Here is a 56,331-nt window from a genome sequence, read left to right on the forward strand (position 1 = left end):
TTGGTGGTGTTGATGTCGTGGGGCCTGATGTGTGGTTCAAGTGATGGGGTGACGCAGTGAGGTAGCCACGCCACTTATTGGATTGGTGGTGTAAGCGTGCAGATCGTGTGGTAGGCAAATCCGCCACACATTTGGTTGAGACGTGATGCGTAGACCCAATGGGGTTGATGGTGGTGATCCTGTACTGTCGAGAAAAGCCTCTAGCGATGTGTGTGTATGGCCCGTACCCTAAACCGACACAGGTAGTCAGGTTGAAAATACTAAGGCGTTCGGGTGAACTGTGGTTAAGGAATTCGGCAAAATGCCCCCGTAACTTCGGGAGAAGGGGGGCCTTACGACGTGAAGGTCTTTGCGGCTGGAAGCGTTGTGGGGTCGCAGAGAATAGAGGGAAGCGACTGTTTATCAAAAACACAGGTCCATGCGAAGACGTTAAGTTGATGTATATGGACTGACGCCTGCCCGGTGCTGGAAGGTTAAGAGGACCGGTTAGTCAACTTTGTTGGCGAAGCTGAGAATTTAAGCCCCAGTAAACGGCGGTGGTAACTATAACCATCCTAAGGTAGCGAAATTCCTTGTCGGGTAAGTTCCGACCTGCACGAATGGCGTAACGACTTCTCTGCTGTCTCAACCACAGGCCCGGTGAAATTGCACTACGAGTAAAGATGCTCGTTACGCGCGGCAGGACGAAAAGACCCCGGGACCTTCACTATAGCTTGGTATTGGTGTTTGGTTCGGTTTGTGTAGGATAGGTGGGAGACAAAGAAGCTATCACGCTAGTGGTGGTGGAGTCGTTGTTGAAATACCACTCTGATCGGATTGAGCATCTAACCTTGGCCCATGATCTGGGTTGGGGACAGTGCCTGGTGGGTAGTTTAACTGGGGCGGTTGCCTCCCAAAATGTAACGGAGGCGCCCAAAGGTTCCCTCAGCCTGGTTGGCAATCAGGTGGTGAGTGTAAGTGCACAAGGGAGCTTGACTGTGAGACAGACATGTCGAGCAGGGACGAAAGTCGGGACTAGTGATCCGGCACCTACTTGTGGATGTGGTGTCGCTCAACGGATAAAAGGTACCCCGGGGATAACAGGCTGATCTTCCCCAAGAGTCCATATCGACGGGATGGTTTGGCACCTCGATGTCGGCTCGTCGCATCCTGGGGCTGGAGTAGGTCCCAAGGGTTGGGCTGTTCGCCCATTAAAGCGGCACGCGAGCTGGGTTCAGAACGTCGTGAGACAGTTCGGTCTCTATCCGCCGCGCGCGTTGAAACTTGAAGAAAGCTGTCCCTAGTACGAGAGGACCGGGACGGACGTACCTCTAGTGTGCCAGTTATCCCGCCAGGGGTATCGCTGGTTGGCTACGTACGGAAGGGATAACCGCTGAAAGCATCTAAGCGGGAAGCCTGTTTTAAGATGAGGTTTCGTTAAGGTCCCCTAAAGACGATAGGGTAGATAGGCCAGACCTGGAAGCACTGTAAGGTGTGAAGGCTACTGGTACTAATTGACCACAACAAACACCAACACACTCCGTGTATAGGCAAAACAACAAGATGAAGAAACAGTCACTGTCGTGACCGCGTCCACTATGCAGTATCTGACACAACACCCACACAAAGTGGGCACTAAGAAGGGTTTGTACTAATGCTTCGTATGTTTGTCGGTGGTCAATAGCTGCAGGGAAACGCCCGGTCCCATTCCGAACCCGGAAGCTAAGCCTGCACACGCTGATGGTACTGCAACCGGGAGGTTGTGGGAGAGTAAGTCACCGCCGACACCAAACAACAAAAACAACAAAATACACCAACACTAAGAAGGAGACGGCAAACCACCGTCTCCTTCTTTTTATGTTTTGCTATTCTCCTCACCATGGACCAAAAGCAAATTTCTTATGTGGCGGACCAGGTCGAGCAAGGAATTCTTGGCCTCGAAGGCGTCGATAAGCTGCTGGCTTACTTGGACAGCCTGCATCCGGATGATTTGGCCGGCGTGGATTTCCTGGTTGACCGCATGTTTGAGGAGGAGCGTAACCAAATATGGGAGCTCACGGAAACGCTGAAGGAGTTTCTCGCGGATCTAAAGGAATGCCAGAAGTAGTGCAGACGCTTGACGAAGCAACCAACACCCTTGTAAACCCCTCCGGTTTGAATCTGACTGACCCCGACGATTCACGGGCGTACGCCGACCAGGTGTGGCAGGCGGGTGTGCTTTTGAATGTGGCAATTGATGAGCCTCAACACCTGACCATCCAAGGCGTCAAGTCAATAGAGCCTTACGATATCTTCCCGGTTGCACAACGGGCGCTAGAAGAGGTTCTGCTACAGTTGCCGCTGGTTAATGATCCAGTTAGGTCCGTGATCTGGTGCGCGGGGCGCTTGGCCCAGGAACTACCTCAGGCCGCCCAATTGGCCCAGGTTGACGGTCTGCGCTTGGCCGAGTGGCTTTTGGGCGTTCTCGAGTCGCCGTATGCGGAGCAGGTTTATATCGACCCCGTACAGTACGCGCAGGCTTTAGGGTCTGAAGGCTTCAAAGAGCTGCGCGAGCGTGCGCAGGGTGAGTATGTCGGTCGTCGGTTAGCGGTGCTTTCCGGTTCTGTCGAGGAGGTATTTCGTACCCACACGGACGGATATGAGCAGCTCATTAGCGGGCTTTCGGATATCGGCCGGTTCGACCTTGCTTACACGTACTCGGAAGAAGCGATGCGAATCCTTCCCGCTAAGGAAACGTTCAACATTGCTGGTGGTTGGGCCGCGATTACCGACGTCCATTTTCCTCACCGCAGCCCTTACGTCAATGAGCGAGTTTTCGACGCGTTTGCACGGCTTTCGACAGCGAAAGGTCTTTTTGCGGCGGTGGGGGATAGCGCAGTGGAGCACATCGAGGCTCGGCTGCGCGATAAGCCCTGGGATCTTGCAATGTTTCAGTATCAGTGCCTACGCGATCCGCAACGAGCATGGGCGACAGCCTCGGACGCCGGGCTCCAACGCAATGTGGCAGAACTACTTCTTCCGCACCTGCCGGACCAGACCGTTCCCGTTCTCATGCACCTCATTGAGGACAAGCTGGAAACACAAGATGCCTATGGTCGCGACCAAGCGTATGGGTTGCTCGGGAAAGTTCAGAAGGCAGCTGACCCGGCTTCATTTGAGGACCTCTTAGGTCGCCTACAGCGAAAGTTTGCTGACTGCCCTGAAATTCGCAACCAGCTTGCCGACGCCGCCCAACCCTAAACCTTTGCTTTTACCCCCGTTGCTGGTCGTGGCGCGACTCTGGGGTTCCCTGCGGATTTAGGACACCTTATTCGAACATAAACACCCCCACAAAAGGCACATGTCCACCAGTCGGGATACTATAAAGGCACTCGTTAGAAAATACATACGAACCCTGTTCTTCTCTGCTGGAGTGTCCTGCTTATGACTGCCACACTTGCCCCGCCCGAACCAGATACCACCCTCGACTACCCAGACACCCTCCTCATCGGCGACCACCCCGACACCGATCCCCTAGACGATGGTGATGTACCGGAAGCGTTCTACACCACCAACGCACCCGGCAACCACATCGGCAAAGCCGGCACCTACACACGCAAAACCACCTGGTTCCTCTACCGCGCCATCCTCCCCCAACTAGACGACGACGTCGACCAGAGCCTCACCAGCCTCGCCAAAGACCTCGGCATCTCCTACCACAAACTCCTAGGCTTCCTGCGCGCCCACTTCCGCATGCGCCAACTACCCCTCGTCACCGAAGTCCAAGGACAGCACTGGATACTCGACCTGACCAAACTGCGCATCATCGACCGCGAACTCACCCGCCTAGACAAAAACCCAGACCACCTCGAAGCCATCGACGCCGCACTCGCAGACTTCCTCACCCCCACCACACCCAACCAAACCGTCCCCACCGACGCGGACCTACGCCGCTTCATCCGCACCTTCATCGACACCCACCTGCGCCCCGAAGACAAAGAACAACAACCCGAACCACGCCTGCGCATCAACTACAACCCCGATAACACCACCACACTAACGCTAACCTGCGATAGCGCCACCGCCACCATCATCGCCCGCCACATCGACGCCTACACCAACCAGGCCACCACCACCGCCGCACAAGCACTCATCGACCTCATACTCGAAGACACCCACACCAGCGTTGCCATCAACACGTTTACCACCAACCCCGAGACCAACCTGGTCTTCCACCCCGGAGCCGGATGGATAAACCTCAACCACGCCCCCACAGACAACACCTTCATCCGCCGACTCAACGCCGACGAGACAGACTCTTATACCCCTACCACCGACATCCGCGCCTACACCCAAGGCAGAGACGCTACCTGCCGCTGGCCCGGCTGCACCGTCCCCGCCACCCGGTGCCAACTTGACCACCGCATCGAATACCACCTTGGCGGGCCAACCAGCCCAGATAATTTAGTAAACCTCTGCCAACACCACCACAACATCAAAACCGACCGCAGAGTCCATTACATCCTCGACCCCATTACCGGAACCATCGCCTGGCTCCACCGCGATGGCACCTACCAACTAGACCACCCCACGGGACCATTAGCCACACACCACACCCACTGGAACCACACCTGGGCCCAATACCTCACACACCAACAACAACGAACAAAAAGTAATGAAGGGAAAAGATAGAACCCCAAGCTCCGCGGTTTGATCGCCCAGGCATGGCTGCATGTTCAGTGCTTTACTCGGTTCCTTTTCGAGGGCTACCGAGCTGCAAAGCATGCCCTAAACCGAGTATCCGAGTGCATTGCGCGTTCGCGCTGTCCTTGGCAGGAGATGGGGTATTCGATTCGGGCTGATGAGCACGTGGTAGTGAACCAAATAGCCTTATGGTGCTTTAGAGTACGAGGAGGTCGAACTTCGTGGCCTTCACGTCCGAAAGGCGCTTGCGGGCGCGCTCGAGGCGCTGCCATTCTTCCTGGGGGATGGACTTTCGGGCGATGGTGACGGTTTCGGCGTCGGGGGTGCCCCAAGCAATGGGCATAGGGGTGATTTGCTGCCAGTGGTTGTTGTCCGCGCGGCCGGACACAGCGGCGACGGGAACCTTGGTGCCTACGGTGCGCTGGGTGCCGGGAATAGCGGTCACGGTGCGCAGGCAAGCGGCCCAGCGGGGAGGCAGGGAAGGATCCACGTTGGTGTTGACCAGGGCGAGCAGGACCATGTCGCGCTCGTTAACCTCAGCGATGACAGCCGGAGCGAGGGGATAGGAGTCATAGAGTTGCTGGGCGGTGCCGACTTTACGGGCGGCGGCGAAGCCGACGATGGCCACCATGATTCCGAAAAGGATCATGCCGAGGCCGATGGTAATGCCCCAGGAAAATCCCCACCAGATGGCCGCGCCGCCGATGATGAGCAGGATGCCCAGCACGAGGCCGGAGATACGAAGGCGGTTGGAATCGCGCAAGAGCTCGTTATTGGCCTTGGCAAAGGACTCGTCTACGTCGAACTTGAAGATTTTCATTGTTCCAAGTCTAGTGCGTCGATAAGCCGGTAGGCATATCCCTGCTCGGCGAGGAAACGCTGGCGGTGCACGGCGTAGTCCGCATCGAGGCTATCGCGGGTGACCAGCGAATAGAAGAGGGCTTCTTCTTCCTTGGGGCGCAGCAGCCGACCGAGGCGTTGGGCCTCTTCTTGGCGGGAGCCAAAGGTACCGGAGACCTGGATAGCTAGGGCCGCCTCGGGAAGGTCGATGGAGAAATTGGCCACCTTGGACACCACGAGAACAGGAAGTGTGCCGTCGCGGAATTGTTGGAAGAGGCGCTCGCGCTTGGCGGTGGAGGTGGAGCCGTCGATAACGGGGGCGTCGAGATGCGCGCCGAGCTCTTTGAGCTGGTCGACATAACCGCCGATGATGAGCGCCTGCTGTGGGTGCCGGGCCAGGATCTTGTCCACCGCACGGAGTTTGGCGGCGGCTTGGGCGGCGATGCGGTAGCGGTCGCGAGGTTGGGCGGTGGCGTACAGCATGCGTTCCTCGGCGTCCATATCCACGCGGACCTCGATGCATTCGGCGGTGGCGATATAGCCGGCCATCTCGAGCTCTTTCCACGGGGCGTCGTAGCGCTTGGGGCCGATGAGGGAGAAGACGTCGCCCTCGCGGCCGTCCTCGCGCACGAGGGTAGCGGTAAGCCCTAGCCGACGTCGCGATTGAAGGTCCGACGTCATCCGGAATACCGGGGCGGGAAGGAGGTGCACCTCGTCGTAGATAATGAGGCCCCAGTCGCGGGAATCGAAGAGCTCGAGGGCGCGGTATTCGCCCTTAGTTTTGCGCGTGACCACCTGGTAGGTGGCGATGGTGATGGGTTTGATTTCCTTCTTTTCGCCGGAGTATTCGCCGATTTCGTTTTCGGTCAGGGTGGTGCGGCGCAGGAGCTCGTCGCGCCATTGGCGGCCGGCGACGGTATTGGTAACCAGGATGAGTGTGGTGGATTCCGCCTTGGCCATCGCAGCCGCGCCGACGATCGTTTTGCCAGCGCCGCACGGCAGCACGACGACGCCGGAGCCGCCGGACCAGAAGGCTTCGGTGGCGTACTGCTGGTAGTCACGCAGCTGCCAGCCGTCGTGATTGAGGGCGATGGGATGGGATTCACCATCGACGTAGCCGGCGAGATCCTCGGCCGGCCAGCCTGCCTTGAGAAGGGCCTGCTTGAGGCGGCCGCGCTCGGAGGGCGGGACGGCGATGGAGTTCTCGTCGATGCGCGCGCCGAGGAGTTTTCCGGTAGCGCCGCGGGTAATTTCTTCCAGGATGGGCGGCTCATCGGACTCGAGGATGAGGCCGTGGGCCGGGTGGGCGTGGAGGCGGACGCGGCCGTAGCGGGACATGGTTTCGGCGACGTCGACAAGCAGGGCTTGGGGGACTGGAAAGCGGGAGTAGTTTTCCAGGACGTCGACGACCTGCTCGGCGTCGTGCCCGGCCGCGCGGGCATTCCACAACGCGAGCGGGGTGATGCGGTAGGTGTGCACGTGCTCGGGGGCTCGCTCGAGCTCCGCAAAGGGAGCGAGCGCGGCGCGGGCCTCGGCGGCCTGGGCGTGATCCACCTCGAGCAGGACGGTCTTATCCGACTGCACAATCAATGGTCCATTCATGGCTCCAGCGTAACGGAGGTGATCCGGTGCAAGGGAAACCGGATGGTAGAGCCATCGGCCGCGCGAGCGTCGATCTGCCCGCCCGCCACGGTCAGCGGGGTGACGGTGCGTTTCTTTTCGTTGCCGTTCTTATCCGCATAGCCGATGGTGATTGGCCGGGCAGTGCGCGCGGCGGCGTGGACTACATCGAGGCTGGGCGTGGAAGGCGCGGCGTCGTCGCGCAGGGTGCGCATGGCCTTCGCGATGTCCGGGGAAGCGGTGGCTCGGCGGGCGGTGGGCGTCGGCAGGGTGGCCGGTTCGGGCGCGACTGTAAGGCTGGCGCCGCTTTCGTCCTCTGCGGCAGGGGAAAGTCCGTGATCGCGCAGGCGCTCTAGCAAGTCGTGCACCGGCAATTGGGACACCGCGACGGTGGGCGCGAGCAGGCGCAGGGGCGCCGCCTTGAGCGCAATCTGGAGGAGAGCCGGGTCCTCGCTGCGCAGGTAGGACAGTGCCGGGCCGGAGCGCAGGGTGCCATGGCGCTTGGCGACGTCCCCGATGTGGAACTCCAGCGTCTGCGGCACCTCCCCGTGGGCGGCGAAGAATGCCTGGATTTCCTCCCCAGTCATGCCGCGATCCAGGCCGCGGCGCAGGGAAGCGTCCGAGATGCGGTAGACGCTGGCCAGGCCGGGGGACTCGAGGTCGGCGACTGCTTCGAGCCGCTGGTGGGTCTCCGGATCGAGCGGGCCGGGAACCAGTACCGTCATATCCGCTTGGATGAGGAAGTAATCGACCGTGTCGGGGGTGAGGCGGGCGGCGGCGTCGGGGGCGTCGATAAGCACGCTGGTGGGGCGCTCAAGGGCGATGGCGCCGATCCACTCGGCTTCCGCGCGGAGTTCAGCGATGGTCTCGTCCGAGGTGTGCGTGGCAAAGAGCGGAAAGTGGAAGCGTAGGGATTCTTCGAAGGTGGGCTTCGCGCCGCGCAGGTAGACCTGCAGGACCTTTTGCCTAAATTCCGGCAGCCGGTCATTAGTGTGCGCTAGCGTGCGGCCTTCCTTGGTCCATGGGGAGGCAGTCCAGGCCTCGAGCAGAAGCTGCCATTTTTCCGCGAGGCCCGCATCGAGCCAGTCCTGAGAAAGCTCCGTTGGCGCGAGGAAGTTGCCCTCGAAGTTTTTCGGTTCGCCGCGGCTGAGCAGACGGGCGCTCATGCCGAGCTCAATGAGGCGACGCAGCTCTCCTTCATCGATGGTGAGGGCTTTGCTCAGGTTGGTGAGCTGGCGAACGCCGACGGTCTTGTCCTTGAGCAGTTCTATCGGCCGTGCGCCTAGGGCGTCAATGACGCGCTGCATGCCACGCACGGCGGATAGTCCGGCCGCGGTACCGGCATCATCGGCCTTGGAATTCGGGGCAGGGGATTCGGTGATTCCCTCCACCGGAATCGGTGCGGTGGTTTTGCCGTTGAGCGCAAGGTGCACGGCGCGCGGCAGGCGGACGGTGGTGGCGTCCACGCGCTGGAGCAGCTGCTTGGCGATGAGCCGCGGAATCGGCCGGGCCGGATCCGCATCGATGGCTGCATCTCGCGTTGTGCCCAGGCCATTGGAACGCGACAGGGTCAGGAGAACCTTCCGTTCTTCGTCCGGCAGCTCGGCGATGTCCTCCGGGCTGACCTGGACCTGGTCGAGGAGGGACCAGCCTGTGGGAAGGGCGGGCATGACCTCGGGAGGGATCAGGACGTTGCCATAGGCCAGGCCGCGCTCCTTGAGCTGGCGGGTGATATCCGGATTAAGGTCTTCTACCTCCTCGAGCTCTCCGCCGCGGCGCGCGATGTCTTCGATCTCCGCAAGCTGCCGTGCAGTGCAGTTCATGAGCGCCCGCGCGATAGAAGTGCGCAGTAGCAGGCGGGTAGCCAACGCTGCGATGCTCGGGGGTAGCGGATTGAGCACATCCGACCGGTTGCGGAGGATGGTGGCGAGCTTTTCTTCCTCAAGGGAGGCGAGCCACGTGCGGAAATGCGGAAGGTGGGAAGACTGAGTCATGATGTCACCCCAGTTTAGTTATCGTTTGAGTTACGTTTTTGCGCAAGGTTTGAAATAATAAGGGCTATGTCGAATCAGAAGAAGGGTCACGTTTCCCCGGCTTGGCCGAAGAACGAAAATCGCGAGCACGCAATCACGGAAATCTCTGCGCCTTTTGCTGGTGCGTCCAGCCCCTACGGCGATGATCTGATCTTGCCGATGTCGGCAGAGAAGCTGAACTACGTTCACCCTTATACTCGCATCAATCGCTAGAGTATGTCCCCGCCTTGGTGCGGGGATTTTTCTTTCATACAAAAAGGGCCCATTGCTATTGCAATGGGCCCTTTATCGCTATGTCTTAGCGAGTGATGTTCTCAATCATCTGCGCAATCGGGTCGATGACGTTGCGGTTGGCAGAGTAGAAGTTGTTGAAGTCGTGGCGGTTAGCCTTGTACAGCTCGGTGAACTGCGCAGGCAGTGCCAGGCCGTAGGAGTTAGCGGCGTTCTTGATGGTGTTGTACAGAGCATCAACAGCCAGCTCATCGGACTTCTGAGCGGCAGCCTTCTTGACCGGTGCCGGTGCCTGGGCCGGAGCCTTAGGGGCAGCGGACGGAGCGGTGCGCTGGGTCGGAGCGGAGTTCAGGCCAAGGGAAGCGGAGCAAGCCGGCCATGCGCCCCAGCCCTGGGAAGCAAGCACGCGCTCAGCGACGACAATCTGCTGCTCGCGGGTAGCCTGGTCAGCGGTAGCAGCGAACTGGCCGCCACCATTGGCCTGCCAGGTCTGCGGGTTGAACTGCAGTCCGCCGTGGTAGCCGTTGCCGGTGTTGATGTGCCAGTTGCCGCCGGCCTCGCACTGTGCCAGACGGTCCCAGTCGGAATCTGGGGCAGCGGAAGCGGTCGGTGCCATGATGGCAGCGGCGGCGCCGAAGGCGACGGTGCCGGCGGTGAACTTAGCGGCCATACGGTTCTTAGCGGAGTGGCGTCCCATGTAGTTAGTCCTCTCTGTGTGCCCGCATTAAGTGCAAAAATATGTACCAAAAAGAAAGGGCGGGCGAGGGCAACTTTCTTAACGGCTCTTAAGTGTCTGGGGGACAGCGTAGCGGTTTATAACGAAAGTGTCACGTTATGGGCACTAAATGGGAAAGAAATGAGACAAATGTGGTGGGTGAAAGCCCATTTCCGCAGGTGGGCGGTAATATGTGATCTGTGTCATGTAACGCGGGTGTGTCGCGGCAGAGTGCGCGACTTCTGTTGTTTTGACCAGGCGGCTAAAATAAAGATTTTCCCCTAGAGAAGAGGTGGGTACCTATGCCTATTGGCAAAGTGAAGTGGTATGACGCCGAGAAAGGTTTCGGTTTCGTCAGCAACCCGGGCGATGAAGACGTCTATGTTGGCCGCAACGTGCTGCCCAAGGGAGTAGAGGAACTGTTCCCCGGCCAGCGCATCGACTTCGATTTCGCGGCCGGGCGCCGCGGTCCGCAGGCGCTGCGGGTCAAGGTATTGGATAAGCCGCGTCGCCGCACGCCGGCCCGCAAGCCGGAAGAGCTCGGCAGCATGGTCTCTGACGTGATGACCTTGCTGGAGTCGCAGATTCAGCCGGTGCTCAATTCCGGCCGCTACCCAGAGCGCAAGACTGGGCGCCAGGTAGCAGAAATCCTCCGCGCAATCGCGAAGGATTTGGATAGCTAATTAGAAGCCTTCGTGGATTCCTCCGCGGAGGCTTCTCGTTCTTTATCGGTCATCGTGGTCAGCGACCACACGGTGGCCAAGGGGGTTTCGTCGCCGTTGTCATCGGTGCCGATCATCATGGAGGAAATCTCCACCACCTTGAGGCGGGGGCGCTTGCCGGTAGAGGCCTTGATGGGGTCTACCGAGCCGGGGATCGATACCTCGGTGGTCTCGTTTGCGCCGTGCGCGGTTTCATCGTTGGCGGCGGGGTCATCGTAGATGGAAAGAATCTTCCACTCGTGATCGGAGATTTCTTCGGGGATATCCAGCTTGAGAGTGTCATCATCGCCCACGGTGAGGTTCGGGACCTCGCCTTCCGGGCACTCGCTGCCGGGCTCGCATGCAATGTACGGGGCGACGTCGATGGACTTATCGCCCACGGAGGCGGTGACCTTGATGTCGCGGGGATCGGGACCCGGGCGCTGGTTCCACCAGTTTTGGAAGATCACTACGGCGGCGACGATGACCGCCACGACCACGATGAGGGCCAAGATCTGCAGCAGCGACTTTTTCCTTGCTTCCTTACGGGTTGCCATGGGCCTTTACCTTACTCGAACGTGGAAGAGTTCTTCCCACCGCTTGCCGGTAAGCCAGAACTCATCGTCTTTAATGTGTGCGATGCCGTTGAGGACATCATCGGGGTCGGTATAGCGGGACTTATCAATCGCGTCGGTAGCGATGACGGCGGTTACTCGGCCGGTGGAGGGATCGATGCGGTAGATGTTGTTGTCCATCCAGACATTGGCGTAGACGGCATCGCCCACGCACTCGAGTTCATTGATGTCTTCGAGGGGCTTTCCCTCCAGGGTGACGTCGGTAGTGGATCGCTCCGCGAAGGTCTCTGGGTCCATGTGCCGCAGGGTCGCGGAGCCATCGGACATGAGGAGATCCTCGCCGGTATTGCACAGGCCCCAACCCTCGCCCGAGTAGGTGGCCGTATCTACCTGGCGCAGGTCGTGGTCGTATTTCAGGGCTTGGCCGGACTTCCAAGTCAGCTGCCAGATGGAATCGCCGGCTTGGGTGATGCCCTCGCCAAAGTAGCGCTTATCCAAGCGCGTTTCGGCCAAGGTTTCGCCGGATTCGGGGGAGAAGCGCTCTATGCGGGATTCACCCCACTGGCCGGTGCCCAGGAGCAGGTTGCCGTCCGGATCGGTTTCGAGGCCCTGCGTAAAGGAATTGGGCGGCAGGGAAGCGGTGCCGAGAACCTCGACGGAGAGGTGTTCTACTTCGGGTTCTGCTGGGGTAGAGGAACAAGCGACGAGCGTGCAGGGGAGAAGAATGCAGGCGGCGCGGGAAAGAAACGACATGCACCATATGTACCACCGGGTGCGCTCCATAATGAATAATGAGGGGCGTGAGTAAGCGAAAAGCAAATCCGTTGATCGATTCCCGCGCCGTGCGCATTGCGCGCGAGGCGTTGGATGAGGTGGGGGAAGGGGGCGTCGGCAAGCATATCGGCGTCGCCGGGATGGGCCGAAACGTTGCTACCCACCGATTTGAAGCAGAAATGCCTGGCTACCCTGGCTGGGAATGGCAGGCGGTGCTCGCCTGCGCGGAGGGATCGCGCTACGTCACCGTCAATGAGGTGGCGCTGGTGCCGGGAGGGGAGGCCCTGCAGCCGCCGGAATGGGTGCCCTATGAGGATCGCGTGCGCCCCGGTGACCTCGGCCCCGGAGACCTGATGCCACCGGCCGTGGATGATTCCCGCCTGGATGGGGAAACTTTGTCTAAATCCGGCCTAGAAGACGCCAAGAAGCGCTGGCGCACCGAATTCGGGCCCAATACGGATATGGCGGCCAAGGCGCGCCTGCAATGCCGCACCTGTGCGTTTTATGTGCAGCTGTTGGACAACTATGGCGTCTGCGCCAATGAGTACTCGGCGGACGGCCGGGTGGTGCACTCGCGCTATGGCTGCGGTGCGCATTCGCAGACGCGCGTGCGGGAAGAAAAGAACCCGGAAGTGGCCTTCGATGATGAAAAGCCCATCTTCCAGGATTTTGAAATCGAGGATTAAGGCAGCACACTTATGGCGTAAGACTCGCTGTACGTGAAAGGCGCAGGCGTTGAAAGCCACTCTCGATCGCTACTTCCATATCTCTGAACGTGGTTCCTCCATCGGAACCGAGCTACGCGCGGGAACGGTCTCGTTCTTCGCCATGGCCTATATCATCCTCTTGAACCCGCTCATCCTCGGCACTACCGAGGACGCGGAAGGCTATGCGCTGGGCGTGCCACAGGTCGCCGCCGCCACCGCGTTGGTGGCCGGCGTCATGTCCATCCTCTTCGGCGCCATTGCCAAGTATCCCTTCGCCATGGCCGCAGGCCTGGGCATGAATACCTTCGTGGGCGTGAGCATGGTTGCCACCAGCGGGCTGACCTGGCAAGAATCCATGGGCCTGGTGGTCATCGAGGGCATTATCATCGTCCTGCTGGCCATCTCCGGTTTCCGCACCGCCGTCTTTGACGCCATCCCGCAGTCCATGAAGGCGGCGATGGGCGTGGGCATCGGCATGTTCATCGCCATGATCGGCCTCGTGGATGGCGGCTTTGTCACCCGCGTGCCGGACGCCGCGCACACCACCGTCCCGGTGAGCCTGGGCATTAATGGTTCGATTTCTACCTGGCCGGCGCTGGTCTTTGTCATCGGCCTCATTATCTGTTCCTTCATGGTCATCCGGAACGTGCCGGGCGGGCTTTTTATCGCCATCGTGCTTACCACCATCATCGCGTTTATTATCCAGGTGTTTACCGGCTCCGAGGACTGGGGCATGGCCGCGCCCGTGAAGCCGGAGGCGCTCGGCGGCATTCCGGATCTGTCCATCGTGGGCGATGTGAACCTGGTGGGCGCCTTTACCAAGATCGGCGTGGTCTCTACGGTGCTGCTGATTTTCACTCTATTGCTGACCAACTTCTTTGATGCGATGGGCACCATGACCGGCCTGGGCAAGCAGGGCAAGCTTGTCGACGCCGACGGCAACCTCCCCGATATGAAAAAGGCCCTCGTCGTCGAAGGCTTCGGCGCCGTGGCCGGCGGCCTGGGCTCTGCTTCTTCCAATACCGTCTTTGCGGATTCCTCCGCCGGCATTGCCGATGGCGCCCGTACGGGCCTGGCCAACCTCATGACCGGCGTGCTGTTCCTCGCCGCGATGTTCTTAACTCCGCTCTATGAGATCGTGCCCATCGAGGCCGCCTCTCCGGTTTTGGTCATCGTCGGCGTAATGATGGCCGCGCAGCTGACCGAGATCCGCTGGACCAAGATGGAGATCGCCATCCCCGCCTTCCTCACTATCGTGACCATGCCGTTTACCTATTCCATTGCCAACGGCATCGGCGTGGGCTTCATCTCCTTCGCGCTCATGTCTACCTTCGCCGGCAAGGCCAAGGACGTGCACTGGATCATGTGGCTCTTGGCTGGCCTCTTCGTGATTTTCTTTGGCATGGATCCGATTTCCAATGCCATCGGCTAGCCTAAGGGCATGCTGATTACTGACCCCGCAGACCCTCGCCTGGACGATATTCGGAACCTCAACAAATCCGATAAGTCCGGCGAGGGTCTCGTCATTGCTGAGGGCCCGCTGGTGGTCTCCCGGCTGGCCGAGTCCCGGTTTCCCATGCGCTGCCTCGTGGGCTTTCCCAAGAAGGTAGAGGCCTATATTTCCGAGTACGGCGAACCAGAGTGCCCCATCTACGAGGTTTCTCGCGAGACCCTAGCGGAGGTGGCCGGTTTCGATATGCACCGCGGGCTGGTCGCCGCTGCGGACCGCGCCCCTGAGCCGGAGGTGAGCGAGATCGTGGACTCCGCCCAGACCATCGCCGTGCTCGAGGGCGTGGGCGATCATGAAAATATCGGCGCCATTTTCCGCCATGCCGCCGGCATGGGGGTAGACGCGGTGTTGCTCGGCTCCGGTGCGGCGGATCCGCTCTACCGGCGCTCGGTGCGCGTGTCCATGGGGCACGTGCTGCGCTTGCCCTTTGCCCATTTAGAAGGCGGGTTTACTACCTGGCAGCGTTCCTTGCAGGCGCTTGCCGACGCCTCCTTTACCCTCATTTCCCTAACCCCCAACCCCGAAGCGGTGCACTTGGCCGAGGCCATGCATGGCCTGGATAAGGTGGCGATGCTCGTTGGCGCGGAGGGCCCCGGGCTTACCGAACACGCAATGAAGGCCACCGATATACGCGCACGCATACCGATGGCCCCTGGCACCGATTCTCTTAATGTGGCGACCGCCGCCGCCATTTCCTTTTATGAGCGCCAGCGCTCCTTGAGCGACTTAAACGTCTGAGCGCTCCAATTGCCAATGAGCGATCCCAAGTGCTTGGCGGTGGAGATGATTTCCTCGCCGGTGGATTCCGGCTCGGCGCTGTGGTCCTCGTAGTCGTCATAGTCGTTCAGGCCCAGCTTATTGGCCGACTGCGCGGCTAGTTCCCCCACGGTGCGCTTGGGCTTCGGCGGGTCGATCTTTGGCTCTGGGCGGCCGTCGACCGCGTAGCCCACAACGTCTAGGTCCGGGCCATCGTGACCGACCTCGATGTCGAGCCAGTACTCCTGGGCTGCTTCCATGATGCCCTGCGGCTCGAAAGGCAGGGAGATTCCGCCCAGCGGCTCATACTTTTCGCCTGCCCAGTAGGGCGCCTCGAAGGGCTCGGGCAGGCCGGTGTCCTCGTAGAGGTGCTCGCGGGTAGCGCACAGGCAACGCTTGAGATCGCCGCCCTCCCACAGGGCAAAGCCGGCGTAGCCTTCTTTCTCGTTGCTCGCCAGCGCAATGACGCGCTGGGCGGGCACCGCATTAAGGAGCGTGTCCGGCAGCTGGGACAGAAGAACAGAATCCCCCTCGCAGACCGTTTGCACCACGGTGATGCCGGGGTAGCCGCCGATGTAGTACTCGTTCGGGTCCGTTTGTGCGGAGCGGTTGAGCGGGAATTGCCCAATCGGCGTGACCGGGAAGGTCGGATCCAGCTGGGCGAGGAATTTCCGCCCAAAGCCGCGATCCGCCTTGGGCTCGGTCTTCAACACCTCTTCCGCATTGGGCTGAGAGATGTACCAGAGAGTAAGTACTGCGTGAGAGATGTCCACGATTAGTCCCTAGGGCGCTTGGTATTGGAGCGAACGCCGAGCAGCACGTCCTCCCAATGTGGGGTGACGGCCTTGCGGCGGCGCTTGGTGGGCTTTTCTTCTGGCGAGGGGTTTTGCAAGAACTCCTCTTCCTCCGGCTCTTCCGGAGGGGTGGTCGGCGCGGTGAGGTCCGTGACGTTGCTGGGCTGGTCGCCATCGATAGCTTCGTCATAGCGGCCGCTGCCCAGCGAGGTCAGCGAGCGCACCGGCTGCACGAAATCCGGGTCCGTCAGGTCCGCGGCCACTGAGTTACGCGCCTCCACCGTGGCAGGCGAGGACATGGACTGCTTGAAGTACCACTCGGCCTCGTTCTCGGACAGGCCGGCCTTCCACGTGACGCGCACGATCCAGGACTCGCCCTGGTGGCGGTAGGCGTCCCAGGTGGACTCGGAGAGCGAGTGTCCACGGGCGGCAAAGGCGGTGGCCAGAACCTCCCACAAGGTGAGCTTTGCCGGCCCGTCCTCGCGGACAGGGTGGGCCTGCTTGGCAATCTCCGCGATGCGGTTGCGCTCTAGCATGACCGGGTAGGCGAAGGGCTCGATGCGAGATTCGGTCACGCCCATTTCTTCCGCCAGCTCCGCCGCAGAGGCGCCGGCGCGGATGCGGTTTTGGATCTCCGCCGGGCGGATCTTTATCTCTTCCACCGGTTCCGGTTTGGTGGGCTTGGCCAGGCTGATGGCCGGAGCCGCCGGTTCCTCTTCCGGGGTTTCCTCCTGCTCGCCCTGCAGGGCCTCACGCAGCTCATCGGTGATGGAGAGGAAAAACTCTTCGCCGTCTTCGGTGCGCAGCACCAAAGAGGTTTCGGTCGACTCGCTGTCAACTGGGAACAGCTCGCGCATAATAGGGCGCTCCTTTTGCCTATCGACGGCGGACATATCTGTGATGCATTCAACTATAACGTGAAAATGCCCCGCGGCCTGCGAGGCGGCGGGGCATGTTGGGTGAGATGCGTTATTTCGCATCCAAGACGTAGTCGATGCATTGGGTCAGCTTGGCGATATCGGCCGGATCGATGGCCGGGAACATGCCGATGCGCAGTTGGTTGCGACCCAGCTTGCGGTACGGCTCCACGTCCAGGATGCCGTTGGCGCGCAGGGTAGCGGCGAGCGCTGCGGCATCGACGGACTCTGCGAAGTCGATGGTGCCTACCACGAGCGAGCGGGACGCAGGCTCCGCGACGAAGGGAGTGGCCTCCGGGCGGGATTCGGCCCAGCGATACAGCGTGGTGGAGGATTCGGTAGTGCGCTCAACCATGCCGTCCAGGCCGCCGTTGGCATTCATCCACTGGACCTGGTTATTCAGCATGAGCAGGGTAGCGATTGCCGGGGTGTTATAAGTCTGGTTCTTGCGCGAGTTCTCTACCGCGGTCTGCAGGTTGAGGAAGTTGGGGATATAGCGCTCGGAGGCGTTGATTTTCTCAATCCGCTCCAGCGCGGCGGGGGACATGGCGGCGAGCCACAGGCCGCCGTCGGAAGCAAAGCACTTTTGCGGCGAGAAGTAATAGACGTCCGTATCGGATATGTGCACGGGCAGGCCGCCCGCGCCGGAGGTGGCGTCCACGACCACCAGCTGCTGATCATTGCGGGGGTGCGGGCGGGTGACTTCTGCCATCGCGCCGGTGGAGGTTTCATTGTGTGCCCAAGCGACGACGTCCGCCTCTGCAGAAAGTTCGCGTGGGTCGGGCGCGGTGCCCGCGGGGGACTCCACGATGGAGGGGGCATCGAGCCAGGGTGCACCCGCAGCGGCCTTGGCAAATTTAGTGGAAAACTCACCAAAGGTGAGGTGGGCGGAGTGGCGCTCGATGAGTCCGAAGGCGGCAGCATCCCAGAAGGCGGTGGCGCCGCCTAGGGAAAGGATAATCTCGTAGCCCTCTGGTAGGGAGAAGAGATCGCTTAAGCCTTCCCGCACCGAACCTACGAGGTTCTTTACTGCCGGCTGGCGGTGAGAGGTGCCCATGATCGCGGGGTCAATGGCCGCAAGCTGGGCGGGGCGAACCTTGGAGGGGCCGCAGCCAAAGCGGCCGTCGGCAGGCAGGAGGTCGGCAGGCAGCGTAAGTTCGGGTGTACTCATGCAAGTCAGTGTAGAACAGTTCCGGTCGAACGGCAGTTATTTTAGTCGGCCAAATCCTGTTGGCGGCGTCACAAAGTTTGCTAAAGTGTGAAGAGGTATCAAGCTAGCTTCCTTAAGTTAGTGCTTAATAGTGACTCTTCACATAGAGAAAGGAACTTCCGTGGCTTCTGAAGACAACAAGGTAGTGCTCCAGTACCCAGGCGGCGAGTACGAGATGGACATCAAGCAGTCCACCGAGGGCGACTCCGGCTTTGACATTTCCAAGCTCCGTAACGAGACCGGGCTCGTTACCTTCGACCCTGGTTATACCTCCACCGGTTCCACCGAGTCCAAGATCACCTTCATTAACGGTGAAGAGGGCATCCTGCGCCACCGCGGTTACGATATCGCGGACCTGGCGGAAAACGCTTCCTTTAACGAGGTTTCCTATCTGCTGATCAAGGGTCATCTGCCAAACGAGGAAGAGCTCAGCCACTTTAACCGCGAAATCCGCCACCACACCCTGTTGGATGAGGACTTCAAGGCCGCGTTCAATATCTTCCCGCGCAACGCGCACCCAATGGCCGTGCTGGCTTCCTCCCTTAACATTCTTTCCGCGTACTACCAGGACCAGCTCAACCCGCTGGACCCGGAGCAGCTGGATAAGGCCACCGTCCGCCTGCTGGCTAAGGTTCCAATGCTGGCTGCGTATGCTTACCGCGCGTCTCAGGGCAAGCCTTATATGTACCCGGACAATAGCCTGAACGCCCGCGAGAACTTCCTGCGCATGATGTTCGGTTACCCCACCGAGGAGTACGAGGTGGACCCGGTTGTAGCTAAGGCGCTGGATAAGCTGCTCATTCTGCACGCTGACCACGAGCAGAACTGCTCCACCTCCACCGTGCGCATGATTGGTTCCGCTCAGGCCAATATGTTCGTCTCCATCGCCGGCGGCATTAACGCCCTGTCCGGTCCGCTGCACGGCGGCGCAAACCAGGCCGTTCTGGAGATGCTGGAAGATATCCAGAACAACCACGATGGTGACGCTACCGACTTCATGAACCGCGTGAAGAATAAGGAAAAGGGCGTTCGCCTCATGGGCTTTGGTCACCGCGTGTACAAGAACTACGACCCACGCGCGGCAATCGTCAAAGAGACTGCCCACGAGATCATCGATCACTTGGGCGGCGACCCAATGCTGGATCTGGCCATGAAGCTGGAAGACATTGCGCTGAATGATGACTACTTTGTCTCCCGCAAGCTCTACCCGAACGTGGACTTCTACACCGGCCTGATCTACCGCGCCATGGGCTTCCCGACGGACTTCTTTACCGTCCTCTTCGCCATCGGCCGCCTGCCGGGCTGGATTGCACAGTACCGCGAGCAGCTGGAGATCAACACCAAGATCAACCGTCCGCGCCAGATTTACACCGGCGAGTCCCTGCGTAAGGTCACCCCGCGTAGCGAGCGTTAAAGCGCTCCGCGGTCAGCCTAATTAAGCCGAATCGGGTGGTAGCACCTATAATAGGTGCAGCTCGGTTCGGTTTTTAATGCGACCGCACGAACAAACTAGATTTCCCAAGGAGAATAATCCCCATGGATAAGCCTGTTATTGAAGCCCAGTCTGGCCCAGCGCCGACCGACCTTGTCGTAGAAGACATCGTCGTCGGCGACGGTGCTGAGGCGCAGCCTGGTGCCGTAGTGGAGGTCCACTACGTCGGCGCTGAATACGAGACCAACCAAGAATTCGATTCCTCGTGGGACCGTGGCCAGTCCATCGAGTTCCCGCTGACCGGTCTCATCGCCGGCTGGCAAGAGGGCATTCCGGGAATGAAGGTGGGCGGTCGCCGCAAGCTCATCATTCCGCCGGAAAAGGCCTACGGTCCCGCAGGTGGTGCGCACCCGCTGTCCGGCCGCACCTTGGTCTTCATTATTGACCTCATCCGCGCCGACTAAAAGCGCTTAGCTCCAGGGTTCGCCCTGGGGTTTCGTCGTTTTCGGCGCGGTCAGAAAAACTGCGGCACAATGGAGGGCATGACTGTGCCAACCGTAACTTTCAATGATGACCGCGAAATGCCCCAGCTGGGCTTGGGTACGTACAAGCTATATGACGAGGAATGCATCCGCGTCATCCGCGAGGCCATCGATTTGGGCTACCGCCACTTCGATACCGCTACGCTCTACAAGAACGAAGAGGCGGTAGGCACCGCCCTGAAGCAGGCAATGGATGCCGGCGACGTCACCCGCGATGAGCTCTTTATTACCTCCAAGGTGTGGCACTCCCACCAGGGTGAGCACAAGGTGGAAGAGGCATTCCAGCAGTCGCTTAAGGATCTGCAGCTGGACTACCTCGACCTGTATCTTATCCACTGGCCGTGGCCGCAGGGCGGCCTGTACAACGAGACTTTTGAGGCTATCGCCCGCCTGCAGGGCATGGGTCAGATTGCGTCCATCGGTGTGGCCAATTTCTACGAGGACGTGCTCAAGGACCTCATTTCCACCACCGGCATTTCTCCGGTGCTCAACCAGGTGGAGATCCACCCGGGCTTTACCCAGTCCAGCTTGCGCGCCTTCCATCACGATAATGACATCGTCACCGAGGCATGGGCCCCGCTGGCGCGCGGCGTTGTGCTCAATAACCCCGTGATTGAGCAGGCTGCTGCTGACCACGAGGCGACCGAGGGGCAGGTTGTGCTGTCGTACCTCATGTCTAAGGGCATCTCCGTCATCCCGAAGTCCGCGCGCACCGAGCGCCTGAAGGAAAACTTGGCCGCCACCGAGCTGGAGCTCACGGCAGAGGAAGTATCCGCCATCGACGCCCTTGAGGGCCAGGAGGGCTTTGGCCGTATGTTCAATGACCCGCGCGAATTCCCGGGCAACGAAGAGTAGCGTCAACCACAGATTAAGCCCCCTCACGGGGGCTTTTTCTTTTGCCAAGCGGCTGTTAACAATCTTTACAGGGGGTAAAAAATTCTTCCTTCGGGGGTAGTTTGCTAAAGATGTTATTCCAGTTCAGTGAAGCCTATGGGGTTGAAAGGGTGGGGGAGTGGAAGGTTTTCTTGGCAGAGTTTACAACCTTGCAGAAAATGTTCTGTAACTTACAGATCAACGTGGATAGTGAGCAGTGACACACTATCTCGTGTGACCTAAGTTCCTCTCACCCAAGGAGACGATGCTCTATGAGTGACGTAGCTGCAACTCCTGTCTCGCGCCGTGAACCCACCGGTAGCGAGTTCATCGCGATGCGCGACTCCGCCAAATTCGGCGAGCTGCGCCGCACCTACCGGAGTTTTACCTTCCCTATGACCGTGGCCTTCTTCGTGTGGTACGTGGTCTACGTTCTTGCCGCCGTGTTTGCCCCAGGCTTCATGGCAACCGAGCTCGGCGGCGGCTGGAACATCGGCCTAGTCTTCGGCCTTGCCCAGTTCCTCACCACCTTCATCATCACGTGGATTTACGTGAAATATGCCAATAAGAATATCGAGCCAAAGTCGGCCGCTATCCGTGAAGAGTTGGAGGCCATGTAATGACTACCACCATCCTCGCCGCCGAGTCTTCCGCAGGCAATCCCATCCTGAATATCTCCATCTTCGGTATCTTCCTCTTGGTCACCATGGCGGTGGTGTTGCGTGCTGGAAAGACCACGAAGAAGGCTTCGGACTTCTATACCGGAGGCGGTAGCTTCTCCGGCCGCCAGAACGGCTTGGCCATTTCTGGTGACTACCTCTCCGCCGCCTCCTTCCTGGGCATCGTTGGCGCTGTCGCGCTTAACGGCTATGACGGCTTCTTGTACTCGGTGGGCTTCTTCGTTGCTTGGTTGGTAGCACTCATGCTCGTCGCTGAGCCCATGCGTAACGTCGGCCGCTTCACTATGGCCGACGTCTTGTCTTTCCGTTTGAAGCAGAGGCCTGTACGTGTGGCGGCGTCTATCGCCACCCTCTTTGTCACGCTCTTCTATCTCATCGCGCAGATGGCCGGCGCCGGCTCCTTGGTGGCCGTGCTGCTGGATATCCACGATTTCAAGTGGCAAGCGCTCGTGGTGGGCGTCGTGGGTGTGCTCATGATTGTCTATGTTCTGGTCGGCGGCATGAAGGGCACCACCTACGTGCAGATGATCAAGGCCGTACTGCTGGTAGCCGGCGTGGTGATCATGTGCTTCTTGGTCTTTATCGCCCTGCGCGGCGGATTTAGCACTCTGTTCAATAACGCCATTGATATGCACGCCGCCTCTGAACAGATTAAGGAGAAGGGCTATGAAGCTAAAGACATCATGGCCCCAGGCCTGAAATATGGTGCTACCACCGCCACCAAGCTGGATTTCATCTCCTTGGGCATTTCGCTGGTGCTTGGTGTGGGCGGCCTGCCGCACGTGCTGATGCGCTTTTATACCGTGCCAACCGCCACCGAGGCTCGCCGCTCCGTTACCTGGGCGATTGTTATCATCGGTGCCTTCTACCTTATGACCCTGGTCCTGGGGTACGGTGCCGCCGCCCTGGTTGGTCCGGATCGCATCCTCTCCGCGCCGGGCGGCGCCAATGCCGCAGCACCGCTGCTCGCGCTGGAGATTGGCGGCTCTATCTTCATGGCGATTATTTCCGCTGTCGCCTTCGCTACCGTGCTCGCCGTGGTTGCCGGCCTAGCCATTACCGCCTCTGCTTCGATTGCGCACGATATCTATCACGCGGTGATCCGCAATGGTGAGTCCACCGAGGCCGAGCAGGTCCGCGTCTCCCAAGCCACCGTGGTGGTCCTTGGCATCGTCTCCATCATCCTGGGCATCCTAGCCATGACCCAGAACGTGGCCTTCCTGGTTTCCTTGGCCTTTGCGGTTGCGGCTTCTGCCAACCTGCCGACTATCCTATACTCCCTCTACTGGCGCCGCTTTAATACCGCGGGCGCAGTGGCCTCCATGTACACCGGCGTGGTGTCTTGCCTGGTGCTCATCTTCTTCTCCCCGGCGGTCTCTGGTTCTGAGACCTCCATGTTCCCCGGTGCGGACTGGGCTATCTTCCCGCTTTCCTCGCCGGGATTGGTATCCATTCCGCTGTCCTTCTTTGTTGGTTGGTTGGTCTCCGTCATGACCAAGCCAGACGACTTGGAAGAGCTTTCTGCAGAGATGGAAGTCCGCTCGCTTACCGGCGTAGGCGTGGAGGCACCCGTGCAGCATTAATTGCTTGGATAGTGCATAGAACCGGTAATGTGGTTGGACGTGCTTAGAACGTCTGTGACCCGCAAGGCGGCATCAGTGAAAGCTGGTGCCGCTTTGGCTGTATGCATGCTCGCCTTGACCACCACCGCGTGCAGCAATAGCGAGCGTGAAAGCGACGCGCTTGCCGACGCCCCCTTAAAAGCAACAGACACCAACCGCGACGTCCCACCGGAAACCAATGAGTTCCTGGAGGGCGATGAGGGTCATTCAATTACCTATATCCGCCTGCACGATGGCATGCACATGGGCTCTGCCTCGGAGCACGAGGCCCGCCCGGCGCTAAGCCTTATCAAGCTCTATATCGCCACCTACGTGATGGAAAAGGGCGAGTACGAGGACAAATATGAGGCGCTGGATATGATCGCTAGCTCCTCTGATAAGTCCGCCGAGGACCTCTTTGATAAGTACCCGGATTCCATCGACACGATTGCCGATGAATTCAATCTCGAATCCACCAAGGCCGGCGAGCAGTGGGGCTACTCGCAAACCTCCACGTATGACGTCGCCAGCTTCATCTCGCAGCTCATCGACCGCGATGAAACCCACCCGGTGCTTGTAGCCATGGCGCATGCCGATCCCATCTCTGAGGATGGCTACCGACAGGATTACGGCACCGCCAAGCTTTCTAACGTGGTAGGCAGCAAGTGGGGCTGGTCCAATGACAAGTCCATCAACTCCTCGGTCTCCTTTGGTGAGAACTTCGTCGCCGCGGCCTCCATCACCGGCTCATCCGATGACCTCACCGACTACGTCAAGGACGAGGTGACGGGTAAGAATCTGGGCAAGGCCACCGAGCGGTTCCTCAAGTACAAAGACGGCGAGGACGTCCCACCGATCGAGACCTCCACCTCGGAGACCCCTACAACCTCCTCGAACAAGAAGAACAAGGACGAGAGATCCGGCAAGGGCAAGAAGGAAAAGTCCTCGTCCAAGGAACCCACCAGCGAATCCACCACGTCCAAAAAGAAGTCCGCAGACAACAAGAAGGGCTCGGAGAAAACCTCCGAGCCCTCTAAGAAGTAGTTCTACCGCGCCTTAGCAACCGTCTCTGCGACGATCTTCGCTAGCTGGCGAATCTGATCATTGCTCAGCGTCTTGCCATTAAAGGTCACGCCATTAGCGGTGACCTGCGGCAGCTCTGGTAGCTCTGGGTGCGTGCTCTGCAGCTGCGAGCTCAGCTGATTGACCAGGTCGGACGAGCCATTGCTCGGGGCCTTGGTCTGCGGCTCGGGCTGTGGCTGTGGTTTCTTGGTGGTCGGCTTCTTTGTCGGTGCAGGAGCCGCGGACTTGCCTGGCGTCCACTGGCCCCAGTCTTCGGCGTAGACCTCATTGACGTCAACGATGACGCCGCCAATGGTCTGCTGCTTGCCGTGCGGCAGCTGGTGGATAGTGGTGCGCGGGTGAATCTTGCCGTTGGATCCCCAGTCATGCATCCAGAAGTACTTGCCGATGCCATCCTGGATCGCCCACTCAATAGTGTTGTAGTTGCCATAGATGCCCGTCTGGTAGCCGGCCAGTTCCAGCGTCTTGGAAAATGCCTGCAGGTAGGGGCGGATTTGGCGGGTGTACTGCTCGCGGGTGGGGTTATCGTCGATCGCGATGTAGATCGGGCGATTGGTGGGGCCGCCTGCCTTCTTGTGCAGCGCAATTGCCTTCGGTGCGTGGATTGCCGCACCTGCTGCGCCCTGTTTCCAATCCGCGGTTTCCGCGCGGCCGAATTGGTAGACCGACGCAGTGGGCAGTCCTGCTGCCGCATTGGCCTTAGTCTCTTTAAGGGTTACGGGCTTACCGGTCATCCACGCGGCGCCGGGGCGCTTATCGGAGACGTAGCGAATCGCGCCCATATGGCCGGCATTCTTAATTGCTTGCGGGGAAGGTACGCCGGCGGAGAAATCAATGATGGTGCCGCGCACCGGTCCGAGCGCCGCTGCACTCGGTGCGGCAGCGCCGATGGCGCCTGCGGTTAGGGCGAGAGCGCCAGCCTTAAAAAGGCCGCGACGGGAGAAAGATGGTGACATGTTGAGCTCCTGCAGTAATCACATTTGTCACAGTAGTTAATAATTGCACCATAGCAGGGGTTCGAAGCTATCTCCGCAGCGAAACCGCATGTCGCAGATTTACACCGAGGAGCTATTTCGAGTCGTTGCTGAACTTCACCCGCGTGGGGTTCTCAACCGTGCGCGATACCGTGCAGTCCTTCTCGTGGGAGATGCGAATCAGGTTGTCCACCAGCTTGCGCGCTTGGTTGCCCTCCGGCGTATCTGGGAACGACAGATCGAAGCCCACACGCACCTCCGACAGACGCGATGCTCCATCTTCGCTTACACGGTCACCTTCCACGTGCACATCAAACGCCTTTGGTTCCGTGCGCCGAGACGTTACAACGTCCACGTCCACTGCGGAACACCCCGCGACAGCAGCTAGCAAGAGTTCAACAGGGGAGAGGAGTCCCTCACCACTGCCAAATTCAATGCTTGCTCCCGCTGAATTGGTAGCTCGGTATTGGGCGGTGTCGATGCGGGTGAGGTCTACTGCGTATCGCTTGGTGATGTCGGCCATCGGTAGTTATAGCTTTCAGTCGGCGGAGTGAGATTTGGCTATTCAAATTTGTCGAACCATTTACGACCAACTGTAGGCCGGAGGTTCACGCCCGATTCGCCATCTGAACGGATTAGCTCGGCGAGACGGTCACCGCTTATGAGATCTACCGTTGGCACTGTCGAGGTAGCAGCTTTACGGGCAGGGTCCGTGAACCGACTAAGGGTAACTAGAATCGCGCGTTCAGCACCTTTTGTTTGTGCGTCTCGTTGGAAGAGCGCGACGGTTTCTCGGCCAATTGGTTTACCTTCTGGGGCATACCGCTTGATTTGTACTGCAACACGGGAGGAGAGTACGGGGCTCAATGGTGCGGTACCAATTGCGTCGACACCTTCGTCTCCAGAACCGCCTGTGTGCTGTAATTGGAGTCCCTGCCGGCGTAGAAGATAAATAATGAACTTTTCAAAGCCTTCGGGCGGAAGTTGGTGAAGACGGTCGAGCAGTTGGCTCTTCCAGTCACTTTCTTTTTCTTCTTCATTAGAGTCCGAAATAATATCTTCATCCGGCAGCTCTTCGTTTGGCGCAGCTATATGTTGTTCTTCTAGCTTCTTTTGCTTTCGCTTGGCCCGAAAAGCCTGGCGGTCAAGATCTTTAACTTGAGCAAGTGCTTCTTCGTCGGCAAGCTTTAGAATTTTTTCGCCTACTTCTGTAAGTAGGTACATTCCCTGCGCTGGCTGTTCAACAGAGCCGATGCGCTTTGCGGTAGACCGTCCCCAAGCTATTCGGCTCATCAACACCGAGTCTTTGGGGCGGTTAGGAAAAGCGATTTGAAGCAGTGATTCTGAGTCGGGGAGAATCTCAAGAACGGCTTCATTAACCTCATTCGTTTTTCCTGAGCCTCCAAGCTCATTTACCGCTTTTAGGATCGGAAGTACGAGCTCTTGGTGGGTTGGCATACCTTGCTCGGTGAAAGAAACATTGTGTTCGAGAGAGTCCATAGAGTTCATTATTTCAGAAACACGGAGTGAAACTCAGGGTTGCTAACTTCAAAAGATGAAATTGCCAAAGGGGATTGGCAAAACTCGGGACACTTTAAATAACGGCATCAGAAAACATCTTTAACCTGCGATTGTCACGGGTCTAGGCCCATTTATAAAACGAGGAACGATTCAGCTTTAAAACGTGACACATCCGCTTAACCGAGTATTCAGTTCGGTGGTCATAGACAAACTGGAATCGGAGCACCAGTAAGTCTCTTCGGCAAATTATTTGGTGGCCTTACGCAGGATGTCGCGTTCTTCGCGCAGTTTTGCGTTCTCTTTTTCTAGTTGGCGGATCCGTTCGGAATCATTCGCCGTTTGGACTTTCTCACGCACGGCATTAATGCGGGCACGTTCTCCGGTGCCGTATTTCTTGACCCAAGAATGCAGCGAGGCACGGTTGATACCGAGCTCTGCTGATGCTGAGTTAAGCGAGAGGGCCTCATTGTTTTCATGGAGAGCCGCCACATCGCTTTTGAACTGTTCGAAGTACCTGGACATGGTGGTAGACTACCCTTCTTCCCAGCCCGACTGGGCTGGATATCAGGTGTCCGCCAAATAGGGGTCCGGCCCAGTTCCTATTAGCAGTTTGAATATGTCACTGTTTTCGGCTGTACCACCCCCGGATCATTTTCAGACAGGCAAAGGCATAAGCCATTCCGAAACCAGAGACTAGTTCACTGTCTTATTGGACGGCGTGAACGAATATAAACATAGCCCGCCCAATCGGGTGGACAGGGTACGAACCTTCGGCGCCCTGAAGTGGACCTGCTAACAACGTAATGGGGCATAGAGAATTTGGGGCTAATGCGCGCAGTATCTCCTCTTTCGTCCCCGGTAGGTGGGCTATCTACGCCACCGTTCTAGCCCTCCTTTGCATTCTGCAACAGGTTGTGGACGGCGATGCACCGAGGGCACGGAGCGAGGTTGTGGTGATCCTGCCGGGGAACAAACGTCGTTCCGCAAAGAGCGAACACCGGTTCACCGAAAGCTGTTGCGTCTGCTACTGACCTGATGTGGGACCCATTCTCAACCTGGCTCACGTAGTGGTGTTTCGTACCAGGTTTGAACCATGCCGGCGGCTTGGCGCTGTGATGACGATCCAAGACCGTTCCCAAACCCACTTCCTCGTTAAATTCGAGAACAAACTGGGGGGTGCCGCTAGGCGTTAAATCATCTTTGGACCATGACTGTTCGTCATCATAAATTGCGGCTGCGACAGTTTCGATACCGAGTAGACAAAGGGCTTGAAGTCGCTGATCAAAAACCTGCTCTTGAACAACCTCGATGCCCAAGTATTCTTCTCCGCCAAGTGAGATAAGACGGACTGAAACTTCAGGCAAAGATTGGGGGGTTATACTTTTGTCGAGATGCTGAACTATCTCGTCCAGGTTGATCTGAAATGTGGGATCACCGTTTAATCGTAGTGAATGGGAACTGTCGATCTTCGTCAGAACGGACGATACTTGCTCGTATAGTCCAAGCCGCCACTCCAATAGTCGATTTGCCTTGATGTCCCCAGTTCTCGAGGCATAGTCACTTTTGTTGGGGAGCCACCACCCATTTTCTGCCCTACATCGCCTCATAAATTGTTGATAGAAATCATCCCGATCTCGGCCTTTACGCTTGCCCGCTGCAACGATCCACACTTGACTTTCCGCGTCAATGTAAGCAATTCCTCTGAACCGAGAAACCTTAATTTTGTAGCACGTTGGTTTGACACTACTGATTTTCTCGGGGGCTTTTGACGGGTCTCGATCTTGCGGAAATAGTTCGATAGCGCGATCTACGACTGGATGATTTACATGGTGTGTCGCGTCACCAATAGGGCCGTTGTCATCCCAGTTGTCCAGCCCTAGGTCTTCGAGCGCGCAGCGGATTGTTAGTCGTGGGGGCAGATACATTTTTGGGGTAAGTCTATGCCCCAATTGCAGATGAAGCTTGCTCTACCAGTCGCCCTTGGTGGGCAGCGTGGAGGGCGAAAACTTCACGGCTTCTAATACTTCCCTCAAGGCGGCCCATGACTGATGACGTATCGATCTTAACCCCACTGTCAGTTGTCATCGTCTTCAGCTTCCCGTCTCGACCCAGCAGTCGGACGTGAAGTTTGCTGAGTCCGAGGATAGTGGCGGCAGCGTCGAGGTCGATCCAAGATGGGAGATTTGCGGTCCCATGCTTGAAAGAAACGGCAGTGGCAGCAGCTGCTCCATCAACCCCCGATTCCGCCGTGCGTTCAAGGACGTCGGAAGTGGTCAGTGATGATTCAACTTGATAAGCTTCGCCTTCCATCTCTGCGCCCCTTCCTCATCTCGACGGACAACGTGCTATTTACTATAACCGTATGAGCTAAAAAAGGAGAATCGCTACCCCCGTTTCGAGTAAGAATTTCGGGTATCGACACTTCAGAAAAATCTTTTACTTGAGATTTCCGTACTGAGAAGATTCAAACGTGATGCTGTGGCCGTGTCTTTCCAGATGCTTGATTTACGGGGCTTCTGGGGCAGCTGAAAACGAAAAATCTCGAGACATCAACCGGAACGATGTCTCGAGACTTCACATGGTGCCCCAGAGTGTGTCTGAGTTCATGACATATTTGACAGTCTGTGCCTGAGGGAACCGTCGTGATGCTTGACAGATCAGCCGCGACATATTTGACGCTTAGGGCTACCTTACCGTGTCGGGTGATGCTTGACTGGTGAGTCGGGACATGTTTGACACTATGAACAGTCCTAACCGCAATATGGCCATTGTCCGAGCAGTCCGTGAGCAAAAGCGCAGCCCGTCAAAGGTAGCTAAGCAATTTGGTATTTCCCGGCAGCGCGTCTATCAAATCCTCAACGCTTTCGACGCCGGCGGTGCCAAGGCTGTCGCGCCGAAATCACGTGCCCCACACACCCATCCACAGGCCGTGCCAGATAAGTTGCGGGCAGAAATTGTTACTATCCGTCGTCAACTAACGCGTCATGGGCTTGATGCAGGACCCGAGACTATTGCTTTTCACCTTGAAAGAGACGGAAAACGCAGCCCGTCTACGTCTACGATTCGACGCATCTTGGCCAAAGAGGGACTTATCATCCCGGAGCCGAAAAAGAAGCCTAAAAGCTCATTTATCCGCTTTGAAGCAGCCATGCCCAATGAATGCTGGCAGGCAGACATCACCCATATCTTCCTAGCCGATGGCACCAGGGTTGACGTCCTAGATTTCCTCGATGACCACTCGCGCTACCTCTTATCGATTACCGCTGCCAGCTCTTTTGCAGGCCCACAAGTAGCTGCTGAGCTTACTCGATTGATAACAACCTATGGTCCGCCAGCATCGACGCTTACAGATAACGGGTTAGTCTTTACTGCCCGCTTAGCTGGGCGTAAAGGCGGACGAAATGCTTTTGAAAAAGTCTTGAGTACGTACAAAATTCAGCAGAAAAACGGCCGCCCAGGCCACCCGCAAACGCAAGGGAAAATTGAGAGATTCCACCAAACACTCAAAAAATGGATCACGGCCAGACCACCCGCGAAAACTATAGGTGAACTGCAAGAACAACTAGATGAATTTCGCGACTACTACAACATTCACCGCCCTCACCGAGTGCTTGGCAGGCGCAGCCCGCACCACAGCTACACGACAGGACCCAAAGCCAGCCCAGGTGATAACCCAAAGCAAGAATGGCGCACCAGAAACGACATTGTCTGGGACAACGGCAAAGTCACTGTGCGTTACGCTGGCAAGCTTTTCCACTTAGGCATCGGTAGAGCCTTTAAGTGACAAAAAGTCCTCATGGTCATAGCCGACAATCACGTCATCACATCACTAGCCGAAACCGGCGAAGTGATCACCGAGCACTACATCGACACAGCCCGCGACTATCAAAGGCCCTACTGGAAACAAGGAGACCCGCCCCAAGCCACGAAATAAAAGAAACCGGCACTCCAGAACAAAAAGCAACTGAGATGCCGGTTTGTTAACGATGTCGCGACTCATCTGTCAAACATGTCGCGACTCATGACAATTTGTGCGCCCGGAGGTGTCTGAGTTCATGACATATTTGACAGTCTGTGCCTGAGGGAATCGTCGTGATGCTTGACAGGTGAGCCGCGACATATTTGACGCTTAGGGCTACCTTACCGTGTCGGGTGATGCTTGACTGGTGAGTCGGGACATGTTTGACACTATGAACAGTCCTAACCGCAATATGGCCATCGTCAAAGCTGTACGCCAATCCGGTGGCGTCGAAATAGAGTGCGGCCATTCAGGGCCTAAGGCACCTTCTAGAGCCCAAGAGGGAAAGGGCTCCGCCCGTCAGACGTAGGTGTTCTTACGGCGTCTTGGTACTGCTGCTTGGAACGATGCGCCCTGGCACTGCTCGCCTGATCGAAGAAACCGGCACCCCAGAACAAAAAGCAACTGGAATGCCGGTTTGTTAACGATGTCGCGACTCATCTGTCAAACATGTCGCGACTCATGACATGGTGCCCCAGAGTGGATTCGAACCACCGACACCGGCTTTAGGAGAGCCGTGCTCTATCCCCTGAGCTACTGGGGCGGGGTTGCGTGTGCAACTTGGCTAATCATAGCAGTGGGGCAGGAGCGCCCCGAAATGGCTGGGGCGTGGGTTAGCTTTCGGCCAATTCCTTCTGTTTATTGCGCACGGAGGAGGCTGGCGGGTTGGTCTCGTGGGTGCCGTCGGAGTAGAGGACGGTGGGGATGATGCGGTTGCCGTCGTTGACGGATTCAATCCAGGCGTTGATGTCGTCGGTGTTGTCGCCCTCGACGTCGACAAGCGCGTACGGGGTTTCGGTGCGGTCCAGGTTCTTGATGAGCTTGGCGCAGAAAGGGCACCAGTCCGCGTAGAAAATGGTGACGTCAGCGGTGGTTTCGGGGGTTTGTACAGTCATTAGGCTGCATCCTTTCGGTCGTAGGTTAAAAAGCGGTACTTGATGGGGAGATCGCTGGCCTCTTTATCTGGCAGGGCCAGGTGGCCCTTGGCGGAGGTGAGCCAGTCGGTGCTGTGGGCAAGCCCAAACTCATCAGGGATGGCCGGGGCGTAGATCGATTTATCGCCGTAGGTGCTACCGATATTAACGCCCATGAGGGTGACCTCAATGCGGTCCACCTGGTCCAAGGTGGCGGTGTAGATTTGGCCGCCGCCGATAACCCAGGCGTCGGAAAGCGAGGGCATTGCGGTGAGCACCTGGGCGCCGGCGGACCACTGGCCGGGGGCGCGGGAGGAGAGCACGTAGTTTTCGCGGCCGGGAAGTGGGCGGAACTTGGGGTTGAGGGACTCCCAGGTCTTGCGGCCCATGATGACAGGCGCGCCCATGGTTACGTCCTTAAAGTGCTTGAGATCCTCCGGCACGTGCCAGGGCATCTGCTCGCCATCGCCAATGATGCCGTCCAAAGACTGCGCCCAGATTGCGCCCAACATTAAACGGACACCTGCGCCTTGATGGTGGGGTGGGGGTCGTAGCCTTCAATCTCAAAATCGGCGAAGTCATAGGAGAACATGTCCTCCGCCTTGTGGAGGTTGAGCTGCGGGTAGGGGCGCGGCTCGCGGGAAAGCTGCTCTTTGACCTGCTCCACGTGGTCGTTATAGATATGGCAATCGCCGCCAGTCCAGATGAGCTCGCCCACCTTGAGGCCGGCTTGCTGGGCAAACATGTGGGTCAGCGCCGCGTAGGAGGCGATATTAAAGGGCACGCCGAGGAACATATCGGCCGAGCGCTGGTAGACCTGCATGGACAAGGTGCCATCAGCCACGTAGAGCTGGAAGAGCAGGTGGCAGGGCATCAGCGCCATTTTGTCCAGCTCCGCGACGTTCCACGCGGAGACCAGGTTGCGGCGAGAATCTGGGTTGTTCTTGAGGGTATCGAGCGCCTGCTGGATCTGGTCGATGTGCTGGCCGTCCGGGGTGGGCCAGGAGCGCCATTGCACGCCGTAGACCGGGCCCAGCTCGCCGTTCTCATCCGCCCATTCATTCCAGATGCGGACTTTATTGTCCTGCAGGAAATTGATATTGGACTCGCCCTTGAGGAACCACAACAGCTCGCCCAGCACCGCATGGAAGTAGACCTTCTTGGTGGTCAGCAGCGGGAAGGACTCGGCCAGGTTATAGCGCAGCTGCGCGCCGAAGATGGAGCGCGTGCCGGTGCCGGTGCGATCGCCTTTGGGAGTGCCGGTCTCCAGGACCTTCTTCAGCAGATCCTCGTACGGGGTCTCAATCATGCGCACTAGTTTAGAATCCGCCGTGCTCCTCGGCAAAGGCCTGGGCATGCTCCAGGATTTCATCCTTGAGCTCGGGGCGGCAGATGAGGATATCCGGGATGAACGTGTCCTCATTATTGAAGCGGATCTCGGAGCCGTCGAGGCGGCAGCAGTGCAGGCCGGATGCTTGGGCGACGCCCACTGGGGCGGCCTGATCCCACTCGTACTGGCCGCCGGCGTGGATATAACCGTCATAATCGCCTAGCAGCACGTGCATGGCCTTCGCGCCCGCGGAGCCGACGCCCACAGTCTCATAGCCCATCTTTTCCGCAATGTAGCTAGCTACCTTGGGCGGGCGGTTGCGGGAGATGACGAACTTCTTGGACAGCGGGCCGGTGACCGCGCGTACGTCCGAGGATTTGAAGGTTACGCCCTTGTCCGGCAGGCCCACCGCCGCGTGGATGGGAGTGCCATTTTCTACGAGGGCAATGTGCACTGCCCAGTCCTGGCGGCCGGTGGCGAATTCCTTGGTGCCGTCGAGCGGGTCCACGATCCATACGCGGTCCTTCTTCAAGCGGGCAAGGTCATCGGCGGCTTCCTCAGAGAGCATGCCGTCCTGGGGACGGTGCTGCTCGAGGACGCGGGCGATCCATTCTTGGGCGGCCTCATCGCCGGCGTCGCCAAGCGAAAGGCCCCGCAGCAGGCCCCCGTTGCGCACACCCTTAAGGATCTCACCGCAGCCCTGGGCGAGGGAATTGGTCAGGCGGGAATCAGAAATCTCGACGGTCATGGTGCCCACATTACAACGCGGACTAGAGTGTGGGCATGCCAGAAAACATCCTCGACCGCTTCCGGCCCCAAGTAGCGCAGTGGTTTCGGGATGTATTTGCCGCCCCCACTGCCGTGCAGGCGCAGGCCTGGGAGAAGATTTCCCGCGGCGAGCACGCCCTCGTAGTCGCCCCTACCGGCTCCGGTAAGACGCTCGCCGCGTTCTTGTGGGCGCTGAATAATTTGGTCGAGCGCGGAGGCCAGCTGGCGCTGCCGGTGGGCTCAGGGACTGCTGGATCCGCCGCCGGGGTGAAGGTGCTGTATATCTCGCCGCTCAAGGCGCTGGGCGTGGACGTGGAAAATAACCTGCGCGCCCCGCTGACCGGTATTGCGCGCACCGCGGAGAACCTAGGGCTGGACGTGCCGGATATATCGGTAGGCGTGCGCTCGGGCGATACGCCGTCTGCTGAGCGTGCGCGGCAGGTGCGCAAGCCGCCGGATATCTTGATCACCACCCCGGAGTCGGCCTATCTGATGCTGACCTCCAAGGCGGCGGGGATTTTGAAGACGGTGGATACCGTCATTATCGATGAGATCCACGCCTTGGCCGGCACCAAGCGTGGCGTGCACCTAGCGCTGACCTTGGAGCGCCTGCAGCAGGTGGCGGGGGACTTCCAGCGCATCGGTCTTTCCGCCACCGTGCGGCCGCTGTCTGCGGTATCGAATTTCTTGGGTGGCAACCGGCCGGTAGAGATCGTGGCCCCAGCCGCGGAAAAGAAGTGGCAGCTGGACGTGCACGTGCCCGTGGAGGATATGTCCGATCTCCCCACGCCGGAGCAGGGCTCCACCATCGGGGAGATGACCGTGGATGATGCCATCGGGATTAGCGCGCCTTCCGTGGATGAATCCGCGCTGCCCACGGCCAAGTCCATCTGGCCGTATATAGAGGATGACCTCTATGCGGAGATCATGGCGCACCGCTCCACGTTGGTATTTGTCAATTCCCGCCGCACCGCCGAGCGGCTGACCAGCCGGCTCAATGAGCTCTATGCGGCCGAACACGATCCGGAATCGCTCTCGCCGGAGACCCGCCGCGACCCGGCCCAGCTGATGAAGCAGGTCGACGTCGCCGGCAAGGCCCCGGCCGTCATCGCCCGCGCCCACCACGGCTCGGTGTCCAAGGACGAGCGCGCGATGACAGAAACGATGCTGAAGGAGGGCACGCTCAAGGCCGTGGTGGCCACGAGCTCGCTGGAGCTGGGCATCGATATGGGAGCCGTGGAGCTGGTGGTGCAGGTGGAATCTCCGCCCTCCGTGGCCTCCGGCCTGCAGCGAGTGGGCCGCGCCGGGCACTTTGTGGGCACGGTATCGCATGGCTCCTTTTATCCCAAGCACCGGGCGGATCTGGTGCAGTCCACGCTGACGGTAGCGCGCATGCGCGCAGGCCTCATTGAGGAGATGCATACCCCGCGCAACCCGCTGGATGTGCTGGCGCAGCAGACGGTGGCGGCGGTGGCCGCGGCCGGGGACGATGGGCTCGATGCCGATGAGTGGTACGAGATGGTCCGCCGGGCCTGGCCTTACCGCGATCTGGCGCGCGAAGTCTATGACTCCGTGCTGGACTTGGTCAGCGGCGTGTACCCGTCCACGGACTTTGCTGAACTTAAACCCCGCGTGGTCTATGACCGAGTGACGGGAGTGATGACCGCGCGGCCTGGCGCCCAGCGCGTGGCCGTGACCAGCGGTGGCACGATTCCGGATAGGGGCATGTTCGGAGTATTCCTCTATACCGGCTCGGGCGAGGGCTCCGGTGGCGCTCCGCGCCGGGTGGGCGAGCTGGATGAGGAGATGGTTTATGAGTCCCGGGTGGGCGATGTGTTCACCTTGGGCGCTACCAGTTGGCGCATCGAAGACATCACGCGCGACCAGGTATTGGTCACGCCCGCGCCGGGGCATACCGGGCGCCTGCCATTTTGGAATGGCGATGGCGCGGGCCGCCCCTATGAGTTGGGCAAGGCGCTAGGTGAGTATCGCCGCGAGGTCTTTAGCTCGCCGGAAGTTATCGCGGATGCCGATGATAATGCGCGCTCCAATATCGTGGCCTACCTGCAGGAGCAGAACGAGGCCACCGGTGTTATCCCGGATGAAAAGACTCTGGTGCTCGAGCGCTTCCGCGATGAGCTGGGCGATTGGCGCGTGGTGCTGCATACCCCGTTTGGCCGGCCGGTCAACTCCGCGTGGGCGCTTGCGGTAGGCGCCCGGGTGGGCGAGCGCACCGGCATGGACCCGCAGGCGGTGGCCGGCGATGATGGAATCGTGCTGCGCCTGCCGGAGGCCGAATCCGAGCCCGATGGATCCATCTTTGCCTTCGATGCCGATGAGATTGCCGATATCGTGGCCGAGCAAGTGGGCAATTCCGCGCTCTTTGCCTCCCGGTTCCGCGAGTGCGCGGCCCGCGCGCTGCTCTTGCCCAGGCGCAATCCCGGCAAGCGCGCGCCGTTGTGGCAGCAGCGCCAGCGCGCCGAGCAGCTATTGGACGTTGCCCGCAAGTATCCGTCCTTTCCCATCATCTTGGAGACGGTGCGCGAGTGCGTCCAAGACGTCTACGATGTGCCGGCGCTTACGGAGGTCATGCGGGAGCTGGGCCACCGCCGCATCCGCATCGCGGAGGTCACCACCGAGCAGCCCTCGCCCTTTGCCTCCTCGTTGCTGTTTAACTACACCGGCGCGTTCATGTACGAGGGCGATTCCCCGTTGGCGGAAAAGCGCGCGGCCGCCTTGGCCCTCGACCCAGCGCTTTTGGCCAAGCTGCTGGGCACGGTAGAGCTGCGCGAGTTACTGGATCCGGAGATCATCGCCGAGGTTCACGCCCAGCTTCAGCGCACCGATCCCTCGCGCCGGGCCCGCACCACCGAAGAAGTAGCGGACGTGCTGCGCGTGCTGGGGCCGATTCCCGTCGACGAGCTGGGCGAGCACGCCGACGTCCCGCTATCCGCCCTGGACAAACTGGGCACCCGGATTATGCGCGTGCGCATTGGCGGGCGCGAGCACCTAGCCCAAGCCCAGGACGCACCCCTGCTTCGCGACGCCCTGGGTATCCCCATTCCTCCCGGTATCCCCGCCCAGGTGGCCACCATTTCCGATGCCTTACCGCAGTTGGTCTCGCGGTGGGCGCGCACGCGCGGTCCGTTTGTGCTGCGCGATCTCACCGAAGCCTTCGGCATTTCCGTCTCCGCCGCGCACACCGTCCTCGGCGCTCTCGATGGGGTAGTAGAAGGCCGCTACCGCCAGGGAGTGGAGGAGCAGGAGTACTGCGCCGCGGCGGTGCTCAAGACGATTCGCTCGCGCTCGCTCGCCGCAGCTAGGGCTGCCACCGAGCCGGTCTCGGGCGCTACCTTCGCCCGCTTCTTGCCGGAGTGGCATAGCATCGCACCAGCCGGAAAGCGCCCTGCCCTGCGCGGCGCCGATGGCGTCTTTTCCGTCATCGAACAGCTCGCCGGGGTGCGCCTGCCCGCCTCCGCGTGGGAATCGCTCATCCTGCCCGCTCGGGTGGGCGATTATTCACCCACCATGCTCGATGAGCTCACCTCCAATGGCGAGGTGCTCATTGTGGGTGCTGGCAAGGCCGGCGCGGCCGACCCCTGGATCATGCTGTTGCCCTCAGACTATGCTGCTCAACTCGCCCCGGAAACGGATGCCGAGGGCGTCAGCATGGTGCAGCGCTCCATCCTCGATGTCCTCGGCCGCGGCGGTGGCTTCCTCTTTGCCGATATTGCCGCCGAGGCCCCCGGTACCACCGAGGAGACCCGCGAGGCCCTCTGGGGGCTAGTAGAGATGGGCCTGGTAAGCCCCGATTCTTTCGCGCCTATTCGCACTCGACTGTCTTCCGGCGGCTCGCGCTCAGGCCGCACCGCGCATCGCTCGAAGCGGCGGCCCACCCGATCCCGCCTGCGCATGGGGCGCACCTCCTTCGCCCAGGCGCAGAACGCCGCAGGCACGGGGACCCCGCCCGATGTCATGGGCCGGTGGTCGCTCGCGGTACCAGCCTCTACCGATGCCACCTCCCGGTCCGTCGCCCACGGCGAGGCCTGGCTCGACCGCTACGGCGTGCTCACCCGCGGCTCTGTCGTGGCCGAAGACGTGCTCGGCGGTTTCGCACTGGCCTATAAGGTGCTCTCCGGTTTTGAGGAATCCGGCAAGGCCATGCGCGGCTACGTCATCGATGGGCTCGGCGCCGCGCAATTCTCCACCCCCGCCATCATCGACCGCCTGCGCGGCTTGGCCGATTCCCCGGACGTGACCGGCTGGCCCTCTGGCACCACCGAGCCCGAGACCTTCGTTCTCGCCGCCTGCGACCCGGCCAACCCATACGGTGCGGCCCTGCCCTGGCCGCAGCGCGACGACGCCGACGGCAAGGCCACCGGCGGGCCCACCCGTTCGGCCGGTGCGCTGGTGGTGCTTATCGACGGCCTCCCCATCGCCCACCTCACCCGCGGCGGCAAAACCCTCACCACCTTTATCGAATCGCTGCCCGATGGCATCGACCCCGCCGAGGTATATCCCCGCGTGGTTTCCGCGCTCACGGATATGGTGGCGAGGGGAGTGCTGTCGCCGTTGGTCGTCGAAAAGTGCAATGGCAGCCCCATCCATAAAACCGATGTGGCGGCCCACCTGCGCGACGCCGGCGCCGGGATTACGCCGAAGGGCGTGCGCATCTCCGCTCGCGCCGCCGCCCCGCGCACACCGCGCGCAGGCCGCCGGGCCTCCGAGGCCATCGAAGAGCTCAGCTTTGATGATCCACCGCCCGCTTCGCGCAATAATGGTGGTTTCCGCCCGCGCGGCGGGTACCGCCGCTAAAGATCCACAGGAGGTGTTATGCCCGAAGGCGATTCCGTCCTGCAGCTATCCAACCGACTGCAGTTCATGGCCGGCCGCGAAGTCACCGGCTGCTCCGTCCGCGTGCCGCGCTACGCCACCGTTCACCTCGACGGCATGGTGTGCGAGCGCGTCTGGCCCTACGGCAAGCACCTATTCATGCAATTCGACCAGACCATCGTGCACACCCACCTCAAGATGGAAGGCACTTGGGCCATCCACTACGCAGGCGATCGCTGGCGCAAGCCTGGGCATACCGCCCGCATCGTGCTGCAGCTAGCCAACGCCCCGCGCGATATCGAGGTCGTTGGCCACCAGCTGGGCTTCGTGGACATCTATCCCGCCGACCACTACCACCAGCGCATCGCCCACCTCGGTCCGGATATCCTCGACTCCGACTGGGACCGCGAGGAAGCCCTGCGCCGGCTCAACTCCCGGCCGCAGCGCGCCATCGGCGCGGCGCTGCTCGATCAGAAGGTCGTTGCAGGAATCGGCAATGAATACCGCGCCGAGGCCTGTTTCTTGGCCGGCGTGCACCCCGCCACGCCGGTAGCCGAGGTCGATACCGCCCGCATCCTCGATATTTCCCGGCGCATCATGTGGGCTAACCGCACCTCCCCGGTGCGCGTGACCACCGGTGTGCGCCGCGTCGGGGAGACCACCTATGTCTTCGGCCGCAATCGCAAGCGCTGCCGCCGCTGCGGCACGTTCATTACCAAGGGCGCGCTCGGCGGCGTGGACCAGGGCGGCGACGAAGGCGAACTCGAGCGCATCATCTGGTGGTGCCCGCACTGCCAGCCGCTTCACCCCGCGGCGTAGCCCGCTAGGGTGGAGGCTATGCGTACCCTTCTCAATATCATTTGGTTCATCACCGGCGGGTTCCTCCTAGCCTTGGCCTACTTCCTCTTTGGCATTATCGCCTGCATCTTTATCGTCACCATTCCAGCGGGCGTGGCGTCGTTCCGCATGGCTAATTTCGCCCTGTGGCCATTCGGCCGCTCGGTGGTGCAGCCGGTCAAGGGCAGTGGCTCCATGTCCACCTTCTCCAACATCGTCTGGTTCCTGGTCGCCGGCCTGTGGCTGGCCATTGGCCACGTCACCACCGCGGCGGCACAGGTAGTGACCATCGTGGGCATCCCGGCCGCCCTGGCCAACCTGAAGATGATCCCGGTGACCTGCTTCCCGTTCGGCCGCCGAATTGTGAACTCGGAGGAAATTCCATTCGGCTGGGAGCCGATGGTCAAGCTCTAAGCTCCGCGGGCCACTAACAAAACAAGCACGTTTCGCCCAATGTCGCGCTGATTTTGGGCAGAACGTGCTTGTCTTGCATCGCGGTGGGCCGAAGAGGCCATAAAACAGCCGCGTTATCCGCTCCGCCGAGTGGGTGGGAGGGGATAACGCGGCTAAAAGTGAGCCTTTAGCGGTTGGAGCGGTACCAACCGATGAGCTCATCGGTGGACTGGTCGCCGGAGTCGGCGGCCGCAGCGCCGGAGACGGCTGGGGCCAAGTCATTGGCCTGCTGCTTGCCCAGCTCCACGCCCCACTGGTCAAAGGAGTTGATATCCCAGATGACGCCCTGGGTGAACACGATGTGCTCGTAGAGGGCGATGAGCGCGCCGAGCACGGCGGGGGTCAGCTCCTCAGCCAGGATGGTGGTGGTCGGGCGGTTGCCCGGCATGACCTTGTGCGGCACGACGGCCTCGTCAACGCCCTCGGCCGCGATTTCCTCAGCGGTCTTGCCAAAGGCCAGCACCTTGGTCTGCGCAAAGAAGTTGCCCATGAGCAGATCATGCATGGACCCGGAGCCATCGGCGGTGGGGAAGTCCTGCTTCGGGCGGGCGAACCCAATAAAGTCCGCCGGGATGAGGCGAGTGCCTTGGTGCATGAGCTGGAAGAAGGCGTGTTGGCCATTGGTGCCCGGCTCCCCCCAGTAGATTTCGCCGGTGGACGGGACGGTGACCGCGGTGCCGTCGCGGCGCACGGACTTGCCATTAGATTCCATGGTCAGCTGCTGCAGGTAGGCCGGGAAACGGCCGAGGTCCTGCGAATAGGGCAGCACGGCGTGAGTCTGGGCGCCGAAGAAGTTGGTGTACCAGACGCCAAGGAGGCCCATGAGCGCGGGGATGTTTTCTTCCAGCGGTGCGGTGCGGAAGTGCTCGTCCATGGCATGGAAGCCCTCGAGGAAGCGCATGAAGTCCATCGGGCCGATGGTGCACATGAGGGACAAGCCGATGGCGCAATCCACAGAGTAGCGGCCGCCGACCCAGTTCCAGAATGGGAACATGTTCTCGGTATCGATGCCGAACTCGGCTACCTTCTCCGCATTGGTGGACACGGCGACGAAGTGCTTGGCCACGGCGGATTCATCACCATCGAATTGCTCGATGAGCCAGCGGCGCGCAGCGTGCGCATTGGTCAGCGTCTCCTGAGTGGTAAACGTCTTGGAGGCGATGATGAATAGGGTGGATTCTGCATCCAGGCCATCGAGCGTGGCGGCCATATCGGCCGGGTCAACGTTGGAGACGAACTCAGCGGAGATGCCAGCGACCTCATAGGAACGCAGTGCCTTGGCCGCCATGGCCGGACCAAGGTCGGAGCCGCCGATGCCGATGTTGACCACCTTTTTGATGGTGTGGCCGGTGTGCCCCAGCCAAGCGCCGGAGCGCAGCGCGGTGGCAAAATCACGCATGCGGCCCAAGACCTCGTGGACATCGGCGGCAACGTCCTGGCCATCGACGCTCAAGTCATCTTCGGCCGGGATGCGCAGCGCGGTATGCAGCACGGCGCGGTCCTCGGTGTTGTTGATGTGCTCGCCGGCGAACATGGCGTCGCGGCGGGCCTCAAGGTCGGCGGCCTTGGCTACCTCCACCAGCTGCTTGACGATGTCCCCGTCGATCAGGTTCTTCGACAGATCGACGTGCAGCCCGGCGGCGTCGAAGGTGAAGTTGCGGGCGCGGTCTGCATCGGCGGCAAAAAGCTCGCGGAGGTTGAGGTCCTTCTTGTCCTCATATACCTTCGCGAGCTCGCTCCACTGGGCAGATGCGGTGATATCCATGGTGGTAGGCCTTTCTGGCAACTAGCGCATTGGCAACATGTACCCCTCCCACCGTAGTCCAGAAAGCGCCACCGCGTCGGGGCCTTTTAGAGGATGAGCGCGCCTGCCCAGCCGGCGATAAGCAGCGGAATATTGAAGTGGATGAAGGTGGGAATGACCGAGTCGCGGATGTGGTCGTGCTGTCCGTCCGCGCCGAGGCCCGCGGTGGGGCCGAGGGTGGAGTCGGAGGCGGGAGAGCCGGCGTCGCCAAGCGCGCCTGCCGTGCCAATAAGCGCCACGGTGGCCGCGGGGCTAAAGCCCAACGACATGCACAGCGGCACATAGATAACGGAAATGATGGGCAGGGTGGAAAAGGACGAGCCGATGCCCATGGTGACCACGAGGCCTACCACCAGCATCGCGCCGGCGGAGAGGACCTTATTGGTGCCAAAGAGGTTGGCGGTGGCATCCACCAGCGGGCCGACCTCATCGGTGGCCGTCATAACCGAGGCAAAACCCTGGGCGGTGATCATGATGAATCCGATAAGAGCCATCATCTTCATGCCATTGGTAAAGACATCGTCCGCGTGCTTCCAATCCACCGCGCCGGTAAGCAGCAAAATTCCCAGGCCGGTCAGCGCGCCGACCATGAGGCCATCGGACTCGAAGTCGAGAGCCTGCATGACGATCTGCACCGCAAAGGTGGCAATGATGGCCACGACGGACACCCACACCTTATAGGCAGAGGGGGCCTCTTGGTGCTCCTCAGCGGCGATGGGCAAGTTTTCATAGTCGCGCGGTTTGCGGTAGCTAAAGAAGATAGCGATGAGTAGGCCGGCCAGCATACCGAGCGCCGGCACGCCCATGACCTGCATGATATTGATATCGGAGGTATCAAGCCCCGCCTGCTGGATATTAAAGAGCAGGATATCGTTCAAGTAAATGGAGCCGAAGCCCACCGGAATGAACATGTAGGTGGTGATAAGGCCGAAGGTCAGGCAGGTAGTAATCAGCCGCCGGTCCAGGCGCAGCTTATTCATCACCGTCAGCAGCGGCGGGATGATGAGCGGGATGAAGGCAATGTGGACCGGGATGAGGTTCTGGCTCATCACGGACATGGCGATGAGCCCGAGGATGAGCATCCACTTGGTGGCCAGGGCGGTCTTGGGGTCTGCTTCGCCGCTGCCGCCGAGCTTGCGGATGAGGAAGTTAGCCAGGACCTGTGGCAGCCCGGCCGAGGCCACGCCCATGGCAAAAGCGCCCAAGAGGGCATAGCTTAGGGCAATCTTGGCGCCGCCGCCCAAGCCGTCTTGGAAGGCGACCATGGTGGCATCAAGCCCCATGCCCGACAGGAGCCCGCCGACGATGGCGCCTAGGAAGAGCGCTACCACCACATGCACGCGCAGGAGGGCGAGCACGAGCATGACAATGACGGCGACGAGAACTGCATTCATGCTAATTCAGGGTACTGCATAGTATCGGCTGGCCAGTAATTATTCGGCTAACCCAGCCGGCCGCGCCCCATGCGCAGCAGCGCCGAGGCGATGGTGGGTCCTTCCTCACCGAGTTCATCGCGGAACTGATTCAAAATGGCGATCTCGCGGGTGTGGACCAAGCGGGTGCCGCCGGAGTTCATGCGGGTACGGCCAATGGCTTGGGAAACTTCCGTACGGCGCTTGGCGGCATCCAAGATGATGCGGTCCATGCGGTTGATTTCTTCGCGATACTGTTGGATCTCCGCATCAGATAGGGGATCATCCGTTCCCGAAGGGGTGCGGATGTCCAGGCCGTTATCGACGATGTCCTTGTTATCTTCTGCGGTCATAAGACCATATTGTGCCACCCGCCCGCGCAAAAGGAAATAGCAGCTCGCACGGCGGATACGGGTCGTGTCCGGTGGGGCTAGTAGGTTGGAAGGCATTATGAACGAAAACTCTCCTTTTAGCCCTTCCCCGTCCACCGACGGTGCCTCGAACCCTAGCCCCTTTGGCGGCTTTGGCGCACCGCGCGCAGCGAGCCCGCAATCCGAATCCCCCGATGCCTTGACCGAGGGCCTCAACCCACAGCAACTAGAGGCCGTTACCCACTCGGGCAGCCCGCTGCTCATCGTGGCCGGCGCCGGTTCTGGCAAGACCGCCGTGCTTACCCGCCGCATTGCCTATCTCATGCGCCATCGCGGGGTAAACCCGTGGGAGATCCTCGCCATTACTTTTACTAATAAGGCCGCAGCGGAAATGAAGGAGCGCGTGGGCGGGCTGGTAGGCCCCGTGGCCGAGCGCATGTGGGTATCTACCTTCCACTCCATCTGTGTGCGCATCTTGCGCCAAAATGCGCAGCTGGTGCCGGGGCTTAATACCAACTTCACCATTTACGATGGCGATGATGCCCGCCGGCTATTGTCCATGATTGCTAAGGACATGCAGCTGGATCTAAAGAAGTACACCCCGCGCGTGCTGGCTAATCAGATTTCTAATCACAAAAATGAGCTCATCGGTCCCGAATCCGCGCTGGAGAAGGCGCAGCAGACCAAGAACCCATTTGAGACCACCGTGGCCCAGGTCTATGCCGAATACCAGCGCCGTCTTCGCGCGGCCAATGCCGTGGACTTTGATGATCTCATCGGTGAGGTGGTGCGGATTTTCACCCAGCACCAGCAGGTGGTGGATTTCTATCGCCGGCGCTTTAAGCATGTGCTTATTGACGAGTACCAGGACACCAACCACGCCCAGTACGCGCTGGTTGCTGCGCTCGTGGGCAGGGGAGAGCTCGGTCCGGATGCGCCGGAGCTATGCGTCGTGGGCGATTCCGATCAGTCCATTTATGCCTTCCGCGGGGCCACCATCCGCAATATTCAGGAATTCGAGCGCGACTACCCGCAGGCGCACACCATCTTGCTGGAGCAGAACTACCGCTCCACGCAGACCATTCTCAACGCGGCCAATGCTGTTATTGCCAAGAATGAGAACCGCCGCGAGAAGAACCTGTGGACCGCCCACGGTGAGGGCGAGCAGATCGTAGGCTACGTTGCCGATAATGAGCACGACGAGGCGCGCTTCATCGCCTCTGAAATCGACTCCTTGGCGGATAGGGGCCGCAGCTATTCCGATATCGCGGTCATGTACCGCACCAACAACGCCTCCCGTGCGCTGGAAGATATCTTCATTCGCTCCGGAATTCCGTACAAGGTGGTGGGTGGCACGCGCTTTTATGAGCGGCGCGAAATCCGCGACATGGTGGCCTACCTGCGCATCTTGGATAACCCGGACGATACGGTAAGTCTGCGCCGCATCATCAACGTGCCCAAGCGTGCCATTGGTGACAAGGCGCAGGGGCATATTGCCCTCCATGCGGAAAACCACGGCATTAGCTTTGGCAAGGCGCTTGCCGATGTCCCTCGGGGCGACGTCCCTGGCCTTGGCACCCGGGCCATTAACGCAGTAACCAAATTCAACGACATGATGGAGGGTATCCGCAATCAGATCCCGTCCATGCGCGATGAGGTTACCGGCCAACCGGATTTGGGCGAGCTGCTTTCCGCCATTTTGGATGCCACGGGATACAAGGCGGAATTGGAAAATTCGAATGACCCGCAGGACGGTGCCCGCCTAGATAACTTGAACGAGTTGGTATCGGTGGCTCGCGAATTCACCTCGGAGGCGGCCAACCAGCTTGCCGCCTCCGGTGCGGATGCAGTGGACCCCTCCGAGCTAGTAGAGGAGGGCGAAGCCGCGCCCGGTTCGCTGCAGGCATTCCTGGAAAAGGTATCGCTGGTGGCTGATGCTGACCAGATCCCTGATTCCGAGACTGGTGTGGTCACCATGCTGACTTTGCACACCGCAAAGGGTCTTGAGTTCCCCGTGGTCTTTTTGACCGGCTGGGAGGATGGCCAATTCCCGCATATGCGCTCACTGGGTGACCCGAAGGAATTAAGCGAGGAACGCCGCCTCGCCTATGTAGGTATTACCCGCGCTCGCGAGCAGTTGTATCTTACCCGCGCCATTTTGCGCTCGGCGTGGGGCAATCCGGTGACTAATCCCGCCAGCCGCTTCCTCGGCGAGGTCCCAGAAGACCTCATCAACTGGCGGCGCGAAGACTCCGATAGCTCCCTGACCGGAGCGTGGGGCGAGGACGACTACCAATATGGTCGCTCCTACGGCCGCGATTGGTCCGGGTGGGGCAGTGGTGGTTCCAGGTCTGGGGCGCGCGGTGCAGGGCGCGCTGCGTCTTCCCCATCGCAGCGCACCAGCAAGCCGGCGGCGACCTCGATGCCTAAGAACAATAACCTCAACCTAGCCGTGGGTGACCGCGTCAATCACGCTAAGTACGGGCTCGGAACTGTCATTGAGACGTCCGGCTCCGGCAAGCGCGCCACGGTCACCGTGGACTTTGGTTCTTCCGGTAAGGTCCGGCTGATGCTCATCGGCGGAGTGCCGATGGAAAAGCTTTAGACCGAAATGCCGCGCTCGTTGAACCAGGAAACTGGGTCAACGGGGGCGCCTCCGCCTGGGTGAATCTCAAAGTGGAGGTGCGGGCCAGTGGAGTGGCCCTCGTTGCCAATGCCGGCGATTTCCTGCCCCGCGGTCACGCGCTCGCCCACATTTACCTTGAGCTGGTCTGCCGGCATGTGGCCGTAGACGGAGATGGTTCCGTCATCGTGCTGGATGCGGATCCAGTTGCCAAAGCCCTGCGCTGGGCCGGAGTTGATGACGGTGCCGTCCATAACCGCGTGAATCGGGGTGCCCACCGGGTTAGCTACGTCGATTCCGTTGTGCATCGTGCCCCAACGCTGGCCAAAGCCAGAAGTAAGTGTGCCGGAGGTAGGAAAGACCACGGTATTGCCCGCGGAGTCCTTGCCGCGCTTCGTGGTGAGTCCGGAGTGATTTCCCTGTGGAGCGAATGCTTCCTTCAATCCCGGTACAGAACCAGGATCCAAGACGATATTTACTCCGCCGGATTCGTTTCCATCTACCTGCGGGGTAGCCTCGCCGTTGAGCAGGCCAACCGAGGTGGTGGCTAGGCCAACAAGGGCGTCGACCACTCCGGCGTTATCTACATTGGTAGCGGTGGGCTCGGAGGAGCCGTCCGATACGTCCACGCTAGCCACTGGCTCTGCAGCAAAAGCGGTGGTGCCGGTAGCAAGTACGGTGCCGAGTGTAACGATGCTCAGCGCCACGTTCTTGCGTGCGCGGTTCATGCGCTTCATATCTTAAGTCCTTTTCATGGCTGTGCATGGTCTCGGGACGCTTGTGCCCTAGTGAGGGCGGCGTCTTGCAACTGCCAACCGCGACACGCCGAAAGCTGAAATGCTTGCGTCCGAAATCGCTTGTGGCAACGAGTTAAAAGTTAGCCCGCCCGAACGGCCCGCGCAATCTTAAAAAACGCTGGTAGAGGTGGAAATAATTCGAAATTATTCGAACATGCCAGCTTGTTGCGCGTGTTACCAATGTGATTGGAGTGGCGTCTGTAAAGTACTGGTTTAGGGTCTGGGGGTGGACCTTGGGGGTGGCGCCCAAGGCTTGGGGCTGCCGTCTCGTGCGGTATCGGCGGCTGCAAGCTAAAAATATCCACTCACCTGCGACAAGTCTGCGCACTGGACTTGCCTGAATGTGCTTCTGGCGCCTTTATGGGGTCGTGGTGAGGGTCTAGCTGGTGCTGTGTTCGCTAGTGGCAGCGGAGTACTCAGGCGGCGCCAAGCGCGGTGTAGTGCGCCCTTGGGGCGGTCTGGAGCGCAGTTGATGCAATCCTATCTTCCGGGCGAGTGCACTAGGTGACGGGAGAGTATCTGTGGGCATGACAAAGCGCTGCAGAGAAGTTCTCTGCAGCGCTCAACAAGAAGGTAGTCGGTGTGCGGCTCTTTAGATATCGATGCCGCGCTCAGCCAGCCAAGGTTGCGGATCGATTGCCTCGCCACCGTTCGGGTGAACTTCGAAGTGGAGGTGGGAGCCGGTGGAAAAGCCCATCGAGCCCATGCCAGCGATCTTCTGGCCGGCGTGGACGTGCTCGCCCACGGCAACGTCAAGGGTCTGCATGTGGCCGTAGACGGTCATGGTGCCGTCATCGTGCATGATGCGGATCCACTGGCCAAAGCCGGAAGCTGGGCCGGAGTCGATGACGGTGCCGTCCATAACGGCAAGGATTGGGGTGCCGGGAGAGTTGGCGATGTCGATGCCCTTGTGGAAGGTGCCCCAGCGCATAGCGAATGGGGATGTGAATGCGCCCTCGGCCGGGCGAGCTACGGACGGTGCGCGAGCAGCTTCGTCGGCAGCGGCGCGCTCTTCAGAAGCCTGGATGGCCTTATTGAGCTGATCGGTTAGATCGGCAACTGGCTTTGCCTCGGCAACGTTGAGGATCTGCGGGGTGGTATCAACAGGATTCGCAGCGGCATCCTCAACTTGGGTGGAGTCAGAGGCGAGCTCGAAGTCAACGGACTGCGTCTTGGTGGTGGCTGCGTCATCGGACTGGATGTTTGCGGCGGCTGCGCCACCAACGCCGGCGGTGGAAACTGCACCTGCCGCAACCGTCATTACGGCAATGCGGCCCTTCGCGGTCTGCGAGGTGACAATCTTGCGATGGCGGCCGGCGCCACGCTGAACTTTGCTTCGCATTAGGTCTTCTTTCGTCATTATTTTCACAATCTGCGCAGAACGGGTGTTACGTCCCCACCGAGTTAGTTACGAGATTGTGACCTTCTTGTTACCAACGAGATGTAACAGTAGCGTCTCGAAAAGATAACAGCAACCCAAATTAAGAAACTTTCAGGCCCCTCTCGGGGAAATTGTCCACGAGCAGGCAACATGTGGCCCCAGAATAATTTTAGTGCGATAAAGATCCCACGCGATCTCCGCGTGCGTCACGCAAAACTAGCGGCCTTTCCTTCATAGTATTACAGCCAGAGTTAAGGGTGTGAAACCAGGGTAGATTTTAAACTCCTTATATATTTGTGTAGCCCAGGTACAGGGGTTGCCGCCGGTGATTTTGCGGGCGCCTCGTCGCGCCACCCCGATTTCACTTCCGGAAGGTGGCAAAGTGGACGCCGATGAACAAAAACACCAGCCCCCAATCTCGGTCAACGCCCCGCCCGCGTAGCCAGGCGCGGGGCCGTATGGTGCGCGCGCAGCGCACCCCACGCGCGCCTCATCCCAGTGGCTCACGCCAACCCTCTGGATCGGCGCAGCGCGTCGCCCGCAAGGCCGGCTCAAAGGCCAAGGCGCGCCGTACCCCCGCGCCGTTGACCAAAGCCGGGCGCATTCGCCGCATGCTTATCACTGCGGCAGTACCCAACGTGGTTATTGTCCTTATCATTATGGCCATCGCGCTGGGCGGTCTCATGCTCACCGGCTCTCCCATGGCGTGGTGGTACACCATCGTGGCGGAGACCTGGATGGTCTTTAACCTCGCCCCGGTCTCTGCGGCTGATGTGCATATTTCCTTCTTGCCGGCCTTGCCAGCGCTTATCCTTGCCGCGGTGGTGGCGGTTCGGGTGCGCAGCGCGGTAAAACACAAGGTCAGCGTCAAGGACCTGCTGACTCTTCTGGCCTGCGTGCTTGGCGTGCCGGTGGTATTTACCATCATCGCGTGGCTGATGCTGTGGGATGCGGGCAAGGTCTATGACGTCTCTCCGCCTAATCTGGCGCAGGCGTTGCTGCGCGTTATTGTTCTGCATCTGGCCGCCATGGCGGCCGGTATGGGTTGGCGCTTGTGGCGGGCGTTGGCCAAGCGTTATGGAGTGCCGCGCCCGCTTGTCGACGCCACCCAGATCGCCCTTCGCTATCTCGCATACCTGGCCATTGGCGCAGCCGCAGTCTTCGCGGTGGTATTCCTTGCCAATGTCTCCCGCCAGGGCGAGATGATGAATGACTATCCTACGATCTCCGGCTTAGGCATTGCCGGACTCGTGCTGCTGAGCGTGCTCTACATTCCCAATGCCATCGTGAGCACCGCGGCGGTATTGGTGGGCTCGGAGTTTTCCGTAGGCGAAGGCTCGGTGAGCCTCTTTAGCGCCCACCTCGTGCCGCTGCCGCCGCTGCCGATTACCGGCGGCATTCCAGCATCCTCGCCCAGCTGGGCGGTGGCGCTATTGATCGTCCCCCTCGGAGCTGCAATCTATTCGTTGTACAAGAAGCGTCCGAGCTTTCAGGACGTATTAGTAGCCACGGTGGCCGCCGCAGTAATCATGCTGGTTGCCTGCTTCCTTGTTAGCGGTGACCTTGGCTACTACGGCGCGACCGGCCCGCAGCTGTGGACTGCCGCAGGCCTCACCGCCCTGTGGATGGCCGTCGTTGGTTGCGCCGTTGCCGCAGGCTTCGCCTTCGTGGCGTGGCGCGCGGCCCGCACGGCACCCGGTGCGGCCCCCGCCGATGAATACGCCGACGAACCCGCTGCCGATGCCGACGAGGCTCCCACCGAACCGGAGCGAGAGCCCATCACCGATCCGGAAATCGTTGACGCCGAGGTAGTCGAGGACGAGCCCGAAGATACTGCACCTGACGCGGCCGCGGAGGAACCGGAAGAAGAGCAGAAAGAAGAGGGCACTCCAGCCGACGAAGTAGCGGAGCGGCCGGAAGAGGCTAAGGAGGGCGATGAAAGGGGCGTCGCCAAGCCGCTGAGCCAACAGCTCAAGGACCAAATGGGGGAGAGTGAGCAGGACTCCTCAAGCGAAGATTCCCCCGAGGAGGGGGAGAGGGGCTAGGCTATAGCGCGTGACTTCACCGATGCCTCCGCGCTATACCGCTGACTCTGAACGCCTCCGAGTGGTGGTGCTCGTTTCTGGAACGGGTTCCCTGCTGCAAGCCATCATGGATGCCCAAGCCGGGCACTACCAGGTAGTGAAGGTGGTGGCGGATAAGGAATGCCACGGTATTTCGCGCGCACAGGACCACGGGATTGATACCGAGGTCGTGGCGCTGGGGGCGGATCGCGCCGAATGGAATCAACGTCTGGTTGACGCAGTAGATGCTGCGCAGCCAGACGTTGTTGTTTCTGCGGGCTTTATGAAGATCCTGGGCCAGGAATTCCTGGACCGCTTCGAAGGCCGCACCATCAATACCCACCCGGCGCTTCTGCCTGCCTTCAAGGGAGCGCACGCGGTGCGCGACGCCCTAGATTACGGCGTGAAGATCACTGGCTCTACCGTCCACTTTGTGGACGCGGGCGTGGATACCGGCTCCATCATCGCGCAGCGCCCCGTTGCCATCAATGCGGACGATGACGAGTCCACCCTCCACGAGCGTATTAAACAAGTAGAGCGCGACCTCATCGTGGAGGTGCTGCGTGCAGCTAACGTCCACGACGAGAAACTATCTATTCAACTCGCAGACTAAGACTTTTCGAAAGGCTTAATCCTCCTCATGAGCGAAGACCGCAAGCAGGTAAAGCGCGCCCTTATCAGCGTGTACGACAAGACCGGGCTGGAGGATCTAGCCCGCGCCCTTGATAAGGCAGGCGTGGAAATCGTCTCCACCGGCTCCACCGCGAAGAAGATCGCGGACCTAGGCATCGAGGTCACTCCGGTAGAAAAGCTCACCGGCTTCCCGGAGTGCTTGGAAGGCCGCGTTAAGACGCTGCACCCGCGCGTGCACGCCGGCATCCTGGCCGATACCCGCAAGGAAGATCACCTCAACCAGCTCTCCGAGCTCGAGGTAGAGCCTTTCCAGCTCGTCGTGGTCAACCTGTATCCCTTCCGCGAGACCGTGGCCTCGGGCGCGGATTTTGATGGCTGCGTGGAACAGATCGATATCGGCGGTCCGTCCATGGTGCGTGCGGCTGCCAAGAACCACCCGTCTGTTGCAGTCGTCGTGGATCCTTCCCGCTACGACGAGGCAGTGGAGGCCGTGAACAACGGTGGCTTTACCCTGGAGCAGCGCCGTGGCCTGGCCCGCGATGCCTTCCTGCACACCGCGGATTATGATGCGGCCGTCTCCGCGTGGTTCGTGGACCAGCTCAGCGAGGAGGGCCAAACCACCCCGCTGCGCTATGGCGAGAACTCTCACCAGGCGGCTACCGTCACCCGCATCGGTTCCAAGGGCCTTGCCAACGCCACCCAATTCAATGGCAAGGAGATGAGCTACAACAACTACCAGGATGCGGACGCCGCGTGGCGTGCCGCGTGGGACCACGAGCGCCCCTGCGTTGCGATTATCAAGCACACCAACCCATGCGGCATTGCCGTGTCCGAGGAGTCCATCGCCGCCGCCCACCGCGCCGCCCACGCGTGCGACCCAATGTCCGCCTTCGGCGGCGTCATTGCCGTCAACCGCGAGGTCACCGTAGAGATGGCCGAGCAGGTCAAGGAGATCTTCACTGAGGTCATCGTCGCTCCTTCCTATGAGGACGGCGCCATCGAAGTTCTCAAGGCCAAGAAGAACCTGCGCGTGCTGCAGGCAGAGCACGAAGACCAGCACGAGGAGCGCAAGTACATCTCCGGCGGCGTGCTCACCCAAGAGCCAGATACCTACCAGGCCGAGGGCGATAACCCGGCCAACTGGACCCTGGCTGCGGGCGAGGCCCTCAACGAGTCCGACCTGGCTGAGCTCGAGTTCGCGTGGCGCGCCGTGCGCGCGGTGAAGTCCAACGCCATCTTGCTGGCCAAGGACAATGCCACCGTGGGCGTGGGCATGGGCCAGGTCAATCGCGTTGACTCCGCCAAGCTAGCCGTCGAGCGCGCCAACACCCTGGCCGATGGCGCCAACCGCACCAAGGGCTCCTTCGCCGCTTCCGACGCCTTCTTCCCGTTCGCCGATGGCTTGCAGGTGCTTCTCGACGCCGGCGTTAAGGCCGTGGTCCAGCCCGGCGGCTCCATCCGCGACGAAGAAGTCATCGCGGCAGCGAAGGAAGCCGACGTTACTTTGTACCTGACCGGTACCCGCCACTTCGCGCACTAGCCTAAGCTAGACGCCATGACATTCCCTATCCGCCGGGCCTGGGGCCCCGCAGCCGCCCTTATCGCCTGCGCGCTTACCCTAAGCGCCTGCGGCGATGAGGATGCGGCGGATAATTCCCCTACTTTCGTCAACACCGAAGCACGTGGCACGGCAGATCCCCTCTACGGAAAAGAGACCACGTCCGCAGCGCCCGCGGCCTCATCCGCAGCGCCGGCCGCCTCGCCTGCGCCTGCCTCTTCCTCAGAGCCATCGGCCGCGGCCCCTTCCGGTGACGTCCAAGCCGTGCTTGACCGCATCGTGGCCGAACACGGCGATGTGGGCATCGCGGTCTCCGATGGCACGACCACCATTGAAGCGGGGCGCACCGCTCCCGAAGCCGCGTGGTCAACCTCCAAGGTGCCGGTGCTCATCGCGGCGAATCGCATGGGTGCGGCCGATAGCCAGCTGGTTTCCTCTGCAATCACCTACTCCGATAACGAGGCCGCCAAGGCCGCGTGGGCGGGGCTAGGGGAGGGGACCGCTGGCGCGCAGGCCGCGCAAAGCGTCATCGCGGAGGCGGGCGATACCGCCACCCAGGTTCAATCCCAGGTCACCCGGCCGGAATTTACGGCCTTTGGCCAAACCATGTGGAGCGTGGGCAACCAAGCAAAGTTCATGGCCGGGGTGCGTTGCGTTGAGGGAGCCCAGCCGATTATCGACGCCATGGGGGTCGCCGATCCCGCCCAAGCCTACGGCCTGCGCACCTTGCCGGGCGCCTTGATGAAGGGCGGCTGGGGCCCGAGCCCCGCCGGCGCCTACGACGTGCGGCAGATGGGCATTGTGCAGCTGGGCGGGCACGACGTCGCCGTGGCACTAATCGCCTCGTCTCCTGATGGCCAGTACGCCTCCACCCAAACGGTGCTTACCTCCATGGCCGAAGCCCTAGCGCAGGCCGAAACCCAGTGGCCCAGCCCTGCCTGCTAAGCCTGTCAGTAGAAAGGAAAACTCATGACTTCTCGCTTAAGCCTCCGCCCGCTTATCGCCGCAGGCTTCTTCCCGCTCGTGGCCGCCAGCCTCGCGCTGAGCGGTTGCAGCGACTCCTCGGACGAATCCGCCCCGAGCTTCAAAGGTAAGGGCAGCGGAATGACCACGGTCAATAACTCCGACAAAGAAGAGGAGAACGCCGAGGAATCCACGCCCGCGCAAGAGACCGTAACCAAGGAAGAGGAAGCCCCGGAGGAACCGCCGGTAGTCACGGTCACGCAGACGGAAAAGCAGGAGGCCCCGTCTTCCACCGGTGGCGGTCAGAAGACTGGTGTGGGAAACTACATTGCTGGTTTCAACGAGTACGGATGGCTCGATGGTGGCTACGCCAACTGTCAGCGCTTTGAGCGTGCCTTGTTCGCTGGGGCTGGTCCCGACGGCAGGGTTATCATTTGCGAGACCGGAGGTGGCGACAAGATCTATCGCTCGTCGATGTTTGATGGCCAGTTCCAGACGAGCGACGTTACCCAAGACGGCAATAACTACTACGTCAATGCGGATCCGTCGATCATAGTGGTGACCCCGAGCGCAGTGAGCGTGCGCGAGGGCGGCGGATTGGCAGCCACGGGCGAATTCACGGAGTCGTGGCAGCGCTAAGAAAGAGTTAGCACGACTTCTTCTTGCGGTCGGCCGCTGCGGCGGCGGCCGCAGAGATGGAGTCGTTGCGATTCTTCAGCAACTCCAAAGTAGTTTCCTCGGCATTGTCGGGGACGGAGGCGCCGAGGACGGCCAAGGCGGCGTCGGCAAGCATGGCAGCAGTCTCCGGAACCGACTGGGAAGCGTCGAACGGCGGGGTGCCGTTATTGGGGCGCATTTCAATAACGGACAGCGCGATGTGGAAGGGCAGCTCCACCCTGGGGTCATCCTCGCCCACAATAGCGGCGGCGGTGGAGCGGAAATGATTCTGCAGGCGGTCGCGCGACTCGTGGTACTCGGAGAACTCTGAAGAATTAGCCACCGGCAGCTGATACAAGCGACCCACGTTCCAGCCACTGGTGAGCAGCAGACGCGACTCTGCGGCGACCAAAGACCACAGGCGCTGTGCCGGGTCCGCGTCGGTGCCCGCCAATTCATCGGCCAACTCCAAGGAGGGCTCGATGGTGGAATTGAGCAGCGTCAGGAAAATCTCCGTCTTGGACGGAAAGTGATAGTACAGCGACGCCTGACGGATGCCTACCGCGTCTGCGATCTGGTGCGTGGACGTGGTAGCAAAACCCTGAGTAGTGAAAAGCTCGGAGGAGGCGTCCAAAATCTCCTCACGGGCGCTATTGCCCCTGCGCCGCGGACTGTGTTTGCGCGGCCTACCGACATTGCCTGCCATGCGGTGGGACGACTCCTTTCACAAAAGAGAATTCACTTTTAATAACCAACTGTACAATCTTATGCCCGACTAGGTACTGCTTCCGAATCCGCACCGTAGAGACTATTTATATTCTTCTGCCCGCCGGGAAATAGACTCAAACGCCGCCGAGACAATGCGGCACGCAGAACCATAAGCGGTGCGGTCCAGCGGCGGAAGATCGCGCAGCGTGGCCGGGCGATCGCTAACGCCCTCGTACCAACGGCGCAACTCTAACGCATAACCGGTGCGCCACGCTAGGTCCAACGACTCTGCGTCTGCGGCGCTGAGGAGATCGCGTTCCACGCCGATCGCTAGGCGATCCACCGTGGGGCGCGGCCCCGGCGCCGCCCAGCGTGCGATTGCCGCGATGGGGGAGAGCAGTGTGACCTTAATATCCACCGCTGCATCACGGTTCGGCAGGCCATCGACCATCTTTAGGGCAGGCGGGCGCTGGCCCAAGGCTTCTTCTAGTAGCGCTTGTTCCCCGCTGTTTCCAAGGGGCAGGCCGGCGTCGACGCGCACGGCGATGGAATCGGCGGCTGCGTGAGCTTGGAGACCGACATCGGCGAAGACCTCTTGGAGGTCGTCATCCTGGCCCACCCACTCCACAGGCATGGAGGGCAGCTGGTCGCCGCGGGCGGCGGCTCCGGTAAGGTGGACCGGGGAGTTGACCCCCGGGGAGCGAACAATATCCGTAATCAGCCGGGAATACCAGTGGGCCAATTCAATCTCATTGTCCTGGTGGGCGACCGCATTGCGCAAGATATCTTGGGCCTCTGCGAGCAGTCCGCGGGCCGTAGCGCGGGACTGGCAGTGCGGGGCGAGCTCGGAAAGATCGAGTAGGGATTGGTGCAGGGCCATTGCTCACTGCCTTTCACTAGTGCGGGGCCGATGCTTCCCCGCCGGCTGCGGGGTGCACGAATGCTTTCAATCTAACACTTCGGTTCTGTGATCCGGGCATGTGGGCCGCGCGGAAGGGGAGGGGAGGATTAAAACGACTTTCGCCGCCTGCCCTCGAGGAGGGAGGCGGCGAAAGCTTATGGTTCTTTTACCGTGTCACACTTGCCAGCGGCAAAAGTGCGCTGTTGATACCCAGCTACTGTTTAGCGGGTGGTGAACGGCAGGAGAGCCATTTCGCGTGCGTTCTTGACTGCGGTAGCAACCTGACGCTGCTGCTGCGGGGTCAGACCGGTGACGCGACGGGAACGGATCTTGTGACGATCCGAGATGAACAGACGCAGAGTCTTGGTGTCCTTGTAGTCCACCTTCTCGATGCCCTCAGCCTTCAAAGGGTTCTTCTTTGGGCGACGGCTCTGCTCCATACGGAACTTCTTTTGGTTATTGCGCTTATTAGCCATTGTGCAATTACCCCTTTACCAGCTGGACTTACGAACGCCCGGCAGCTCACCACGGTGAGCCATGCCGCGCATACGGACAC

The 56,331-nt window shown here is 60.3% G+C and carries 50 protein-coding genes, 1 tRNA gene, 2 rRNA genes and 1 pseudogene (1 of these 54 only partly in view); 26 read left to right on the forward strand and 28 right to left on the reverse strand.

The features are described 5' to 3' along the window. The 5 genes from MHY24_RS00005 to MHY24_RS00025 all read left to right on the forward strand — a co-directional run. Nucleotides 1–1,513: ribosomal RNA gene (locus MHY24_RS00005) — 23S ribosomal RNA — on the forward strand; the annotation flags it as partial. A 135-nt stretch (nt 1,514–1,648) separates the two neighbouring features. Next, nucleotides 1,649–1,766: ribosomal RNA gene (gene rrf / locus MHY24_RS00010) — 5S ribosomal RNA — on the forward strand. A gap of 92 nt (nt 1,767–1,858) precedes the next feature. Continuing rightward, entirely contained in the window at nt 1,859–2,086 is a 228-nt protein-coding gene (locus MHY24_RS00015; protein ID WP_150851690.1) for a tRNA 2-thiouridine-synthesizing protein, read from the forward strand. After that, nucleotides 2,086–3,219 (forward strand): hypothetical protein, encoded by a 1,134-nt coding sequence (locus MHY24_RS00020; RefSeq protein ID WP_239227932.1) that lies wholly within the window; start codon nt 2,086–2,088, stop codon nt 3,217–3,219. Before MHY24_RS00015 ends, MHY24_RS00020 begins: the two co-directional genes overlap by 1 nt. Nucleotides 3,220–3,402: 183 nt before the next feature. Then, complete coding sequence (locus MHY24_RS00025) at nt 3,403–4,650, forward strand: HNH endonuclease signature motif containing protein (RefSeq protein ID WP_239227933.1); 1,248 nt, start codon at nt 3,403–3,405, stop codon at nt 4,648–4,650. 208 nt (nt 4,651–4,858) lie between these two features. Here the strand turns inward: MHY24_RS00025 and MHY24_RS00030 are convergent, their stop codons facing one another. Genes MHY24_RS00030 through MHY24_RS00040 form a run of 3 tightly spaced genes read right to left on the reverse strand, consistent with a single transcriptional unit; the run spans nt 4,859 to nt 9,116 of the window. Continuing rightward, the gene (locus MHY24_RS00030) at nt 4,859–5,482 is read right to left on the reverse strand and encodes a DUF3239 domain-containing protein (RefSeq protein ID WP_150851107.1); all 624 of its coding nucleotides are present in this window, start codon (nt 5,480–5,482) and stop codon (nt 4,859–4,861) included. Further along, entirely contained in the window at nt 5,479–7,104 is a 1,626-nt protein-coding gene (locus MHY24_RS00035) for a DNA repair helicase XPB (protein WP_239227934.1), read from the reverse strand. The genes MHY24_RS00030 and MHY24_RS00035 overlap by 4 nt, the downstream gene beginning before the upstream one ends. Further along, a complete protein-coding gene (locus MHY24_RS00040) occupies nt 7,101–9,116 on the reverse strand; it encodes a helicase-associated domain-containing protein (protein WP_239227935.1) in 2,016 nt (671 codons plus the stop codon). The genes MHY24_RS00035 and MHY24_RS00040 overlap by 4 nt, the downstream gene beginning before the upstream one ends. A gap of 66 nt (nt 9,117–9,182) precedes the next feature. Here MHY24_RS00040 and MHY24_RS00045 point away from each other — a divergent pair, with 66 nt between their 5' ends. After that, nucleotides 9,183–9,368 carry a hypothetical protein gene (locus MHY24_RS00045; RefSeq protein ID WP_204609856.1) on the forward strand — a complete coding sequence of 62 codons (186 nt, stop codon included), beginning with the start codon at nt 9,183–9,185 and terminating at the stop codon, nt 9,366–9,368. Between the two features lie 85 nt (nt 9,369–9,453). Here the strand turns inward: MHY24_RS00045 and MHY24_RS00050 are convergent, their stop codons facing one another. Then, on the reverse strand, nt 9,454–10,083 hold the full coding sequence (locus tag MHY24_RS00050; protein WP_301332434.1) for a resuscitation-promoting factor Rpf1 domain-containing protein: 630 nt from the start codon (nt 10,081–10,083) through the stop codon (nt 9,454–9,456). Nucleotides 10,084–10,403: 320 nt separating this feature from the next. Here MHY24_RS00050 and MHY24_RS00055 point away from each other — a divergent pair, with 320 nt between their 5' ends. Then, a complete protein-coding gene (locus MHY24_RS00055) occupies nt 10,404–10,784 on the forward strand; it encodes a cold-shock protein (RefSeq protein WP_005323875.1) in 381 nt (126 codons plus the stop codon). Here the strand turns inward: MHY24_RS00055 and MHY24_RS00060 are convergent. Together MHY24_RS00060 and MHY24_RS00065 are read right to left on the reverse strand one after the other, a co-directional pair. Then, entirely contained in the window at nt 10,781–11,359 is a 579-nt protein-coding gene (locus tag MHY24_RS00060; protein ID WP_150851075.1) for a DUF2771 domain-containing protein, read from the reverse strand. The genes MHY24_RS00055 and MHY24_RS00060 overlap by 4 nt on opposite strands. 6 nt (nt 11,360–11,365) lie before the next feature. Next, entirely contained in the window at nt 11,366–12,130 is a 765-nt protein-coding gene (locus MHY24_RS00065) for a glutaminyl-peptide cyclotransferase (protein ID WP_239227936.1), read from the reverse strand. A 38-nt stretch (nt 12,131–12,168) separates the two neighbouring features. Between MHY24_RS00065 and MHY24_RS00070 the strand changes: the two genes are divergently transcribed. The 3 genes from MHY24_RS00070 to MHY24_RS00080 are packed head-to-tail and all read left to right on the forward strand — an operon-like array spanning nt 12,169 to nt 15,106. Then, nucleotides 12,169–12,837 carry a DUF3027 domain-containing protein gene (locus MHY24_RS00070; RefSeq protein ID WP_204609848.1) on the forward strand — a complete coding sequence of 223 codons (669 nt, stop codon included), beginning with the start codon at nt 12,169–12,171 and terminating at the stop codon, nt 12,835–12,837. 49 nt (nt 12,838–12,886) lie between these two features. After that, nucleotides 12,887–14,290 (forward strand): NCS2 family permease, encoded by a 1,404-nt coding sequence (locus MHY24_RS00075; protein ID WP_239227937.1) that lies wholly within the window; start codon nt 12,887–12,889, stop codon nt 14,288–14,290. A 9-nt stretch (nt 14,291–14,299) separates the two neighbouring features. Beyond that, the gene (locus MHY24_RS00080) at nt 14,300–15,106 is read left to right on the forward strand and encodes an RNA methyltransferase (RefSeq protein ID WP_239227938.1); all 807 of its coding nucleotides are present in this window, start codon (nt 14,300–14,302) and stop codon (nt 15,104–15,106) included. On the opposite strand, the gene MHY24_RS00085 is transcribed toward MHY24_RS00080, so the two are convergent. From MHY24_RS00085 to serC, 3 genes are all read right to left on the reverse strand, one after another. Further along, the gene (locus MHY24_RS00085; protein WP_179386196.1) at nt 15,067–15,897 is read right to left on the reverse strand and encodes a hypothetical protein; all 831 of its coding nucleotides are present in this window, start codon (nt 15,895–15,897) and stop codon (nt 15,067–15,069) included. The genes MHY24_RS00080 and MHY24_RS00085 overlap by 40 nt on opposite strands. Before the next feature lie 2 nt (nt 15,898–15,899). After that, the gene (sepH, locus tag MHY24_RS00090; RefSeq protein WP_239227939.1) at nt 15,900–16,775 is read right to left on the reverse strand and encodes a septation protein SepH; all 876 of its coding nucleotides are present in this window, start codon (nt 16,773–16,775) and stop codon (nt 15,900–15,902) included. 112 nt (nt 16,776–16,887) lie between these two features. Next, on the reverse strand, nt 16,888–18,006 hold the full coding sequence (serC, locus tag MHY24_RS00095) for a phosphoserine transaminase (RefSeq protein ID WP_239227940.1): 1,119 nt from the start codon (nt 18,004–18,006) through the stop codon (nt 16,888–16,890). 160 nt (nt 18,007–18,166) lie between these two features. Here serC and MHY24_RS00100 point away from each other — a divergent pair, with 160 nt between their 5' ends. The 6 genes from MHY24_RS00100 to MHY24_RS00125 all read left to right on the forward strand — a co-directional run bounded on the left by MHY24_RS00100 (nt 18,167) and on the right by MHY24_RS00125 (nt 24,217). Beyond that, entirely contained in the window at nt 18,167–19,459 is a 1,293-nt protein-coding gene (locus tag MHY24_RS00100) for a citrate synthase (RefSeq protein ID WP_239227941.1), read from the forward strand. Between the two features lie 122 nt (nt 19,460–19,581). Then, nucleotides 19,582–19,941: an FKBP-type peptidyl-prolyl cis-trans isomerase gene (locus MHY24_RS00105; protein WP_005323855.1), complete on the forward strand. Its 360-nt coding sequence runs from the start codon at nt 19,582–19,584 to the stop codon at nt 19,939–19,941. Between the two features lie 69 nt (nt 19,942–20,010). Then, on the forward strand, nt 20,011–20,874 hold the full coding sequence (locus tag MHY24_RS00110; protein WP_005323853.1) for an aldo/keto reductase: 864 nt from the start codon (nt 20,011–20,013) through the stop codon (nt 20,872–20,874). 290 nt (nt 20,875–21,164) lie between these two features. Then, nucleotides 21,165–21,512, forward strand: coding sequence for a DUF485 domain-containing protein (locus tag MHY24_RS00115; RefSeq protein WP_239227942.1), 348 nt, complete (start codon nt 21,165–21,167; stop codon nt 21,510–21,512). Then, nucleotides 21,512–23,155 carry a cation acetate symporter gene (locus tag MHY24_RS00120; RefSeq protein WP_239227943.1) on the forward strand — a complete coding sequence of 548 codons (1,644 nt, stop codon included), beginning with the start codon at nt 21,512–21,514 and terminating at the stop codon, nt 23,153–23,155. Before MHY24_RS00115 ends, MHY24_RS00120 begins: the two co-directional genes overlap by 1 nt. A gap of 39 nt (nt 23,156–23,194) precedes the next feature. Further along, a complete protein-coding gene (locus MHY24_RS00125) occupies nt 23,195–24,217 on the forward strand; it encodes a hypothetical protein (protein ID WP_239227944.1) in 1,023 nt (340 codons plus the stop codon). Between the two features lie 2 nt (nt 24,218–24,219). Here MHY24_RS00125 and MHY24_RS00130 read toward each other — a convergent pair whose 3' ends face one another. From MHY24_RS00130 to MHY24_RS00150, 5 genes are all read right to left on the reverse strand, one after another. Continuing rightward, a complete protein-coding gene (locus MHY24_RS00130) occupies nt 24,220–25,212 on the reverse strand; it encodes a DUF1906 domain-containing protein (protein WP_239227945.1) in 993 nt (330 codons plus the stop codon). A 112-nt stretch (nt 25,213–25,324) separates the two neighbouring features. Then, nucleotides 25,325–25,753: an OsmC family protein gene (locus MHY24_RS00135; protein ID WP_239227946.1), complete on the reverse strand. Its 429-nt coding sequence runs from the start codon at nt 25,751–25,753 to the stop codon at nt 25,325–25,327. Between the two features lie 38 nt (nt 25,754–25,791). Next, the gene (locus MHY24_RS00140; protein ID WP_239227947.1) at nt 25,792–26,730 is read right to left on the reverse strand and encodes a restriction endonuclease; all 939 of its coding nucleotides are present in this window, start codon (nt 26,728–26,730) and stop codon (nt 25,792–25,794) included. Nucleotides 26,731–26,997: 267 nt separating this feature from the next. After that, nucleotides 26,998–27,273: a transposase gene (locus tag MHY24_RS00145; RefSeq protein ID WP_239227948.1), complete on the reverse strand. Its 276-nt coding sequence runs from the start codon at nt 27,271–27,273 to the stop codon at nt 26,998–27,000. 362 nt (nt 27,274–27,635) lie between these two features. Next, nucleotides 27,636–28,676, reverse strand: a complete 1,041-nt coding sequence (locus MHY24_RS00150) for a DUF3039 domain-containing protein (RefSeq protein WP_239227949.1) — start codon at nt 28,674–28,676, stop codon at nt 27,636–27,638. An 815-nt stretch (nt 28,677–29,491) separates the two neighbouring features. On the opposite strand from MHY24_RS00150, the pseudogene MHY24_RS00155 reads away from it, so the two are divergent. Next, nucleotides 29,492–30,685 (forward strand): annotated as a pseudogene (locus MHY24_RS00155) (IS481 family transposase). Between the two features lie 552 nt (nt 30,686–31,237). On the opposite strand, the gene MHY24_RS00160 reads toward MHY24_RS00155, so the two are convergent. From MHY24_RS00160 to MHY24_RS00180, 5 genes are all read right to left on the reverse strand, one after another. Then, nucleotides 31,238–31,313: transfer RNA gene (locus MHY24_RS00160), tRNA-Arg, on the reverse strand. Between the two features lie 70 nt (nt 31,314–31,383). Continuing rightward, entirely contained in the window at nt 31,384–31,665 is a 282-nt protein-coding gene (locus MHY24_RS00165) for a glutaredoxin domain-containing protein (protein WP_200436020.1), read from the reverse strand. Next, the gene (locus MHY24_RS00170) at nt 31,665–32,195 is read right to left on the reverse strand and encodes a dihydrofolate reductase (RefSeq protein ID WP_239227950.1); all 531 of its coding nucleotides are present in this window, start codon (nt 32,193–32,195) and stop codon (nt 31,665–31,667) included. Before MHY24_RS00170 ends, MHY24_RS00165 begins: the two co-directional genes overlap by 1 nt. Further along, nucleotides 32,195–33,040 (reverse strand): thymidylate synthase, encoded by an 846-nt coding sequence (locus MHY24_RS00175; RefSeq protein WP_284597882.1) that lies wholly within the window; start codon nt 33,038–33,040, stop codon nt 32,195–32,197. The genes MHY24_RS00170 and MHY24_RS00175 overlap by 1 nt, the downstream gene beginning before the upstream one ends. Further along, nucleotides 33,003–33,761 carry a 3'(2'),5'-bisphosphate nucleotidase CysQ gene (locus tag MHY24_RS00180; RefSeq protein WP_239227952.1) on the reverse strand — a complete coding sequence of 253 codons (759 nt, stop codon included), beginning with the start codon at nt 33,759–33,761 and terminating at the stop codon, nt 33,003–33,005. The genes MHY24_RS00175 and MHY24_RS00180 overlap by 38 nt, the downstream gene beginning before the upstream one ends. 35 nt (nt 33,762–33,796) lie before the next feature. Between MHY24_RS00180 and MHY24_RS00185 the strand changes: the two genes are divergently transcribed. Genes MHY24_RS00185 through MHY24_RS00195 form a run of 3 tightly spaced genes read left to right on the forward strand, consistent with a single transcriptional unit; the run spans nt 33,797 to nt 39,865 of the window. Beyond that, complete coding sequence (locus MHY24_RS00185; protein ID WP_239227953.1) at nt 33,797–38,596, forward strand: ATP-dependent helicase; 4,800 nt, start codon at nt 33,797–33,799, stop codon at nt 38,594–38,596. An 18-nt stretch (nt 38,597–38,614) separates the two neighbouring features. Further along, nucleotides 38,615–39,433: a DNA-formamidopyrimidine glycosylase family protein gene (locus tag MHY24_RS00190; protein WP_239227954.1), complete on the forward strand. Its 819-nt coding sequence runs from the start codon at nt 38,615–38,617 to the stop codon at nt 39,431–39,433. Between the two features lie 18 nt (nt 39,434–39,451). Continuing rightward, complete coding sequence (locus MHY24_RS00195) at nt 39,452–39,865, forward strand: YccF domain-containing protein (protein WP_239227955.1); 414 nt, start codon at nt 39,452–39,454, stop codon at nt 39,863–39,865. Nucleotides 39,866–40,031: 166 nt separating this feature from the next. Here the strand turns inward: MHY24_RS00195 and pgi are convergent, their stop codons facing one another. The 3 genes from pgi to MHY24_RS00210 form a co-directional block, all read right to left on the reverse strand. After that, complete coding sequence (gene pgi / locus MHY24_RS00200; protein WP_239227956.1) at nt 40,032–41,669, reverse strand: glucose-6-phosphate isomerase; 1,638 nt, start codon at nt 41,667–41,669, stop codon at nt 40,032–40,034. An 86-nt stretch (nt 41,670–41,755) separates the two neighbouring features. Continuing rightward, entirely contained in the window at nt 41,756–43,102 is a 1,347-nt protein-coding gene (locus MHY24_RS00205; RefSeq protein ID WP_239227957.1) for a Na+/H+ antiporter family protein, read from the reverse strand. A 47-nt stretch (nt 43,103–43,149) separates the two neighbouring features. Further along, nucleotides 43,150–43,473 (reverse strand): chorismate mutase, encoded by a 324-nt coding sequence (locus MHY24_RS00210; protein WP_005323805.1) that lies wholly within the window; start codon nt 43,471–43,473, stop codon nt 43,150–43,152. A gap of 97 nt (nt 43,474–43,570) precedes the next feature. Between MHY24_RS00210 and pcrA the strand changes: the two genes are divergently transcribed. Further along, nucleotides 43,571–46,096 carry a DNA helicase PcrA gene (pcrA, locus tag MHY24_RS00215; protein ID WP_239227958.1) on the forward strand — a complete coding sequence of 842 codons (2,526 nt, stop codon included), beginning with the start codon at nt 43,571–43,573 and terminating at the stop codon, nt 46,094–46,096. On the opposite strand, the gene MHY24_RS00220 is transcribed toward pcrA, so the two are convergent. Both MHY24_RS00220 and MHY24_RS00225 read right to left on the reverse strand, forming a co-directional pair. Continuing rightward, a complete protein-coding gene (locus MHY24_RS00220) occupies nt 46,093–46,851 on the reverse strand; it encodes a M23 family metallopeptidase (RefSeq protein ID WP_204609805.1) in 759 nt (252 codons plus the stop codon). The two genes, pcrA and MHY24_RS00220, sit on opposite strands and share 4 nt — an antisense overlap. A 652-nt stretch (nt 46,852–47,503) precedes the next feature. Then, nucleotides 47,504–48,253 carry a M23 family metallopeptidase gene (locus MHY24_RS00225; protein ID WP_204609803.1) on the reverse strand — a complete coding sequence of 250 codons (750 nt, stop codon included), beginning with the start codon at nt 48,251–48,253 and terminating at the stop codon, nt 47,504–47,506. A gap of 497 nt (nt 48,254–48,750) precedes the next feature. Between MHY24_RS00225 and MHY24_RS00230 the strand changes: the two genes are divergently transcribed. From MHY24_RS00230 to MHY24_RS00250, 5 genes are read left to right on the forward strand one after another with little or no spacing between them, the layout of a single operon-like run. Next, the gene (locus MHY24_RS00230; RefSeq protein WP_239227959.1) at nt 48,751–50,337 is read left to right on the forward strand and encodes a DUF6350 family protein; all 1,587 of its coding nucleotides are present in this window, start codon (nt 48,751–48,753) and stop codon (nt 50,335–50,337) included. A gap of 22 nt (nt 50,338–50,359) precedes the next feature. Then, a complete protein-coding gene (purN, locus tag MHY24_RS00235; RefSeq protein ID WP_239228106.1) occupies nt 50,360–50,968 on the forward strand; it encodes a phosphoribosylglycinamide formyltransferase in 609 nt (202 codons plus the stop codon). Nucleotides 50,969–50,995: 27 nt separating this feature from the next. Then, nucleotides 50,996–52,528 (forward strand): bifunctional phosphoribosylaminoimidazolecarboxamide formyltransferase/IMP cyclohydrolase, encoded by a 1,533-nt coding sequence (purH, locus tag MHY24_RS00240; RefSeq protein WP_239227960.1) that lies wholly within the window; start codon nt 50,996–50,998, stop codon nt 52,526–52,528. A 15-nt stretch (nt 52,529–52,543) separates the two neighbouring features. Next, on the forward strand, nt 52,544–53,491 hold the full coding sequence (locus MHY24_RS00245) for a hypothetical protein (protein ID WP_239227961.1): 948 nt from the start codon (nt 52,544–52,546) through the stop codon (nt 53,489–53,491). Nucleotides 53,492–53,515: 24 nt separating this feature from the next. Next, nucleotides 53,516–54,148 (forward strand): hypothetical protein, encoded by a 633-nt coding sequence (locus tag MHY24_RS00250; protein ID WP_239227962.1) that lies wholly within the window; start codon nt 53,516–53,518, stop codon nt 54,146–54,148. A 7-nt stretch (nt 54,149–54,155) separates the two neighbouring features. On the opposite strand, the gene MHY24_RS00255 is transcribed toward MHY24_RS00250, so the two are convergent. From MHY24_RS00255 to rpsN, 4 genes are all read right to left on the reverse strand, one after another. Further along, on the reverse strand, nt 54,156–54,872 hold the full coding sequence (locus tag MHY24_RS00255) for a TetR/AcrR family transcriptional regulator (protein ID WP_239227963.1): 717 nt from the start codon (nt 54,870–54,872) through the stop codon (nt 54,156–54,158). A gap of 102 nt (nt 54,873–54,974) precedes the next feature. Continuing rightward, nucleotides 54,975–55,754, reverse strand: coding sequence for a putative nucleotidyltransferase substrate binding domain-containing protein (locus tag MHY24_RS00260; RefSeq protein WP_239227964.1), 780 nt, complete (start codon nt 55,752–55,754; stop codon nt 54,975–54,977). A 242-nt stretch (nt 55,755–55,996) separates the two neighbouring features. Then, nucleotides 55,997–56,251, reverse strand: coding sequence for a 30S ribosomal protein S18 (gene rpsR / locus MHY24_RS00265; protein ID WP_005279904.1), 255 nt, complete (start codon nt 56,249–56,251; stop codon nt 55,997–55,999). A gap of 15 nt (nt 56,252–56,266) precedes the next feature. Then, nucleotides 56,267–56,331, reverse strand: the 3' end of a protein-coding gene (gene rpsN, locus MHY24_RS00270; RefSeq protein ID WP_005279906.1) for a 30S ribosomal protein S14. 241 nt of this gene lie beyond the right edge of the window; 65 of the gene's 306 nt are visible here — the last part of the coding sequence; the start codon falls outside the window, past its right edge — the gene reads right to left on this strand; the stop codon is at nt 56,267–56,269.

The sequence above is a fragment of the Corynebacterium sp. ACRPQ genome (assembly GCF_022347225.1).
GTDB classification, from domain to species: Bacteria; Actinomycetota; Actinomycetes; order Mycobacteriales; family Mycobacteriaceae; genus Corynebacterium; species Corynebacterium tuberculostearicum_D.

Excerpts from the sequence above, each read along its gene's own strand:
- MHY24_RS00015 (WP_150851690.1), top strand. The coding sequence starts at position 1,859 with ATGGACCAAAAGCAAATTTCTTATGTGGCGGACCAGGTCGAGCAAGGA.
- MHY24_RS00025 (WP_239227933.1), top strand. The coding sequence starts at position 3,403 with ATGACTGCCACACTTGCCCCGCCCGAACCAGATACCACCCTCGACTAC.
- MHY24_RS00030 (WP_150851107.1), bottom strand. The coding sequence starts at position 5,482 with ATGAAAATCTTCAAGTTCGACGTAGACGAGTCCTTTGCCAAGGCCAAT.
- MHY24_RS00035 (WP_239227934.1), bottom strand. The coding sequence starts at position 7,104 with ATGAATGGACCATTGATTGTGCAGTCGGATAAGACCGTCCTGCTCGAG.
- MHY24_RS00040 (WP_239227935.1), bottom strand. The coding sequence starts at position 9,116 with ATGACTCAGTCTTCCCACCTTCCGCATTTCCGCACGTGGCTCGCCTCC.
- MHY24_RS00045 (WP_204609856.1), top strand. The coding sequence starts at position 9,183 with ATGTCGAATCAGAAGAAGGGTCACGTTTCCCCGGCTTGGCCGAAGAAC.
- MHY24_RS00050 (WP_301332434.1), bottom strand. The coding sequence starts at position 10,083 with ATGGGACGCCACTCCGCTAAGAACCGTATGGCCGCTAAGTTCACCGCC.
- MHY24_RS00055 (WP_005323875.1), top strand. The coding sequence starts at position 10,404 with ATGCCTATTGGCAAAGTGAAGTGGTATGACGCCGAGAAAGGTTTCGGT.
- MHY24_RS00060 (WP_150851075.1), bottom strand. The coding sequence starts at position 11,359 with ATGGCAACCCGTAAGGAAGCAAGGAAAAAGTCGCTGCTGCAGATCTTG.
- MHY24_RS00065 (WP_239227936.1), bottom strand. The coding sequence starts at position 12,130 with ATGTCGTTTCTTTCCCGCGCCGCCTGCATTCTTCTCCCCTGCACGCTC.
- MHY24_RS00070 (WP_204609848.1), top strand. The coding sequence starts at position 12,169 with ATGAGGGGCGTGAGTAAGCGAAAAGCAAATCCGTTGATCGATTCCCGC.
- MHY24_RS00080 (WP_239227938.1), top strand. The coding sequence starts at position 14,300 with ATGCTGATTACTGACCCCGCAGACCCTCGCCTGGACGATATTCGGAAC.
- sepH (WP_239227939.1), bottom strand. The coding sequence starts at position 16,775 with ATGCGCGAGCTGTTCCCAGTTGACAGCGAGTCGACCGAAACCTCTTTG.
- serC (WP_239227940.1), bottom strand. The coding sequence starts at position 18,006 with ATGAGTACACCCGAACTTACGCTGCCTGCCGACCTCCTGCCTGCCGAC.
- MHY24_RS00105 (WP_005323855.1), top strand. The coding sequence starts at position 19,582 with ATGGATAAGCCTGTTATTGAAGCCCAGTCTGGCCCAGCGCCGACCGAC.
- MHY24_RS00110 (WP_005323853.1), top strand. The coding sequence starts at position 20,011 with ATGGAGGGCATGACTGTGCCAACCGTAACTTTCAATGATGACCGCGAA.
- MHY24_RS00115 (WP_239227942.1), top strand. The coding sequence starts at position 21,165 with ATGAGTGACGTAGCTGCAACTCCTGTCTCGCGCCGTGAACCCACCGGT.
- MHY24_RS00120 (WP_239227943.1), top strand. The coding sequence starts at position 21,512 with ATGACTACCACCATCCTCGCCGCCGAGTCTTCCGCAGGCAATCCCATC.
- MHY24_RS00130 (WP_239227945.1), bottom strand. The coding sequence starts at position 25,212 with ATGTCACCATCTTTCTCCCGTCGCGGCCTTTTTAAGGCTGGCGCTCTC.
- MHY24_RS00135 (WP_239227946.1), bottom strand. The coding sequence starts at position 25,753 with ATGGCCGACATCACCAAGCGATACGCAGTAGACCTCACCCGCATCGAC.
- MHY24_RS00140 (WP_239227947.1), bottom strand. The coding sequence starts at position 26,730 with ATGGACTCTCTCGAACACAATGTTTCTTTCACCGAGCAAGGTATGCCA.
- MHY24_RS00145 (WP_239227948.1), bottom strand. The coding sequence starts at position 27,273 with ATGTCCAGGTACTTCGAACAGTTCAAAAGCGATGTGGCGGCTCTCCAT.
- MHY24_RS00150 (WP_239227949.1), bottom strand. The coding sequence starts at position 28,676 with ATGTATCTGCCCCCACGACTAACAATCCGCTGCGCGCTCGAAGACCTA.
- MHY24_RS00165 (WP_200436020.1), bottom strand. The coding sequence starts at position 31,665 with ATGACTGTACAAACCCCCGAAACCACCGCTGACGTCACCATTTTCTAC.
- MHY24_RS00170 (WP_239227950.1), bottom strand. The coding sequence starts at position 32,195 with ATGTTGGGCGCAATCTGGGCGCAGTCTTTGGACGGCATCATTGGCGAT.
- MHY24_RS00175 (WP_284597882.1), bottom strand. The coding sequence starts at position 33,040 with ATGCCCAGGCCTTTGCCGAGGAGCACGGCGGATTCTAAACTAGTGCGC.
- MHY24_RS00180 (WP_239227952.1), bottom strand. The coding sequence starts at position 33,761 with ATGACCGTCGAGATTTCTGATTCCCGCCTGACCAATTCCCTCGCCCAG.
- MHY24_RS00185 (WP_239227953.1), top strand. The coding sequence starts at position 33,797 with ATGCCAGAAAACATCCTCGACCGCTTCCGGCCCCAAGTAGCGCAGTGG.
- MHY24_RS00190 (WP_239227954.1), top strand. The coding sequence starts at position 38,615 with ATGCCCGAAGGCGATTCCGTCCTGCAGCTATCCAACCGACTGCAGTTC.
- MHY24_RS00195 (WP_239227955.1), top strand. The coding sequence starts at position 39,452 with ATGCGTACCCTTCTCAATATCATTTGGTTCATCACCGGCGGGTTCCTC.
- pgi (WP_239227956.1), bottom strand. The coding sequence starts at position 41,669 with ATGGATATCACCGCATCTGCCCAGTGGAGCGAGCTCGCGAAGGTATAT.
- MHY24_RS00205 (WP_239227957.1), bottom strand. The coding sequence starts at position 43,102 with ATGAATGCAGTTCTCGTCGCCGTCATTGTCATGCTCGTGCTCGCCCTC.
- MHY24_RS00210 (WP_005323805.1), bottom strand. The coding sequence starts at position 43,473 with ATGACCGCAGAAGATAACAAGGACATCGTCGATAACGGCCTGGACATC.
- pcrA (WP_239227958.1), top strand. The coding sequence starts at position 43,571 with ATGAACGAAAACTCTCCTTTTAGCCCTTCCCCGTCCACCGACGGTGCC.
- MHY24_RS00220 (WP_204609805.1), bottom strand. The coding sequence starts at position 46,851 with ATGAAGCGCATGAACCGCGCACGCAAGAACGTGGCGCTGAGCATCGTT.
- MHY24_RS00225 (WP_204609803.1), bottom strand. The coding sequence starts at position 48,253 with ATGCGAAGCAAAGTTCAGCGTGGCGCCGGCCGCCATCGCAAGATTGTC.
- MHY24_RS00230 (WP_239227959.1), top strand. The coding sequence starts at position 48,751 with ATGGTGCGCGCGCAGCGCACCCCACGCGCGCCTCATCCCAGTGGCTCA.
- purN (WP_239228106.1), top strand. The coding sequence starts at position 50,360 with ATGCCTCCGCGCTATACCGCTGACTCTGAACGCCTCCGAGTGGTGGTG.
- purH (WP_239227960.1), top strand. The coding sequence starts at position 50,996 with ATGAGCGAAGACCGCAAGCAGGTAAAGCGCGCCCTTATCAGCGTGTAC.
- MHY24_RS00245 (WP_239227961.1), top strand. The coding sequence starts at position 52,544 with ATGACATTCCCTATCCGCCGGGCCTGGGGCCCCGCAGCCGCCCTTATC.
- MHY24_RS00250 (WP_239227962.1), top strand. The coding sequence starts at position 53,516 with ATGACTTCTCGCTTAAGCCTCCGCCCGCTTATCGCCGCAGGCTTCTTC.
- MHY24_RS00255 (WP_239227963.1), bottom strand. The coding sequence starts at position 54,872 with ATGGCAGGCAATGTCGGTAGGCCGCGCAAACACAGTCCGCGGCGCAGG.
- MHY24_RS00260 (WP_239227964.1), bottom strand. The coding sequence starts at position 55,754 with ATGGCCCTGCACCAATCCCTACTCGATCTTTCCGAGCTCGCCCCGCAC.
- rpsR (WP_005279904.1), bottom strand. The coding sequence starts at position 56,251 with ATGGCTAATAAGCGCAATAACCAAAAGAAGTTCCGTATGGAGCAGAGC.